Genomic DNA, 46,716 nt, shown 5'->3' on the forward strand with positions numbered 1-46,716 from the left:
TGGACCCGCTCCACGTTCTCCTTCAACGCCGCCAACTCGGCCGTGGCGCTGTTCGCGACCTCCTCGCCGGCCGCGTCCAGGGCGGCCTCGTCCCCGGACACCTGGAACTCGTGCAGCAGCCGGACCCGCGCGGTGTCCTCCCCGAGTGGTTCGACGACCCAGGCGCCGCCCAGCGAGGCCAGCGGCGCCTCGACGTGCAACCGCTGGAAATTGACGCGGAGTTCGGCGTCCTGGACGATGCGGCGCAGCCGCCGGGACCGCAGCGGTCCGTCCCCGGCCTCCCAGATGCGCAGCAGCTGCTCGCCCTCCGGTGCCTCGTCGTGGGCGACATGGACGGTCGCGGGGAACGTCCTCGGCCAGTTCTCCACGTCGGCTATCAGCCGGTGGACCGTGGCGGCCGGAACGGCCACGGTGATCTCGTGCGCCGTGCGGCGCACGCCCGATTCATTCATGTGCGGACTCCTCGTCCGTGAAGGGCGCGGGGAGTACGGGTGCCGGGCCGGCCCATGGGGCGGCGGCCGTCGGCGAGTTGGCACGTGACGACGGCACGGCCGCCCCGGGGGAGCCCGGTGCCCGATTCGCCCGCGAGGGGAAGAACGCTGTCAGCCCGGTGACCCGGCGGGCCGGGAACCGGGACTGCCGCTGCCGGTCGGTGCCCGGCAGCGGCAGTGCGGGTGGTCCCGTCCGGGACCGCCCGAGGTGTACGTCCGACCACGCGTGCCCGGCCGGGAGCCCGGCCGGGCCGGCCGTCACTCGCCCGCGGCGCGGGTGTGGACGACGCGGTAGGTGTTGGAGTCCTGCCAGGTCGCCAGGGCGGCGACGCGGGCGTCGACCTTCTGGCGCTCCGGGGCGCGGTCCGCCTCCGGCGTGCCGCGGAAGGCGTCGTACGCCTCCTTGCTGTCCCACTGCGAGTAGGAGACGACGAACTTGCCCTCGACGCCACGGGCGCGCAGGCCGCGCAGCACGGTGTGGGTGCGGTAGCCCGGCACGTCCTGGAGCCACTCCTGCGAGGTGCCCAGCGCGTCGACGAGGTCCTCCTGCTCCTCCTCGGCGACACCGAACAGCTCGATGGCGGTGTAGTCGTCGCGGTCCGGGGAGATCTCGGTGCCGTCCAGGCCCGGCTTGGACCAGGTGAAGGCGATCTCGTTCTGCAGCAGCCGGATCGAGGTGGTGATCTCGCCGAACAGCGGCAGCGTGCGGTGCTTGAACTCCTCGCCGGCGTAGCGGGCTTCGAGGTCCTCGGCGCTGTTCCACTGGATGAAGTTGGCGGTGCCCGGCTTGTCCTCGCCCGCGTGGACGGTGCTGGAGATCCAGCCCTCGTAGGCGGCGGAATCGACGATCTCCCGCATCGCGGCGAGGAGCTTCACCTGCTTCTCCGGGGCGTCGGTCGAGAACAGGTTGAGAACAGTCAGATGCTGACCGTCGGCTGCAATCTTCGGCATTCTCTTCTCTTCCATTCGAGGAAAGGGGTGTGCGAACGGCCATAAACACTCGGGCCGGGTGTTCCCGTCACAGCCTGGCAGCGGAAAAGTGAAGCGGGAAAGGCCTCACCCGTCATGATTCGGCGTGGTTCTGTCAAGTTTCCGGTGCGCGCGTAAGATCTTCCGCATATTCGTCAGGTCTCTGAAAAGCGGCCTTGGCCCGCCATTGGAATGGCGGCCATGCTCGGGTAATGCATCCAGGCCAGGCAATAGCCGACATACGTACGCTGCTTGACCGGTATCTCATCGGTCTCGACGACGAGGAACTGGACGACGCGTGGGCCGCGGCGCTGTTCACCCGTGACGCCCGGGTCGAGTTCCCCATGAGCGGCCACAAGGGCCTCGAAGGGCTCGCCGCCTACCACCGCGATTCGCTCGCGGCCTTCGCCGCCACCCAGCACCTGGGCTCCGCCGCAGTGGTGGACCTCGAGGAGGAGGGGCGCGCGGTGCTGCGCGCCAACCTCGTCTCGACGCATGTGCACCACCCCGGCACCGGAGGCCGGCCGCTGTTCACCGCCGGCACGCTGGCGACCGGCGAGGCCCGGCTGACCGGTGAGGGCTGGCGGCTCTCGGCGCTGTCCTTCCGGGTCCTGTGGACCGAGGGCGCCCCGCCCGCGCCCCAGGAGTCCCGGTGAACGCCCTGGCGGCCGGCGGGGTCAAGGAGTCCACCCTCGCGATGCTGCTGCTCGGGATCGGCGTGGTGCTGGTGGCGGGCGCCCTGCTCGGCCGGCTCGCCCAGCGGTTCCGTCAGCCCGTGGTGGTCGGTGAGATCACCGCGGGCATCCTGCTGGGGCCCAGCGCCCTGGGGCTGCTGCCCGGCGACCTGTCCGAGCGCCTCTTCCCCGCCGAGGTGCGCCCGCTGCTGTCGGCGGTCGCCCAGGTCGGGCTGGTCCTCTTCATGTTCGTGGTCGGCTGGGAGTTCGAGAAGCGCCTGGTCCGGCCGCACGCGGGGCTCGCGGCCGGCGTCTCCATGTCGTCCATCGTCCTGTCGTTCGGCCTGGGTGTCGCGCTCGCGCCCGTGCTGTACGACGAACACGCGACCGTGGCCGGCAAGGAGATCTCCTTCGTCGCCTTCGCCACCTTCCTCGGCACGGCCATGTCGGTGACCGCCTTCCCGGTGCTGGCCCGCGTCCTCACCGAGAACCGGCTCCTGGGGACCCGTATCGGCTCCCTCTCGCTGGCCAGCGCCGCCGTCGACGACCTGCTCGCCTGGTGCCTGCTGGCGTACGTCTCCGCCCTCGTCAGCTCGGACGGCGACTACACCCAGCTGGGGCGGATCGCCCTGCTCAGCGTCGGTTACGTCGCGCTGATGTTCCTGGTCGTACGGCCGCTGGCGGCGCGCCTGGTGTGGCGCTGGGCGGCGGCGGAGCGCTGGCCGATGCTGCTGGCGGTGCTGAGCGCCGGTGCGCTCGGATCGGCGGTGCTGACCACCTGGATCGGCATCCACGCGATCTTCGGGGCGTTCCTCTTCGGCTTCGTGATGCCGCGCGAGCCCGCCCGGGTGCTGACCGAGCACCTGCGCAAGCCGATGAGCAACGTGAGCACCGTCCTGCTTCCGGTCTTCTTCATCGTCACCGGCCTCGGCGTGGACCTCGGCGCGCTGACCGGCTCGGACTGCATCGGGCTCGCCCTGATCATCGGGGTGGCCTGCGCGGGCAAGCTGATCGGCGCCATCGTGCCGGCCCGGCTGGCCGGTTTCACCTGGCGGGACTCCATGGACCTCGGCCTCCTCATGAACACCAGGGGCCTGACCGAACTCATCATCCTCAACGCGGCCGTCAGCCTCGGCGTCCTGGACGGGCGCATGTTCACCATGCTCGTGATCATGGCGCTGGTCACCACCGCGATGGTGGGCCCGCTGCTGTCCCGTCCCACGGTCCCTCCCGTCCCCGTCGGGCACGGCACGGATCCGGACGTACCCGGGAAGCAGCGTGCGCCGGAGGACGCCGCGCACCTCATCACCCCACGCACCTGAGAAAGGGCATGTCGTGATTCCTGTTCAGTCAGCAACCACCAAGAAACCGGCCCCGGTCGACGGGCGCGCCCTGCGCGACGTGTGCGGGAACTTCGCCACCGGTGTCACGGTCATCACCTCCGGCGCGGGGCAGGACGCCTCCGGCACCACGGTGAACTCCTTCACCTCGGTCTCGCTGGAGCCGCCGCTGGTGCTCATCTGCCTGCACCGCTCCTCCAGGCTGCTGCCGGTGGTCCAGGAGTCGGGCGGCTTCGTGGTCAACTTCCTGACCCAGCACCAGCAGAGCGTGGCCTGGGCGTTCGCCGGCCGCGCCTCCGCGCGGATGGACGAGGTGGTCCACCACCGCTCGGATGCCGGACTGCCGGTCCTCAGCGAGGCGCTCGCCTTCCTGGACTGCCGTCTGATCACCGAGTACGACGGTGGCGACCACGCCATCCTGCTCGGCGAGGTCGTCGAACTCGGGGCACCGGCCGCCCAGGAGGATCCGCTGATCTTCTTCCAGGGAACCATGCGTGAGCTGGACGGCGATGCGGCAGCCGCGCGGGCGAGCTGACGCCCCGGGCGCGGCCGTCCGCCGCCGGAACGCCCGCTCAGCGACCGCGGCCGGCGGCCGCCTCCTCCGCGACGTCGAACTCCTGCCGTGCCTGCTCGACGCGCGGCAGATGGTCGGCGGACCAGTCGGCGAGGTGGGCGAAGAGCGGCGCCAGGCTGCTGCCGAGCTCACTGATCTCGTACTCCACCCTGGGGGGTACCTCGGGGTGATAGGTGCGCACCACGAGCCCGTCCCGCTCCATCTGCCGCAGGCGCTGGGTGAGCACCTTCGGCGTGATGGTGCCGATGTTGCGCTGCAGGACGACGAAGCGCTGGCGGCCGAAGGTGTGGAGCGTCCACAGGATCGGCGTCGTCCACCGGCTGAAGACGATGTCGAGCACCGGGGCGATCGGGCACGCCTGCGCCGAGGTCGCGCCGTGTGCGGGGGCACCCCCGACGCCTGCCATGGCGGTGCTGCTGGTGGTCATGCGAACCCTCCAGGTAGTCACTTTCCTCTAGGTACCTACTTTACCCAGGATGCTAGCTTCCTGGAAGACGTCACAGAGCACCGCCGTCGTCACCGACAGTCAGCCATGCCGTTCTCCCCGCGCCACCGGGCTCCGCCCCGGCTCCACCGGCTCCGGGCGCCACCCGGGACCCACCGGCTCCACCCGGTCCACCGGCTTCATCCGCTCTCCCCGTCCCGTCCCCTCATCCGTTCCGCGTTCCCGTAGGAGTTGTCATGTCAGTCCAAGAGTCCCCGAGCTCATCCGCAGCGAGCACATCCGCAGCGAAGCCGGACGGCGGGCCCGCCCACCGCCCCGGCCTCATCCTGGCCTTCCTCTGCCTGGCCGGCTTCATGACGTTCCTCGACGTGTCGATCGTGAACGTGGCGCTGCCCACCATCGAGGACGAGCTCCACATCTCCCAGACGGCCCTGCAGTACGTCGTCACCACGTACGGCATGCTCCTCGGCGGTTTCCTGCTGCTGACCGGCCGGCTCGCCGACACCCTCGGCCGCCGCCGGATGCTCCAGACCGGCCTCGTCCTCTTCGCCGTGTCCTCGCTGCTCGCGGGCCTGGCGCAGAACTCCGCGATGCTGATCGGCGCACGCGCCGGGCAGGGTCTGGCCGCCGCCTTCATGGCCACCGCCGCACTCAGCCTGCTGACGAACAACTTCGAGGAGGGCCCGGCGCGGAACAAGGCGCTCGGTGTGTGGGGCGCGCTCAGCGGGGTCGCCGCCGTCGCCGGTGTCACCCTGGGCGGTCTGCTCACCGACGGGCCGGGCTGGCGCTGGATCTTCTTCATCAACGTGCCGATCGGTCTCGTCGGCGCGCTCGTCGCCCCGATGATCGTCGGTGAGAGCCGCTCCGCCGAGCGCACCCGCAGCTTCGACGTCGCCGGCGCCGTCGTCCTCACCGCCGGCCTGATCCTGCTGATCTTCACCCTCGGCCAGACCGTCGACGACTCCGACGTCCCGATGGCCCGTATCTACGGCGGGTTCGCCCTCTCCGCCCTGCTGCTGATCGGCTTCCTGCTCATCGAGCGCCGCGCGGCCGCCCCGCTGATGCCGCTCCGTGTATTCCGCCGCCCGTCCCTGCGTGCCGCCAACATCATCGCGATCCTGCTCCTGGGCACCTGCGTCAGCCTGTTCTTCTTCGCCAGCCTCTTCATGCAGCAGGTGCTCGACTACTCGGCCATCACCACCGGTCTCGCGTACGTCCCCCTCGCCCTGACCACCGCGGTCGGCGCGGGCATCGCCTCCCAGGTCGTCACCAAGGTCGCCGCCAAGCCGGTCCTGATGACCGGTCTGACGCTGGTCGGCACCGGCATGCTCCTGCTGTGGAGGGCCCCGTCCGACGCGGCCTACCTCGTCGACCTGCTGCCCGCGTTCATCATCTGCGGCCTCGGCCTGGGCGCCTCCTTCGTGCCGCTCCAGATCTCCGCCTTCGCCGGCTCCGAGGAGCACGAGTCGGGTCTGGCCGCCGGCCTCATCAACACCTCCCAGGAGATCGGCGGCGCCCTCGGCCTCGCCGTCGCCGCCACCTACGCCTTCCGCCGGATCGACGAGCTGGAGGCACAGAGCAAGGGCGTCCCCGAGCTGGTCGACCAGGCCCGCACCACGGTCTTCCACGACGCCTTCCTCATCAGCGCCGGATTCGCGGCGGCCGGACTCCTGGTCACCCTGGTGCTGCTGCCGCTGACCAGGGCCAAGGACCTGCCCACCGGCGCCCCGGTCGCCTGAGGAACGGAACATCCCATGGCACCGACACAGACACCGACGCCCGTACTGTCCGCCGAGGCGCAGGCGTTCCTGACAGAGAACCACCTGTGCACCTTCACCACCCTCCGTCCCGACGGCAGCCCGCACACGGCGCCGGTCCGCTTCACCTGGGACAAGGACACGGGTCTGGCCCGGGTCATGACCGCGGTGACGCGGCGCAAGGCCAGGAACGTGCTGGCCCGGCCGGGCAGCCGGGTGTCGGTCTGCCAGATGGCCGGCTGGCACTGGATCACGCTGGAGGGCACGGCGACGGTCTCCACCGAACCGGCCCGTGTCGCGGAGGGCGTACGCCTCTACACCAAGCGGTTCTGGTCGCCGCCGCCCCGGCCGCCGGGGCTGGCCGTCATCGAGATCCGGGTCGACCGGGTGCTCGGCGGCTGACCCGGCGAGGACACGCAGAACCGCGAGGGTGCCGGAAGCGCAGCTTCCGGCACCCTCCCGTGTCTTCCCGGGGCAGCTCCGGAGCACCGGCTGACACACATACCGGAGATCTGACGAACTTGTCAGAGCCCTGTACCGGAGACCGTTCAGCTTCCCCCGTCCCGTCGGAATACTGAAGAAAACACCAGCGGGAGAGGGAAGATGGACGACTTGAATGCCGATGTGATTGTTGCCGGAGCGGGTCCCGCAGGACTCATGCTCGCCGGCGAGCTCCGCCTTTCGGGGCTTTCCGTCATCGTGCTCGACCAGCTCACCAAGCCCATGCAGCAGTCCCGCGCCCTGGGATTCTCCGCCCGCACCATCGAGGAATTCGGGCAGCGCGGCCTCCTCGAGGAATTCGGCGAGCTGGACACCATTCCCGGGGGCCACTTCGGCGGCCTCCCCATCGACTACCGCATCATCGAGGGCGGCAACTTCGGCGTACGGGGCGTCCCGCAGTCCCGCACCGAGGCCATCCTCCACACCTGGGCCGTGGGCCTGGGTGCCGAGATACGCCGCGGCCACCAGGTCGTGGGCATGACCGAGTCCGCGGACGGCATCGAGGTCGAGGCCGAGGGCCCCGACGGCTCCGAACTCCTGCGCGCCTCCTACCTGGTGGGCTGCGACGGCGCCCGCTCCACCGTCCGGCGCCTGGCCGGCATCGACTTCCCCGGCACCAACGCCACCATCGAGATGAAGATGGCCGACGTGACCGGCGTACCGCTGCGGATCCGCCCGACCGGTGAGGTCGGCGAGGCCGGCATGGTCGTGGTCCTCCCCCTCGGCCCGCAGGCCACCCGGGTCGTGGTCTTCGAGCGCGGCGCCGGTGTCCGCCCGACCCAGGAGCCGCCCACCTTCCAGGAGGTGGCCGAGTCCTTCCAGCGGGTGACCGGCGAGGACATCACCGGCGCGACGCCGCTGTGGACCAGCTACTTCACCGACGCGAGCCGGCACGCCGCCGAGTACCGCAAGGGCCGGGTCTTCCTCGCGGGCGACGCCGCCCACATCCACCTGCCCATCGGCGCCCAGGGCATCAGCGCCGCCGTCGGCGACGTGGTCAACCTGGGCTGGAAGCTCGCCGCGGTGGTCAAGGGCCAGGCCCCCGACAGCCTGCTCGACACCTACCACGCCGAACGGCACCCGGTCGGCGCCATGATCGTCGCCAACACGCTGGTCCAGCGCTCCCTCTACCTCGGCGGGCCCGAGATGCAGCCGCTGCGCGCCATCTTCGCCGACCTCGTGAAGATCGAGGAGGTCCAGCGCCACCTCGTCGGCCTGGTCACCGGTCTGGACATCACCTACGGCGCCGCCCCCGGCGACCACCCGCTGCTCGGCCGCCGCCTGCCCGACCAGGAGCTGATCACCGGCGACGAGAAAACCACCACGTACGCGCTGCTCCACCAGGGGCGCCCGGTCCTGCTCGACCTGCACGACAGCGCCGAGCTGCGCGCCGCCGCCGCCGGCTGGGCGGACCGCGTCGACCTCGTCACCGCGACCCGCGCCGACGCCGACGCACCGGCCGCGAGCCTGCTGGTCCGCCCCGACGGCTATGTGGCCTGGGTGAGCACCGACGGCGCCCCCGACGGTCTCGAAGATGCCCTGACCACCTGGTTCGGCGTGCCCCAGCCCGCTGCCTGACCCCATCTGCCCGGCGCCACGCGAGCGCCCCCGTAACGACGAAGAAGAAGGAGTGCGGTCTTGTCCACCAAGGATCAGGCAGTCAAGGCTCAGGCAGCGAAAGAGGCCCCCGGGGCCGGCGAACGGAACGAGTGCGACGTCCTGATCCTGGGATCGGGCCTCGCGGGCTCCATCACGGGCGCCATCCTGGCCCGGCAGGGGGCGAACGTCGCTCTCATCGACGCGGGCCAGCACCCGCGGTTCTCCATCGGTGAGTCGCAGAACCCGCAGCTCGTCGAGTGGCTGCACATACTCGCGGCACGGTACGACGTGCCGGAGATCAAGCACATGCTCGACGTGAAGGCGATCACCGAGCACATGGGTCCGCACCACGGCCGCAAGCAGAGCTTCGGCTTCGTCTCGCACCGGAAGAACCGCGAGCCGGACCCGCGCGAGGCCAACATGTTCGTGATCCCCAAGATGCTGACGGAGGCCATCCACCTCTACCGGCAGGACACCGACTCGTACTACCTCAACGTCGCCGCGAAGTACGGCTGCACGCTGCGCCAGAACTGGCGCGCCACCGACCTGGACTTCGACGACGACGGCGTCACGGTCACCGGCGCCAACGGTGAGGTCTTCCGGGCCAAGTACCTCATCGACGCCAGCGGTTTCCGCTCGCCGCTCGCCGAGAAGTTCGCCCTGCGCGACAACCCGCCCCGGCACAAGCACCACGCCCGGTCGCTGTTCACCCACTACGTGGGCGTCAAGCCGTACGACGACGTGTGCAACTACCCCGACGCGCTGCGCCCGCCGGCCGACTCGCCCTTCCACGGCGGCACGCTGCACCACCTGATCGAGCGCGGCTGGTTCTGGATCATCCCGTTCGACAACTACAAGGACTCCAAGAACCCGGTCTGCAGCGTCGGCCTCACCTTCGACGAGCGGCTGTACCCCAAGCCGAAGGACATGACACCGGACGAGGAGTTCAACCACTACCTCGACATGTACCCGGCCGTGAAGCGCCAGTTCGACGGTGCCAAGCGGGTGCGCGAGTGGGTCTCCACCGACCGGATCCAGTACTCCTCCAAGCAGACCGTCGGCGACCGCTGGTGCCTGATGTCGCACGCCGCGGGCTTCATCGACCCGCTCTTCTCGCGCGGGCTCTCCAACACGTTCGAGGTGGTCGACGCCCTCGCCTGGCGGGTCCTGGACGCGCTGCGCGAGGACGACTTCACGGCGGAGCGCTTCGAGTACGTGGAGCGGCTGGAGCAGGGGCTGCTGGACTACAACGACAAGATCGTCAACAGCTCCTACATCGCCTTCAGCCACTTCCGTCTCTGGAACGCGGTCTTCCGGGTCTGGGCCTGCTTCACCACCCCGGCCACCATGCGGCAGATCCAGGCGCGCCAGAGCTTCGAACTCGACGGCGACGACCGCCACTTCAAGGAGATGGAGAAGTCCCCCTACACCGGGCTGTGGTGGCCGGACAGCCACGCCTTCAAGCACCTCTTCGACATCACGGCCGAGACCTGCGAACGGTACGAGGCCGGGGAGATCGACGGGGACAAGGCGGCCGACATCGTCTTCGAGGCGATCCGCGACTGCGAGTCGGTCAACACGCCGTTCGGCTGGAAGGGCCCCGAGGACCACCGGTTCTTCCGCGCCACCACCCCCACGATGATGAAGTTCATGTGGTGGGCGAGCACCTCGGGCCCCAAGGAGATGCGCGATCTCGGGCGCTCCATGCTCAAGGGCGTCGTCAAGCAGGGCATACGCGGCCGCAAGGTCTCCTGACCGTCTCCCTCCGTACGTGACGCCGGCCCTGCCGGCTCCCGGGGTGTCCGCGTCGCGCGGGCACCCCGGCCCCTCCCACGTCTCACCTCTTCTCAGCCCACCTCGACCCATGGGACACCCGTGATCACTCGCAGAGCACTTCTCGGTGCGGGCACGGCGGTCGCCGGCCTGGCCGCCCTGCCCAGCACGTCCGTCGCCGCGAGCACCGGGGGCGGCACGGCCCCCTGGGCCCAGCTCGCCCGCAACCTCCGGGGCACGCTGGTGCTGCCCACCGACGCCTCCTACGGCGTGGCCAGGCAGCTGGAACTCGCGCAGTTCGACGCGGTGGCGCCCAAGGCCGTCGCCTACTGCGCCGGTTCGGCCGACGTCTCCGTCGCGCTCCGGTTCGCCCAGGACAACTGCCTGCCCACCGCCGTGCGCAGCGGCGGCCACAGCTATGGCGGCTACTCGACGACGCCGGGCCTGGTCATCGACGTGTCCAGGCTCAACGCGATCACCGTCGGCAACGGGTCGGTCAGCGTCGGCCCCGGCGCCAGGAACGTGGACATCCTCGGCGCGCTCGCCCCGCACGGGCTCGTGGTCAGCGAGGGCGGCTGCCCGACCGTCGCGAGCGGCGGATTCCTTCAGGGCGGCGGCTTCGGCTTCCTGACCCGGTCCACGGGCATGGCCTGCGACGCCCTCACCTCGGCCGAGGTGGTCCTGGCCGACGGCCGGGTGGTGACCGCCTCACCGACCCGGTACAGCGACCTGTTCTGGGCGATACGGGGAGGGGGCGGCGGCAACTTCGGCGTCGTCACCCGCTTCACGGTCACCCCGCACGTCGGCGACCAGATAGCCATGGCCAACCTCATCTTCCCGTACGACCGCGCGGCGGACGTCCTGGACGCCGCCTCCCGTTGGCTGGTGGACGCGCCCCGCACCATCGGCGGCGGCGGATACGTCGTGCAGCCGGACGCCGCACCCGGCTCGGTGCCGAACGTCAACATCATGCTGGCCTCGCGCGGCACGCCGACCGAACTGGCCTCGGAGACGGCCCGGCTGCTCTCCCTGACCGGTCCGGCCGTGGACCGCCAGGAAGCCGTCCTGACGTACCAGCAGCTGATGATGATGGTCTTCGGCTGCGGCACCCTCAGCCAGGACCAGTGCCAGCGCTCGGAGAAGACCCCCACCGGGGTCCTGACCCGCCCCGAGTTCGGTCTGGAGCGGACCAGGCTGGCCGGCGCGCCGTACACCGGCAGTGGCTGGGCCGACGTGATGACGGCCTTCGACGCCGACCGGGCGGCGGGCCAGGCCCGCTACCTCGACCTGCACTTCTTCGGCGGCGCGGCCAACGACCCGGCCCGCACGGACACGGCGTACGTGCACCGCGACTCGCTGTTCTCGGTGAACTACCGGGCCCTGATCAACGATCCGCAGCAGAACACCGCCGAGGCCAGGGCCGTCGCCGGCCGCTGGGTGGACAACGGGTTCGCGGTGATCGACCCGCTGTCCAACGGCGAGACCTACCAGAACTGGATGGACCCGTCCCTGAAGGACTGGAAGCGGTCGTACTACGCCGAGAACTACGCCCGGCTGGCCACGGTCAAGACGACGTACGACCGCCACCGGTTCTTCTCCTTCGCCCAGGGGATCGGATCGGCCGGCTGACCCCGGACGCCCCGGAACGGGAAGGGGCCGCCGTCACCGGACGGCGGCCCCTCCTCCCCGGCGCGTCAGGGACGGCGGCCGTACCAGCCCACCAGCTTGTCGATGTCGGGAGCGTCCTCGTGCACCTCGACCACCGGTCCGAACGGGACCTGTCCACCCCGCGGTTCGGCGGGCACGGCGCGCTGCATCACCGCCAGCGGCGCGGCGAGCACCTCCGGGTCCCACTGCGGGCTCTGGCCCGTGGCCTTGGCGATGTCCCAGGTGTGCAGCACGAACTCGTTGGTGTAGATGACCGAGGCGACCGCACCGGGGACCGGGCCCCACGGCAGGGCGATCTGCCGGCCCAGGACCGCCGGGTCGGACCACACGGTGTCGAACTCCTTGGCCGCGCCGGTCCAGGCCTCGGCCCACGCGCCGTCGGCGACGTCGGGGGCGAGGTTCGGGACGCTCATGAAGGAGCCGCCGCTGCCGAGCACGGTGAGGCGCCGCAGCACCGAGACCAGGTGGTTGGCGAGGTCGCGGACCGAGTACTCGGGACAGGGAGTGCCCTGGTCGTACTGGTCGGGGCGGATGGCGGCGAGCACGCCGGTGGCCAGCTCGACGGCCTTGAAGAGGCCGCCGCGGGGGTCGGCGGGCGGACGGGTGGCGGAAGCGCCGGAAGCCTGCGAGGTATCAGTCATAACTTCATCTTCCCTATAAAACAGGTCACCTCATGGCCTATTAGAAAGAGCTGGACAAAATGAAGGCAGACCGTCTGGTGGCGACCCTGCTCTTCCTCCAGGCGCGCGGCCGGGTGACCGTCCGTCAGGTGGCGGAGGAGCTGGAGATCTCCGAGCGCACGGCCCGCCGGGATCTGGAGGCGCTTTCCGCCGCCGGTGTCCCCGTCTACTCGCAGCGCGGGCGCGGCGGGGGATGGAGCCTGGTGGGCGGCGCCCGTACCGACCTCACCGGATTCACCCAGCGTGAGATCGGCGCGCTGTTCCTGGCGGCCGGCCCTCTGTCCGCGTCGCCCGAGCTCCGCGCCGCCCTGCGCAAGCTGGTGCAGGCGGTGCCCGCCCCGATGCGGACCCATGCCGAGGCGGCGTCCAAGGCGCTGGTCGTCGACGGCCTGGACTGGTCCCGCGCGGCGGTGCGCGCCGCGGGCGGGCCCCACCACCACGCCCTGGAGCAGGCGGTCCTGGACCGGGTGCGCATCACCGTCGGTTACGCGGACGAGGGCGCCCCGCGCCAGGAGTGGACCGTCGACCCGCTCGGCCTGGTCTGCAAGGCGGGCCGCTGGTACACCGTCGCCGCCGACGGGGAGGGTCTGCGCTCCTTCCTGCACACCCGGGTCACCTCGGTCACCGTCACGGGTGAGCCCGCCCGGCGGCCGGAGGGCTTCGATCTGGCCGAGGCCTGGCAGGAGCTCGCGGCCGAGGCCGAGCGCCGGCTGCGCGCCACCACCGTGCGCGCCGCCGCCGGGCCCGCCGCGGTCCCGGGGCTGCGTGAGCTGCTGGGCGACCGGCTCCGTACGGGGGAATTACGCCCCGACGGGCGGTGCGAGATCGAGGCGGACGGTCCGTCCGTCGAGATCCTGGTGGCGCAGCTGGCGGGTGCCGGGGCCGACGTCGAGGTGCTCGAACCGCCCGAGGCCCGCGCCCGTCTGGCGCGCCTCGGGCAGGAGCTCGCCGCCGCCCACGGCGGTGCTCCGGGAGGCGGCCCCCCAGCCCCCCGAAACGAAAGCCACTTTCCTCTAGGTACCTACTATGTTGAGGATGCTAGCGTCGACGATGTCACGGAGAGAAACACCGTGCGGCCGTCGCGGCGGCGTCCCCGACAGCGGTTGTCCACCCCTTACGTCCCTTACCGAGGAGCTGTCTCATGATTGTTGTCACCGGATCCACCGGAAACGTGGGCCGCACGCTGGTCGCCGCCCTCACCGCCCAGGGCGAGAAGGTCGCCGCCGTCTCGCGGCGCCCGCTCCCCGTCGAGCTGCCCGAGGGCGCCCACCACGCGCAGGCCGACCTGGGGGAGGCGGAGAGCCTCCGCGGTGTGCTGAAGGGCGCCGACGCGCTGTTCATCCTGCTGGCCGGAGAGATGCTGGCCGGCGGTGAGAGCGCGGAGACCCTGCTGGGCGTCGCCAAGGAGGAGGGCGTGCGCAAGGTCGTCCTGCTCTCCTCGCAGATCACCGCGACCCGCCCGGAGGCGGGCTCGCACGACCGACTGCGGGAGTTCGAGGAGGCCGTCCGCGGTTCGGGCCTGGAGTGGACGGTCCTGCGGGCCGGCGGTTTCGCCTCCAACGCCTTCGCGTGGGCCGAGTCGGTGCGCGCCGAGCGCACCGTGCTCGCGCCGTTCGGCGATGTCGCGCTGCCGGTCGTCGACCCGGCGGACATCGCGGAGGTCGCCGCAGTCGTCCTGCGCGAGGACGGGCACGCCGGGCAGACCTACGAGCTGACCGGCCCGGTCGCGGTCACCCCGCGCGCGCAGGCCGACGATCTGGCCGGACTGCTCGGCGAGAAGGTGACGTTCGTCGAGCTGACCCGCGAGGCCGCCGCCGCCCACATGTCGCAGTTCATGCCGGCGGGTGTCGTCGAGGGGACGCTGGACATCCTCGGCCGGCCGCTCCCGGCCGAGCAGCGCGTCAGCCCGGACGTCGAGAAGGTCCTCGGCCGCCCGGCCGCACCCTTCGCGGCCTGGGCGGAGCGCAGCCTGCCCGCCTTCCGCTGAGGCGGCACCGGTCTCCCGCCGCGGGCCGGAGGCCGCACCCTTCCGGGGGTGCGGCCACCGGCCCGTTCCCGTGCCCCCGCCGGGCGGCCGGCCCGGTTGACGGCGGCCGGGTGCGGGCATAGCGTCGCCGGGCCGCCGAGCCCGCACGTGGAGAGGCCTTTCGTGCCGCACACCGACCCCAGCAGTTCACCCGACCCGGCGGCCCTCGCCCGTATCGAGGCCTCGCTGACCGCCCCCGGGGCCCCCTTCGCCGTGGTGCGCGAGGAACACGGACCGCTCGTCTACGCCCACGGCCCGCGCACCCTGCGGGAGTTCGTGGAGACCACCTGGGCCTTCGGCGAGCAGCCGTTCCTGATCTCCGGCGAACGGACCTGCTCGTACGGCGAGTTCTTCGCCGCCGCCTCCTCACTGGCCCGCCGGCTCACCGAGGTGTACGGGCTGCGCCCCGGGGAGCGGGCCGTCGTGGCGATGCGCAACAGCCCCGAGTGGCAGATCGCGTTCTGGGCGGCCCAGCTGGCCGGTCTTGTCGCCGTACCGCTCAACACCTGGTGGACCGAGGGCGAGTTCGCGCACGCCCTCGACGACTGCGAGCCGGCGGTGCTGCTGGTCGACGGGGAGCAGCTGCCGAAGGTGGCCGGCCGGGCCCGTGGGGCGGGGGCGCGCCTCGTCGTCTTCCGGAGCGAGGACGCGCTGCCGCCCGGGGCCGAGCGGTACGCGGACCTGCCGGAGCCCGACCCGTACGCCGCGCTGCCCGAGGTGGAGATCAGGCCCGAGGACGACTCCACGATCATCTACACCTCCGGCACCACCGGGCGGCCCAAGGGTGCCGTGGCCACCCATCTCGCGCAGGCGGGAGCGGCCCTCAACCCGCGCTACCAGGCGGCCGCCTCGGCGCTGGGCCGTGGGGTCCTCCCGGGCCAGGGACCGGCGCCGGTCACCCTGATGACGTTCCCGTTCTTCCATGTCGCCGCGTTCACCGGCCTGTACGCGGCGATGGCGGCGGGCGGCACCCTCGTCCTGATGGAGAAGTGGGACGCCGGCGAGGCCCTGCGGCTGATCCGCCGGCACGCGGTCACCCACTACGCGGGCGTCCCGGCCACCGCGCTCCAGCTGCTCGCGGAGGCGGACCGCGCGGGCGACGGCCTGGAGAGCCTGAAGGGGCTGAACACGGGTGGCGCGGCGGCCCCGCCGGACCTGGTCGCCCGGCTCACGGCCCGGCACGGCGAGCGCGTCGAGCCGCGCAACGGCTACGGGCTGACCGAGACCAGTGGCGGGGTGCTGGCCGCCTTCGGCGCCGCGTACCGCGCGCACCCGGGCTCCGTCGGCACCCCGACGCCGGTCACCGAGGTCCGGATCGCCGGGCCGGCGGGCGAGGCGCTCGCCGACGGGGAGACGGGCGAGCTGTGGCTGCGCGGCCAGTCCCTGGTCCGCGGCTACTGGCGCGACGAGGAGGCGACGGCCCGGGCGTTCACCGGCGGCTGGTTCCGTACGGGTGATCTCGCCGTGGTCCGGGACGGGCGGGTGGCCGTCGTGGACCGGATCAAGGACCTGGTGATCCGGGGCGGCGAGAACGTGTACTGCGTGGAGGTCGAGGCCGTCCTGCACGACCACCCGGACGTCGAGGACGCGGCGGTGCTCGGTGTCCCGCACCCGGTGCTCGGCGAGGAGGTCGCGGCGGTCGTCCGGGTGCGCCCGGAGTCCGGCGTCACGGCGGAGGAGCTGCGGGCCCATGTGGGCCGGAGCCTGGCGGCGTTCAAGGTCCCGGCGCATGTACGGCTGACACGGGAACCGCTGCCGAGGAACGCCACGGGCAAGATCCTCAAGCGGGAGCTGCGCGACACGATCGGAACGGGCGCCTGAGGGCTCAGGGCCGGGTGATCCGCACCCGGTAGTTCCCGTCGGCGTCCTTCTCCAGTACGGAGATGCGTATGCCGTTGGCCCGGTCGGTGAAGGTCTCGCCCGGCTCGAACGGGGCGTCGGAGAGCTCGGCGTGGACGTTCGGCCGGCGTGTGCAGCCGCCGCTGTCCTCGGTGCTGTCCTCGACGGAGACGGGGCCCTGTCCGGTGTCCACGTCGGAGCTCACCTTGTAGATGAGGACGCCGGGCCGGCAGACCGCCTCGTCGTTGCCCCCGGCGGTCCGTACCTCCACGGCGTAACCGGACTCCGCGCTCACCGGGACGAAGGCCAGCTTCGGGCCGCCCGCCGTGGACAGCGGCCCGAGGGTGTGTTCGCTGGTGCCGGGCATGGCGGCGCAGCTGACCTGGTCGCCGTCCAGCCAGCCCAGCTTCCACTTGTGCCAGCCCAGGAAGTCGTTGTTGGCCCCCCAGTCCTCGGACATGATGTCCCAGTGCCCCACGGAGCCGCCGCCCTCCATCGTGTAGAGGTCGGGCAGCCCGAAGACATGGCCGTTCTCGTGGGGCAGGACCCGGTATCCGGTTTCGGCGTACGAACCCGAGCCGTCGTCCTGGCGGCTGTAGACGAAGGACGTGTTGGCGAGCGGGGTGCCGTCGGCGAAGGGGGCGTCGTCGTTGCCGGAGAAGGTCACCGACAGGACGGTGTCCAGTGCGGACGGCCCGGCGTTCGGGGTGACCAGCACGTTGACCAGGTCGTAGTCCGAGAAGTCGACCTTCGGGTCGGCGACGGCCACCAGGTCCTTGACCATCTTGCGGTAGCCCGGTTCGTACGGTGAGCCGCGCTCGATCCCGTACTCGGAGAACGGCAGCGGCATCCGCAGCCAGTCCTTCACGGGGGTCTCGGGCAGGTAGGTGAGCCGCCCGTAGGAGCTCGTACGGAACCACTCGGAGGTCTGCGGGAAGAATTCCGCGAGCCGGTCCGCCGCCGGTTCCGTCGCCTGCGCGTCGGGGAAGTCGATCATCAAGTTGAGTGCTCTGATCCGGCCGGTGGAACGCGCGTAGCCGGGCGGGGTCGGCATGCCCTCCGACATCTGCACGCCCATGGCCGTGGGTATTCGGCACGGCGCGAGACCGGTTCCGCGTGGGGCGGAGACCGGCCCGGCGGAGGCGCGGCTGGCGAGGGGGAGGGTGGAGCTGGCCGAGGCCATCGTCGCGATGACCAGGGCCGTCGCCCCGGCGAGTGCGAGGGGCCGGTGGTAGGCGCGTATCCGGTGGCGGGGCTGCTGCATAGGGCGTCGCCTTCGGTCCGCGGCAGCCGGCCGGCCCCGACTGCGCTCTGGCGATCAGCCTCTGCCGGGTCGTGGGGGACCGCTCGCTGGGTGCGCCGATGGAGGGTTTCTTCCGGACATGTGTGGTGACGCAGGTCACAGAGGGGTGGGAAATATCCGGGGATCCTCTCCCCGTTTGCATCTGTGTCCCCATGAAGCGGGGAAGCGGTCCCCGGTTCGCCGGAGGGCCGGCCGCACACCGGAAGGGAAGCGCCGTGGAGACCGTCGCCGACACCGCCACCTGCGCCGCACAGCGCCGTACGACCCGTCCGCGGGCCGACGCGCTGCGCAACCGGGAGCGGATCGTCACGGCCGCGCGCGAGATGTTCGTCGAGTTCGGGCCGGACGTGCCGCTCGACGAGATCGCGCGGAGGGCCGGAGTCGGCAACGCCACGCTCTACCGGAACTTCCCCGACCGTGCGGCACTGATCCATGAGGTCGTCCTCGCCGTCACCTCCCGCACCACCGACCGGGTGGAGGAGGCCGTCGCGGCCGAGTCCGATCCGTTCGCCGCGCTCAGCCGCTTCGTGCACGCGGCGGCCGACGAGCGGATCGGCGCCCTGTGCCCGATGCTGTCCGGCGGCTTCGACACCGACCACCCCGAACTGCTCACCGAGCGCCGTCGCCTCGAAGAGGCCGTCGAAGGGCTCGTGGAGCGTGCCATGTCCGCAGGGAGGCTGCGCACCGACATCGCCGTCGGTGACGTACTCGTCGCCCTCTCCCAGCTCACCCGGCCGCTGCCCGGCATCGCCTGCCCGGACATAGACCGGTTCACCCACCGTCATCTGCAGCTCTTCCTGGACGGCCTGGAGACCCCGGCCCGCTCCGAGCTGCCCGGATCGGCGGCGACCTTGGAGGACCTGCGCAGCGGGCGCTGACGCCCGCGCACCGGAGAACCGACCCACACCACAGCCCTCGGCGGCCAGCCCCCGGCGGCCCCGCCAGCCCTTGAGAGCCGGCCCGGACCTCGTGTGTCCGGCCGTCGGCACCGTCCGCCCTTTTTCGGTTTCGCACGCGGTCCCACCGCGGCCGTGCGACGAACCCGCGACTCCTCGTGTCCTTAGGTGGCTACTCCCATGTCGAAAACAGCCGGCACCGTCCCGGATCCCAGCCGCTGGAAAGCGCTGGCGTTCATCGCCCTCGCCCAGCTGATGGTCGTGCTCGACGCGACCATCGTGAACATCGCCCTGCCGTCGGCCCAGACCGACCTGGGCATCTCCGACGGCAACAAGCAGTGGGTCATCACGGCCTACGCCCTCGCCTTCGGCGGGCTCCTGCTCTTCGGCGGACGCATCGCCGACCTGTGGGGCCGTAAGCGCACCTTCGTCGTCGGCCTGCTCGGCTTCGCCGCGGCCTCCGCGCTCGGTGGCGCGGCCCAGGGCGAGGCGATGATGTTCGGCTCCCGCGCCCTCCAGGGTGTCTTCGGCGCCCTGCTCGCGCCCGCGGCTCTCTCCCTGCTCGCCGTGATGTTCACGGACGCCAAGGAGCGCGCCAAGGCCTTCGGCATCTACGGGGCCATCGCCGGTGGCGGTGGCGCGGTCGGCCTGATCCTGGGCGGATTCCTGACCGAGTACCTGAACTGGCGCTGGACCTTCTTCGTCAACATCCCGTTCGCGATCATCGCCGCCGCGGGTGCCTACTTCGTCATCCGTGAGCCCGCCGGCGGCCGCAACCGCTCGCCGCTCGACATCCCCGGCGTCGTCCTGTCCACGCTGGGCCTGGTCTCGCTGGTCTACGGCTTCACCCGCGCCGAGTCGGCCGGCTGGTCGGACTCCCTGACCATCGGCATGTTCGTCGCGGCCGCCGTGCTGCTGCTGGCCTTCGTGGTCACCGAGTCGCGCGTGAAGTCGCCGCTGCTGCCGCTGCGCGTCCTGACCGAGCGCAACCGCGGCGGGGTCTACCTCTCGCTGGGTCTGGCCATCATCGCGATGTTCGGCCTCTTCCTCTTCCTGACGTACTACCTCCAGGTCGTGAAGGGCTACACACCGGTCAAGACCGGCTTCGCGTTCATGCCGATGATCGTGGGCATGATCACCGGTTCCACGCAGATCGGTGCCCGGCTGATGACCCGGGTCCCGCCGAGGCTGCTGATGGGTCCCGGCTTCCTGGTCGCGGCCGTCGGCATGCTGCTGCTGACCCAGCTGGACATCGACACCTCGTACGCGTCCGTCATCCTGCCGGGCCAGCTGCTGCTCGGCCTGGGCATGGGTACCGCGTTCATGCCGGCCATGTCGCTGGCCACGCACGGCATCGAGCCGCGTGACGCGGGTGTGGCCTCCGCGATGGTGAACACCTCGCAGCAGGTCGGCGGCGCCATCGGTACGGCGCTGCTCAACACCATCGCCGCCGGTGCCACCACCGCGTACATCGCCGATCACGTGGCCGGCGCGAGCGACCCGAAGCTGCTCCAGCTGCAGGCCATGGTCGCCGGTTTCGCGAGCGCCATCTGGTGGGCGGTCGGCATCCTGGTCGCCGCCTCGGCGATCGCGGTGGCCCTGATCAACACGGGCCGCCCGGGCTCCGGCGCCCCGAGCGGCTCGGGGGACGTGGCGGACGGCGTCGAGGACGAGTTCAGGATCCCGGTCGTCGCCCACTGAGCAGGACGCCGGACCGGGTGCGCCACGCGCCCGGACCGGCGGCGGACTCCCCGGAGACCTCCGGGGAGCCCGCCCCCACCTCTGCCCTGGTTCCGCTCAGCGGAGCCAGGGCAGATCCGCGTCCGTGTCCTCCGGCTGAAGACCGGCGGCGATGACCCGCATGATCTCGCCGAGACTCCGCACCTGCTCGGGGCTGAGCCGGGCGAACATCGCCTGGCGTACGGCTTCGACATGTCCCGGGGCGGACCGGGCCAGCATGGCGTGGCCCTCGTCGGTGAGGATCGCGTTCTGGCCGCGCTTGTCGGAGGGACAGTCCTCGCGGCGGACCCATCCGTTCTTCTCCAGCCGGGCGACGGCGTGCGAGAGACGGGAGCGGGTGATCTTCGCGTCCTTGGCCAGCTCGGTCATGCGCTTCCGCCGCCGGGGGGCCTGCGAGAGGTGCACGAGCAGCCCGTAGTAGACGTGCGGCATGCCGGCATCGCGCTGCAACTGGCGGTCGAGGTGGTCCTCCATGAGCGTGGTGGCGTGGAGGTACGCGCGCCACACGCCCTGTTCTTCGTCGGTGAGCCACCGGGGCCCGCCGGGGGATGCCGTGGTCATGTACTCCACTGTACGACCTTTTCTTGAAAGTTGAACTAGATAGAGCTAAGGTCTCCGAGAGTTGGAACTTGAAGTTTCAAGAACCTGATCCGATCCGGTCCTGACCGGATCAGAGGGATCCGAAGAGCCGGTCCGCCGAATTCCCTGTGCTCGCTCAGCTGCCCGTTCCCGGTACCTGTAGTGAACACACATACCTTGATCGGCGGAGGAATGGGAGTGTCATGACTGTCACCGCGGAACGCATGCCCGCCCTCTACCTCTCCCACGGCGCGCCCCCGCTCGCCGACGACCCGGTCTGGCCCGGAGAGCTCGCCGCCTGGTCGGCGGGGCTGCCGCGCCCCAAGGCGATCCTGATGGTCTCCGCGCACTGGGAGGAGGCCCCGCTCGCCCTCGGGGCCACCGAGACCGTGCCGCTCGTGTACGACTTCTGGGGCTTCCCGGAGCACTACTACGGCGTGCGGTACGCCGCCCCGGGCGCCCCGCAGCTCGCGGACGACGTGCGCAAGCTGCTGCGCGGCGCCGGGAGCCCGGTCCAGGACATCCCCGACCGGGGCCTCGACCACGGGGCGTACGTGCCGCTGGTCGAGATGTTCCCGGCCGCAGACATCCCCGTACTCCAGATCTCGATGCCGACGCTCGACCCGCAGAAGCTGATGGACATCGGGCGCAAGCTCGCCCCGCTGCGGGACGAGGGCGTGCTCATCGTCGGGAGCGGCTTCTTCACGCACAACCTGGCGGCGCTGCGGCACGCCGGCCCGGCCGCACCCGGCTGGTCGTCGGAGTTCGACGACTGGGGACACCGGGCGCTCCAGGCGCAGGACGTCGACGCCCTGCTGGACTTCGAGCACGCGTCACCGGCGGGCAAGCTGGCCCACCCCCGCACCGAGCACTTCGCCCCGCTGTTCGTCACGCTCGGCGCGGCCGAGGGCGAGCTCGACCAGGGGCGCAGCGTCATCGACGGCTTCTGGATGGGTCTGGCGAAGCGCTCGGTGCAGTTCGGCTGAGCGGCGGCTGCCCTTACGGCGCGGGCCGGCTGAGGGCGGCTCGCCCTACGGCGTGGGCCGGCTGAGCAGCGGCTTCTCGTACCAGGCCACGTCCCAGTAGCGGCCGAACTTCCGGCCCACCTCCGTGTACGTGCCGACGTGCCGGAAACCGAAGGCGTCGTGCAGCCGGACCGAGGGCTCGTTGGGCAGGGCGATCGCGGCGTAGGCGCGGTGGAGGTCCTCGCCGGCCAGGGCCTCGAACAGCTCCTTGTAGAGCAGCGTGCCGACACCGCGGCCGGCGGCGTCCGGGGCGCAGTACACGCTGACCTCGACCGAGGTGCTGTAGGCAGCCTTGGGGCGGTAGGGGCTGCTGGTGGCATAGCCGAGGACATGCGGAGCGTCGACCCGGGTACCAGGGTCCAGAGCAACCAGGAGCCGGTGGGGGCCGTCCTCCGGATGGGAGCGCAACCAGGGGAGGCGCTCGTCGCGGGTGAAGGCAGCCGTGTCGAAAGTGAGCGCGGTCTTACGGACGTAATGGTTGTAGATGTCCGTCAGGGCCTCCAGGTCGGCTTCCGTGCCCGGCCTGACCTGCACTTCTGTGGGTATCTGCACCTTGTGTCCTCGTCTTGCGGGCGACAGGGTACTGCATGATCTCAAAAGTGAATGGTCCCCGTGGGAATTCTGTCCGGATTCCAGTCGTTGTTTCCATCGGATGCAGGGCACCCGGGAGGGTGTCGCGACCTACTCAGCAAGGGAGCACGCATGGCAACCCGTGCCGTCGCCCGTCGTTCGTCCGCCAGCACCGGCGGGACCGACCGGGCAAGCAGTGTTCGCGCCGTGGGCGGGGAGATCGCCGATCGCGACCTGGTCGGCATGTACCTGGACGAGATCGCTCGCACACCGCTGCTCGACGCCGCCAAGGAGGTCGAGCTGTCCCAGACGATCGAGGCGGGCGTCTACGCCCAGCAGATCCTCGCGGGCGAGGTGGAGAGCGAAGCCGGCGGAGCGAAGCGTGAGGAGCTGGAGGCGCTGGTCGCCGAGAGCGAGCGCGCCAAGGACATATTCATCCGCTCCAACCTCCGGCTCGTCGTTGCCGTGGCCAGGCGCTACCCGAGGGCGGGCCTGCCCCTGCTCGACCTGATCCAGGAGGGCAACGCGGGCCTGGTGCGCGCGGTCGAGAAGTTCGACTACGCCAAGGGCTTCAAGTTCTCGACGTACGCCACGTGGTGGATCCGCCAGGCCATCACCCGTTCCATCGCCGACCAGTCCCGCACGATCCGGCTGCCCGTCCACCTCGTGGAGGAGCTCGGCAGGATCAGGCGCGTGCAGCGCGAGTTCAACCGCGAGCACGGGCGCGACCCGGAGCACTCGGAGATCGCCGCCGAGCTCGACTCCAACACCGAGCGCGTCAGCAACGTCCTGGACTGGGCCCGTGACCCGGTCAGCCTGAACATGTCCGTGGACGACGACGGCGACACGCAGTTCGGTGACCTCCTGGAGGACACCTCCGCCGTCTCGCCCGAGCAGTCCGTGATGACGCTGCTGCGCAGCGAGGAGCTCGAGGACCTGATCGGCAAGCTCGACAACCGCACCGCCTCCATCATCAAGATGCGGTACGGCATCGAGGACGGCCGGGAGCGGACCCTCACCGAGGTGGGCAAGCAGCACGGTCTGACGCGGGAGCGGATCCGCCAGATCGAGAAGCACGCATTGCTCGAATTGAAGCGAATGGCTCACGACACGGGCTTTGACGCTGCGGCGTGAGCGAATAACCCGTAATCTCCCCATCAAGCCGGTTCGCACCGGCCCGACGACCGGTCTCCTTCCGGTCCCCTGAGCTGAGTCCCGGCGCCCACCCCCCCCCGGCGCCGGGGCTCATTCATGTCCGCCCCCGGTCGTTCCTGTTCCTGTTCCGGTTCCTGTTTCCGATGACGGCGACGCGGCGCGTGTCAGCCGGGCGCCCAGGGAGCCGAGGTGTTCCACCAGGTGGGCGGGCCCGTGCACCTCGAACTCGCAGTCCACGAGCGCCAGCCGCAGCGCCACCCACTCCAGCGAGTCGGCGGAGACCGCCCGCAGCCGGCAGGTCCCCTCGCCCGTCGGCTCCACCGCGCCGAGCGTCGCGGGCAGCCGGGCCGCCACGAAGTCCGCCGGGGCGCGGAAGGTGACGTCGAGGCGCAGCTCGGGCTGGGTGCGCGCCATCGACCGGGTGAGGAACTCCGCCGCGTCCCCGCTCCCTGTGGGCAGCTCGCGCGGGGTGAAACGCGACCCGGTGGCGAACGGATCGCTCACCCGGTCCACCCGGAAGGTCCGCCAGTCCTCGCGGCCCAGGTCGTACGCCACGAGATACCAGCGGCTTCCCGTGCTCACCAGCCGGTACGGCTCGGCCTGCCGCTGGGAGGCGGTGCCGTCCCCCGAGCGGTAGGCGAAGCGCAGCCGCTCCCGCCCGGTGACCGCCGAGGCGATCGCCGTGAGCGTGCGGGGGTCGATGGTCGAGCCGTCGCCACGGGTGAGCGGCACGGTGGCGTTCTGCAGGGAGGACACCCGGTGCCGCAGCCGTGAGGGAAGCACCTGCTCCAGCTTGGCCAGCGCCCGTACGGACGCCTCGTCGACGCCCTCGATGGCATGGCCGGCCCCGGCCCGCAGGCCCACCGCGATGGCCACCGCCTCCTCGTCGTCCAGGAGGAGCGGCGGCATGGCGGACCCCGCGACCAGGCGGTAGCCGCCGACCGAACCGCGCGTCGCCTCGACCGGATAGCCGAGGTCGCGGAGCCGGTCGATGTCACGGCGGATGGTGCGCGGGGTGACGTCGAGCCGGCCGGCGAGCTCGGTGCCCGGCCATTCGCGCGGTGTCTGGAGGAGCGACAGCAGCTTCAGCAGTCGTGCCGGGGTGTCGGTCATGGGTCCAGGATGCCCGGCCATTAGGTCACGAACTGACCTGTTGGGCCCCTAGCTTCTCCGCATGACTTCATCCGAATCCCTGCCGGCCACGGCAGCCGCCCGCACGGCGCCGACCGGTCCGGGCACGCCGCAGGACCCGGCGGACCGGCGCCGCTGGTTCGCGCTCGCGATCGTGATGACCGCGGCCTTCATGGACCTGGTCGACGTCACGATCGTCAACATCGCCATCCCGAGCATCACGCGGGACACCGGCGCCTCGTTCACCTCGATCCAGTGGATCACCGCCGGATACGCGCTGGCCTTCGCCGCGGGGCTGATCACGGGCGGCCGGCTCGGTGACATCCACGGCCGCAAGCGGATCTTCCTCATCGGCATCGGCGGCTTCACGATCGCCTCCGCCCTCTGCGGCTTCGCCGTGAACCCGGAGATGCTCGTCGCCTCGCGCATCCTCCAGGGCGGCATGGCCGCGCTGATGGTGCCGCAGGTGCTGTCGATCGTGCACGCCACCTTCCCCGCGCACGAACGCGGCAAGGTCTTCGGGCTGTTCGGGGCGATCGTCGGGCTGGGCGCGGTGTCCGGGCCCCTGCTGGGCGCCCTGCTCACCGAGTGGAACCTCTTCGGTCTCGAATGGCGGCCGATCTTCCTGATCAACCTGCCGGTCGGCATCGCCGGACTGCTGCTCGGGCGGAGGTTCATCAGCGAGTCCAAGGCCCCGAAGGCGCTCCGGCTGGACCTGGCCGGCGTGGCCCTGGTGACCCTCGGCCTCCTCATGCTGCTCTACCCGCTGACCCGGGGACGCGAGCTGGGCTGGCCGCTGTGGGGCCACCTGTCGATGGCCGCCAGCATCCTGGTCTTCGCCGCGCTCGTCGTGTTCGAGCGCAGGAAGGCGGAGCGGGACGGCTCGCCGCTCATCGAACTGTCGCTGTTCAGGGTGAAGAGCTTCGCGGCCGGCACCGCCGTGCAGCTGACCTTCGGAATCGCCCTGGGCATCTTCTTCCTGGTCTGGACGCTCTACCTGCAGATGGGGCTCGGCTGGAGCGCCCTGCGGGCCGGCACGACGGGCATCCCGTTCTCGATCGCCGTCTCCGGCGCCGCCGGGATCTCCGTGCAGAAGCTGGTGCCCCGCTTCGGCCGCAAGGTGCTGCAGGCCGGCGCGCTGCTGATGATCGCCGGGCTGCTGCTCTACATCTGGGAGGCCGGGAGGTACGGGCCGGAGATCAGCCCCTGGCAGATGGTGCTCCCGCTGGTGGTCATGGGCGTGGGGATGGGGCTGATCGTGGCCCCGCTGACCGACGCGGTGCTCTCCGAGGTGCCGAAGGAGCACTCCGGTTCGGCGTCCGGGCTGATCAACACCGTGCAGCAGATGGGTACGGCGCTGGGGCTCGGCCTCGTCTCGGTCGTCTTCTTCGGGGTGATCGGCGACCGGCTGCCGCCCGAGGCGATGGGCGCGGCGTTCGTGGACGCGTTCCAGCAGTCGCTGGGGTGGGTCGCCGGGGTGCTCGCGGTGATCTTCCTCGTGATGTTCGCCCTGCCGGCCCGGCCCCGGGTGCATCTGGAGGGCGGCGGCGAGGACGACGCGGCCCCCGGGGAGCCCCAGGGCGACGAGGTCCGGAAGGCTCCCGCGCTGACGAGCTGAACCGGGCGGGGCGGACCGAGCTGCCGGGGAGCGGCCGGGTCAGCAGATCCGGGTGCGGTCCTCCATGGCCAGACGCGCGGTCTGCTCGTCGTCGTACACCTCGCACATGTGCCGGCCGTCGGGTGTGGCCGTGTGCTCGACCTCCCACAGGCTGGTCTCGCTGCCGTCCAGCAGGAGGAAGGCGTGCTCGTACAGCGTGAAACCGGCGTCCCGGCCGTCCACGTGGTACTGGCGGCCGAAGACCTGGGTGATGTGGTGGGCGAAGGCGGCCCGGAGGAGCCCGGCCGTCGCGGCGCCCGGCCGGTCGCCGTTCTCCGCGCGGCGCAGGACGCGGCGGGCGTGGTCCGCCGAATTGTCCGGGGCGTACACGCGGGGCAGCGGGGCCGGGGGGACGCTCATCAGCAGGGTGAGCGCCTCCAGGTCCTCGCGCAGGCTGTCGTCGCCGAGCGCGGGGGTGTCCCAGAAGCTGCCCGCGAGGCGTGCGGCGGCGAGCTGGGCGTCGGCCTCGTCGTCGTACAGCTCGTGGCGGCGCGGGGCCGTGTCGTCCCTGCCGCCGCCGTGCACCAGCTCCCACAGGGTGAGCGCGGTGCCGTCGGACAGCAGGTAGGTGTGCCGGTAGGTCTCGCGGTGCAGGACGGAACTGTGGTGGGACGAGTGCAGGGCGGAGCTGTGCGCCAGCGCCGTCCCGAGCCGGCCGACCGTGGTGTCGGACAGGTCGAAGGAGTTGAGGGCGCATCGCAGGAGTCGCTCGAGGTGCTGCTCGGTTGTCTCGTACGGATCGCTCAAGGTGCTGTCTCCAGGCCGTCGCCGCGTGTTACCTGATGCGTGCATAACGTAGTCCCTGGGTCTGACATCGTGACCGGGGTTCGCAAAAAACGTACCGCGCACGCAGAAAGTTCCCCGGTCGTCCGGGACGGAACGCAAGAGGTTCCCGGGCTCCTCAGGATGCGCCGTAGAGCTCGCTGTACGAGGGGAACGTGCCCCCGGGGCCTTCGGCGCCCCGAGCGGCCCTGACGGCCTTCACGATGGCGCGGGCCAGGGTGTCCGCCCCCGCCGCCAGGATCCCGTTGAGCGCGGCGACGGGCTCCGGCGGCAGCGGCAGCCGGCCGGTGGAGAGGGCGAAGACGGTGTCCCCGTCGGTGAGCAGGTGGACCGGCCGGACGGCGCGCGCCAGCCCGTCGTGCGCCGTGCCCGCGAGCTTCTGCGCCTGGGCGCGGGTCAGGGCGGCGTCGGTGGCGACGACGGCGATCGTCGTGTTGAGGACACCGCCGGTCTCTCCCGCCCGGCCCTCCCGCGCGCCCCGGATTCCGGCCAGCCGCCGGAGCGCGGCCTCGTGCACCGCGGGCGCGGGGTGCGCCGGAGGCTCTCCCGCCCCGTACGCGCCGTACAGCACCCCGGTCGCCGGATCGACGACGGAGCCCGCCGCGTTGACGACGGCGAGCGCGGCGACCGTGGCCCCGGAGGGCAGGCGCACGCTCGCCGTGCCGACACCGCCCTTGAGCTGCCCGGCCACCGCTCCCGTACCGGCGCCCACCGAGCCCTGGGGGACCTGTGCGCCCGGAGCGGAGGCGGCTGCGGCCTCCACGGCGGCGCGGCCGGTCGAGGCGTCAGGGCGGGCCCGCCAGTCGCCGCCCCGGCCCAGATCGAAGAGGCAGGCCGCCGGTACCACCGGCACCACCTGGGAGGGGTCCGGGCCGACCTGGACGCCGCGCCCCTGCTCCTCCAGCCAGGCCATCACGCCGGAGGCCGCGTCGAGTCCGTACGCGCTGCCGCCGGTCAGGACGACCGCGTCGATCCGCTGCACCAGGTTGCGCGGGTCGAGCGCGTCGGTCTCCCTGGTGCCGGGGCCGCCCCCGCGTACGTCGACGGCGGCCACGGCCCCGCCCTCGGGGGCGAGGACCACGGTGGTCCCGCTCAGCGCGCCCTCGCCCGGGACCCGGGCGTGCCCGACGCGGATCCCGGCCACGTCCGTCAGCGCGTCCAGCGGTCCCTGGCCGGGCAGTTCCTCGGTCATGAGAGCTCCTCGTGAGTGCGGGGGTGCCGTGTACCGCGAACGTACAGGCGCCGGCCGGGGGAGCGGGGGCGACCGGGAACGCACCACGCGGGCGCCCCCCGGACCGTCCGCCCGCCGGTCCGCTCCCCGGGCCCTCCGCCCGCCGGCCGGGCCCCAGGCGTCTCCGGTCCGGCCGGTTCCGACGCGGTCCCGGATAGACTCGTCCGCATGGTCCGACCGTCCCGTGGCGACGCGCGCCCCGGGATGTGGAGGCGCGAGGCGGGCACCGTCCTGCGCCGGGTGGAGCCGTCCGCCGAGGAGGCCACCGCGCCCTTCGCCATCATCGCCGGGCTGCGGATACCGCCCGTTCCCACCGAGTGGGCACCCCACGCGCACGCCCTCCACGAGCTCGTCTGGGTACGCGGCGGGACGCTGACCTCCCGCGTGGCGGACCGCGTCTTCACTGTGTCCGAGGGGCACGGGCTGTGGATGCCCGCCGGGCTGGTGCACGGCGGCAGGGCGACGGCCGGCGCCGAGTTCCACGACGCGTTCTTCGTCCCCGGCCGTGCGCCGATCGCGTTCGAGGAGCCGCAGGCGATCGCGATGACGCCGCTGCTGGAGTCCCTGCTGTCGCATCTGTCCCGTACGGACCTCGACGACGCGGCCAGGACGCGGGCGGAGTCGGTCGTGTTCGACGTCCTCCAGCCGTCGGAGCGCCAGTTCGTGCTGCCGCTGCCCGGCGACGCACGGATCGACGCCATCGCGGAAGCGCTGCTGGACGATCCGGCCGACTGCCGCTCGCTGGAGGAGTGGGCGCGCGGGCTGGGGATCAGCGAGCGGACGATCACCCGCGCGTTCCGCCTCGCGACGGGGCTGTCCTTCGCGCAGTGGAGGCAGGTGCTGCGGGTGCACCGGGCCCTGACGCTGCTCTCCGAGGGGCTCGATGTGACAACTGTCTCGGAGACGCTCGGCTACGCGCAGCCCAGCACCTTCATCGCCTCTTTCCGGCGGGTCATGGGCACCACACCGGGCGCCTACTTCGATAGGGCCGACGAATTCCCCCAGGATGTCCGGAATCAGTCTTCCGAAGGTGTCCGGAATCCCGTAGTGCCTGTCCAAAACTCCTGATTGCCGACAGGACAAGCGGAACATACCCTTCTCGGAGTTAGGCAACCCTTAGTTTTGCTTGCCGCGCAGGGCTTCCACCTGCGTGGAGAAGCACGCTGCCCGGCCGGTGAACGCCGGAGGGAGGGTGCCGCAGTCCCTGCCCCTCCGAGTGTCCGGACCACCGATGTTCACAAGCCCCTCCCGGCGCGCAGGTCGCCCCGCGGCCGACCCGGCCCCGCCGACGGCCGCCCTCAACGGGCACGACCTGGTACTGCGGTACAACGGCACACCGGTCGTCCACGGCGTCTCGATCGCCCTGGTACCCGGCCGTGCGACCGCTCTGGTGGGGCCGAACGGCAGCGGGAAGTCCACGCTGCTGCGCGCGCTCTCCCGGCTGCACCGGGTGGACGGCGGCCGGGTGACGCTCGGCAGCCCCGGCGAACCGTCCGAGCGCGACGCGGCCCTGCTCAGCGCCCGTCACTTCGCCCGCGAGGTCACGCTGTTCTCCCAGTCGAGGCCGTCGCCCCAAGGGCTGACGGTCGCCGAGGTCGTGGCGTTCGGACGCCACCCCTACCGGCGCGGCTTCGCCGGACCGGGCGCCGGGGACCGGAGCGCCGTCGACCACGCCATGGGCGTCACCGGCGTACGGGACATGGCGGGACGGCCGGTCGGGGAGCTCTCCGGCGGCGAGATGCAGCGTGTCTGGCTCGCGGCCTGCCTGGCCCAGGACACCGGCGTCGTGCTGCTGGACGAGCCGACCAACCACCTGGACCTGCGCTACCAGATCGAGACGCTCGACCTGGTGCGCGATCTCGTCGAGGAGCACGGCATCGCGGTCGGGATCGTGCTGCACGACCTCGACCAGGCGTCCCGCGTCGCGGACACGCTGGTGCTGATGCGCTCCGGCCGGGTGCACGCGGCGGGCGCGCCCGCCGACGTCCTCACCGCGGAGAACATCGGCGAGGTCTACGACATCCGCGTCGAGGTCGGCGTCGACCCTCGCACGGGCCGTCTCCGTATCGACCCGATCGGACGCCACCCCGGCTGAACCGCTCTCCCCCCGCTCCATCGCGACGCACCCACACACCGACTCATCGCACCGCGCCGCACTGCACCGCTTCGCACTGCATCGCACTGCATCGCATCGCAAGAACAAGAAAGAGGACCCCTCATGAACCGTGCCCGTCGCCTTGCGGCGTCAGCCTCCACGGGGCTCATAGTCCTGGCCGCAACGGCCTGCGGCACGACCACCGTCGACAAGGCCAGCGCCGACAGCAGCGCCAGCGCGTCGCCCGCGTCGGAGAGCTGTGCCGACGACACCACGACCACCTCGACGAAGCCGGTCTCCTTCAAGGACGGCGTGGGCCGTCAGGTGAAGCTCGACAAGCCGGCCAAGCGGATCGCGGTCCTGGAGTGGCAGCAGGTCGAGGACGCGCTGACGCTGTGCGTCACCCCCACCGCGGTCTCGGACGCGAAGGGGTACAGCACCTGGGTCAGCGCGGAGAAGCTGCCGAGCGGGGTGACCGACATCGGCACCCGTGAGGAGCCCGACCTCGACACCCTCTACGCGGCCAACCCCGACCTCATCGTCGTCGAGGCCTTCGACGCCGACGACGAGACCCTCGCCAAGCTGGAGAAGCGCGGCGTCCCCGTGATGGCCACGCGGGGCGCGAACCCGAAGGACCCGATCGGGAACATGCGCGAGGTCTTCAGCATGATCGGCAAGGCCACCGGGCGCACCGAGCGCGCCGACCAGGTGCTCAAGGAGTTCGACGACCACCTCGCCACGGCGAAGAAGCAGGTCACCGACGCCGATCTGCCGACGAAGGACTTCGTGTTCTTCGACGGATGGCTGGAGGGCGGCAACCTCACCGTCCGCCCCTACAGCAAGGGCGCCCTGTTCACCGAGATCGGTGAAGAGCTCGGCATGAAGTCGGCGTGGACCGACGACGTCAACAAGGCGCACGGCGACGGCGGTGTCGACCCCTCGTACGGTCTCGCGCAGACCGACGTCGAGGGACTCACCTCGGTGGGCGACGCCAACCTCTTCTACGCCAACGACGAAGGTGCCGGCGGGTATGTCTCCGCACTGGAGAAGAACCCGCTCTGGAAGAGCATGCCGGCCGTGAAGGAAGGCCGCGCGCACTCCTTCCCGGCACGGGTCTGGGGCGCCGGCGGTCCGCGCTCGTGCGAGCAGGCGATCGACGCGTACGTCGATGTACTCGACAAGAAGTGAGCAGCAAGAAGTGAGCACAGCGCGGACACCGGCGCTCCGAGGGGGAGCGCTGCCACGCACGGAGAGCGGCGGCGGCCCCACCGGAGTGGCCGTCCTGGCCTTCCTCCTCGTCGTGACCGTCCTGGTGGGCATGTGGCACCTGACGCAGGGGACCTCCGGTGTCGGCGTCGGCGACCTCGTGCGGTACCTCGGCGGGGAGCGCGAGAACACCGGCGGGGCGCCGGTCGGTGAGATCCTCACCGGCTCGCGCCTGCCGCGCCTGTTCGCGGGCGTGGCGGTGGGCATCGCCCTCGGCGCGGCCGGGGCGCTGCTCCAGTCCGTCACGCACAACCAGCTCGCCTCCCCGGACACCCTCGCGGTCACGGCCGGGGCCTACTTCACGCTCTCGTTCGTCGCGGCGCTCGGTCTCACGGTCCCGCTCTGGGCGTCGGGCGCCGTGGCCTTCGCCGGCGGCCTGACCGCGGCGGTGCTCGTGCTGCTCCTCGCGGGGCGGGCCGCGGGCACCACGGGCACCCGGCTCATCCTCGCCGGGTCGGCGACGGCGATGGCTCTGGACGCGGCCACCGCGATGGTCCTGATCCTGTTCAAACAGAACACGACCGGGCTCTTCGCCTGGGGGAGCGGCTCGCTCGCCCAGATCAACATCGACGCGTCGCTGCGCGCCTTCCCCCTCGTGGCCGTGGTGCTGTGCGCCGCCCTGGCGCTGTCCCGCAGGCTCGACGTGATGAACCTCGGCGACGACGCCGCGTCCACCCTCGGCGTGCCGATCCGGTCCACCCGCGTGATCGCCGTGATCTGCGCGGTCGTCCTGACCAGCACGGCGGTGACCCTCGCGGGCCCGATCGCCTTCGTCGGCCTCGGCGCCCCCGTGTTCGCCCGGCTGATCGCGGGGCGGGTCCGGGCGCTGCGGCGGCACCTCTTCCTGGTGCCCGCGGCCGGGCTGCTGGGCGCGCTGCTCATCCTGCTCGCGGACGCGACGCTGCGGGCGGTGCAGGGCGCGGACGGGGCCGCCTCCATCCCCACCGGTGTGCCGACCGCGCTGCTCGGCTCCGTCGTGATCGTGATCCTCGCGCTCCGCCTCCGCGACACGGGCCGGCTCCGTCAGCCCCCGCACGCACGGGTCGCCGCACGGTCGCGCCGCGCCTTCCTTCTCGTCGTGTCCGGCTCGGTGGTGCTCCTGGCAGCCGCCGCCCTCGTGGCGGTCCTGGCGGGAAGCCTCTGGCTGCGGACGGGGGACATCGCGCTCTGGGTCCAGGGCACCGCCCCCGGCCTCGTCGGGCAGGCGCTCGACGACCGGGTCCCGCGCGTGCTCGCCGCGATCCTCGCCGGAGCGGCCCTCGGACTGGCCGGATGCGTCGTCCAGGGCGCGGTACGCAATCCGCTGGCCGAGCCGGGCGTGCTCGGCATCACCGCGGGCGCCGGGCTGGGGGCGGTCGCCGTCGTCACCTCAGGACTCTCCGGCGGACGGCCGCTGCTCATCGTGGCCGCGGTCGTGACGGGACTCGCCACGTTCGGGCTGATCGCCCTGCTGTCCTGGCGCGGGGGCTTCCTGCCCGACCGGTTCGTCCTGATCGGTATCGGCTGCGGGTACGGCATCAGCTCCGTCACCACCTTCCTCCTGCTGCGTGCCGACCCGTACAACACCCCCCGGATCTTCACCTGGCTCTCCGGCACGACCTACGGGCGTACGTTCCCCGACGTCGTACCGGTCGCGGTGGCCCTGGCGCTCGCGCTTCCCGTGCTGCTCGCCATGCGCGGCCATCTCGACCTGCTCGCCGTCGACGAGGACACCCCGCGCGTCGTCGGCGTCCGGCCGGAACGCACACGGTTCGTCGCACTGGCCGTCGCGGCGGTGCTCGCGGCGCTCAGCGTGATCGCCGTCGGGGTCGTCGGCTTCGTCGGGCTCGTCGCCCCGCACCTCGCCCGGTCGCTGGTGGGCGCCCGGCACGGACGGTCGATCCCGGTCGCGATGCTGCTCGGAGGGCTGCTGGTCTGCGTGGCCGACGCCCTCGGACGCACGGTCGTCGCACCGGCCCAGGTGCCGGCGGGTCTCATGATCGCCCTGGTCGGCGGCCCGTACTTCATCTGGGTGCTCCGGCAGTCCCGCGCCTGACGAGGGGCCCGGCCCCCTCCCCCTGTCCCTCCGCCCCGACCTCAACTGGAGCGCCCGTGATGCCGTCTCCGCAGGCCCAGCCGCACCTTCCCGCCGTGAGGAGCGTCGTCGAACCGTTCGACCCCGACGCGTCGCCGAGCCTGCTGGGACGCCTCGCGCACCTGGTGCCGGAGCGCTGGCGCACGGTCGACCGCTCGGCCCACGCGCCCCGCCTCGTGACCGTTCCGGGCGACGACGGTACGGACCGGGCCGGGGCCGCGCTCGTGACAGCGCGCCCGCACACGGCCTACCTCAAGATCGTCGACGCGGTCGGTGACGTACCGGCGGTCGTCGAGGCCGTCGTCGCGCACGCACGCGGTCTGGGGCTCGCGCAGGTCAAGTGGGAAGGGTGGACGGTGAGCCCGGAGGAGGCGGCCGCCGCCGGCTTCGCCCCGCTGAGCCCGCCGCTCACGCCGGTGGAGGAGGGGGCAGGGCCGGATGCCGGTCACGTCCGCTGGCTGGGCGACGGGCCGGGCGCCGAGCCCCCGTACTACGGGCAGACCACGCACTTCTCGTGCGGCGCCGTCACCGCCCTGGTCGCGCAGGCGCACGCGGGGACGCTGCCGCGGGAGGCGCTCGACCGGGAGGCCGAGCTGACGCTGTGGCGCGACGCGACCAACTTCCCCTCGTGCGAACCGGTCGGACTGGGCGTCGCCGTGCGCCGTGCGTGGCCTTCGTCCCCCGTCACGGTCCACCTCGACACGGACCTGCCCGTCCTCCTCGGCCATCTCCCGGAGAAGGAACAGGAGTGGCGCGCCCTGCTCCAGCGCACCTCGCGTACGGAAGCCGGGCGGACCGGTGTCCCCGTCGACCCGTGCCGTCTCTCCCTCGCCGCGATCCGGGACGCCATCGGCCGAGGGGAGCATGTGCTGCTCCTGGTCTCGCTCGCCGGGATGCAGGGGTTCGACGTGCCGCACTGGGTGCTCTGCCACGGGGTCGTGCCCGGCGCCGTCGTGATCGAGGACCCCTGGGCCCACGCGGTCGCGGGGGACACCTGGGTCGACGCCCATCTGCTGCCGGTCCCCGACGCGTCACTCGACACCATGTCGGTCCTCTCACCGGAGGACTTCCGGGGCGCGGTGTCCCTCGGCCGCCCGCAGCAGCGCGACACACCCCAGGACTGACCGGCAGCGCGTGCCACCCGGACCCGGGCAGGCAGCCCGCGGCAGCGCGGTACCTCCCCGGCCGACCGGCAGCGCGGTACATCCCTGGCCGACCGGCAGCGCGGGCCACCCGGGCGACGCACTCACGCCATAGCGGCACATAACGGGACCGAACGCCCGATGCGGCCCTACGGTGGCCGGGTGACCGAGCCACCAGAACCCGCCGCAGCCGAGCAGCCCGAGGCCGGTGCCCGCACCGGCACGACCGGCGGGACCGGCACGACCGGCGGGCCGGACGGCCGGCGACCCGGCAGGGGGGCCGCTGCCGCCGCGCGGGCGGCCCGGAGCCTTCCGCAGTCCGTCTCCGGCCGCGCGGCCCTGGCCGGCGCCGTCGTCTCCGGCCTGCTGATCCTCGCGATCGTGTTCGGCAGCCGCCTGCTGCACGACTTCGACTCGGCGCTCCTCCCGTACGCCGTCGCCACCGTCTTCCTCGCCTTCGGGGTCGCCTACCGCTACACGGTCTGGGTCTCGGCCCCCGGCGCCCGACGGCTCTTCAGGAACGGCTGGCGCAGCCTGTTCTCGGCGGAGAACTTCCGCAGGACACCCACCGCCCTGCCGAAGATGATCGCGACGTACCTGGGCTTCCAGAAGTTCCTCGGCGCCCGCTCCCACGCCCGCTGGGCCGCCCACCAGCTGATCTTCTGGGGCTGCATCCTCGCCGCGCTGATCACCTTCCCGCTGACCTGGGGCTGGTTCACCTTCACCTCCGACAGCGGCGCGGGGCCCGGCTACGCGATGCGCATCTGGGGCATCAAGGTCCTCGGCTTCGACTCGCTGAGCTTCATCGGCTGGGTGATGTTCCACGGCCTGGACCTCGCGGCCGTACTCGTCATCCCCGGCGCGGGGTACTTCCTCTGGCGCCGTATGAAGGACCGCGGAGCCATCACCGGCCAGCGGTTCGCCTACGACATGGTGCCGCTGCTCGCCCTGATCGTCATCTCCGTGACCGGTCTGCTGCTCACCTTCTCCTCGATCTTCCTGCACGGCGGGGGCTACGAGTTCCTGGCGGTCCTCCACATGGTGTCGGTGGTCTTCACCCTCATCTACATCCCGTTCGGGAAGTTCTTCCACATCGTGCAGAGACCGGCGGCGGTCGGCATGCAGCTCTTCAAGTACACCGCGCGCCAGGACGACGAGGTCTTCGCCTGCCGCCGCTGCGAGGAGCCCATCGACACCGGCCCGTACGTCGAGAACCTGCGCGGCACCATGCGTGACCTCGAACTCGGCTTCGACGCATGGGCCGAGTACTGCCCGCGCTGCAAGCGGGTCCTGCGAGGCAACGCCTATCTCACCCAGGTCAAGAAGGGCTTCAAGTGACCGCGGACCCCCACGCAGCCGGCAGCCGTACGATCCTTCCCCTCGACCCCTCGCCGGCACCTCCGGGCACCCGGGGCTTCCGGGACGCGGGCGGCATCCCGGCGGACCAGTGGCACGCCGACCAGAACGGCGAGACGCTCGTCCCCACCCACTGCTGCTTCTGCGGTGTCCAGTGCGGGATGTACCTCCGTGTGGACCGCGGCGGCAAGGTCTTCGGCGTGGAGCCCCGCAACCACGACATCAACCGCATGCGGCTCTGCCCCAAGGGCATCAACGCCTACCAGCAGGTCAACCACCCGGACCGGCTCACCGCCCCGCTCATGCGCCGCTCCCGTGACGAGGAACTGCGCGAGGTCAGCTGGGACGAGGCGCTCGACTTCACGGTCTCCGAGATCCAGCGCATCCAGCGGGAGCACGGACGCGACGCCTTCGGCGTGCTCGGCGGGGCCAGCCTCTTCTCCGAGAAGACGTATCTGGTGGGGAAGTTCGCCCGGGTGGCGCTGAAGACCAGGCACGTCGACTACAACGGCCGGCTCTGCATGGTCAGCGCAGCCGGGGCCAACAAGCTCGCCTTCAACATCGACCGGGCCGGCAACCCCTTCTCCGACATCCTGCTCACCGACTGCCTGCTGCTCGCCGGGGCCAACGTCGGCGAGTGCTTCCCCGTGCTGACCCAGTACGTCTGGGGCGCCCGGGACCGCGGCGCCACCCTGATCGTCGTCGACCCGCGCGAGACGGCGGTCGCGCGCACCGCCGACATCCACGTCGCGCTCAAGTCGGGCACCGACTCGGCCTTCTTCAACGCCGTGCTGAACGTCGTCATCGAGGAGGGCCTCACCGACGAGGCCTACCTCGCGGCACATGCCACCGGCTGGGAGGAGGTCAAGGCCAACGCCGCCCAGTACCCCCCGTCCCGCGCCGCCGAGATCTGCGGGATCCCCGCGGAACAGGTCGTCCAGGTCGCCCGCGCCTTCGCCCGCGCGCCCAAGGCCATGGCCTTCCACGCCCGGGGCATCGAGCACCACACCCAGGGCGTCGAGAACTGCCTCAGCGTGATCAACCTCTGCACCGCCACCGGCCACATCGGCAAGCCCGGAGCCGGCTACGGCACCCTCACCGGGCAGGGGAACGGCCAGGGCGGCCGCGAGCACGGACAGAAGGCCGACCTCCTCCCCGGCGGACGCTCGATCCTCAACGAGGAGCACCGCCGCCAGATCTGCGAGATCTGGGGCATCGAGGAGTCCGAACTCCCCGCCGCCGGCACGTCGATGATGGAAATGGTCTGGCAGATGCAGCGCCAGGAGATCCGCGGCCTGATCGGCATCTGCAACAACCCCTTCGTCTCGCTCCCCAACTACGCCGTGGTCAAGGAGGGGTACGACACCACCGAATTCCACGCCCAGTTCGACTTCTTCCTCTCCGAGACCGCCGCCAACGCCCACGTCGTCTTCCCCGTCACCATCTGGGCCGAGGACGAAGGGGTGATGGCCAACGCCGAGGCCCGCGTCGTCAAGCACAACAAGGCGCAGGAACCGCCGGCCGGGGTACGGACCGACACCTGGGTGATGTGCGAGATCGCCCGCCGTCTCGGCGCCGGGGACAAATTCGCCTTCGGCAGCTCCCGCGAGGTCTTCGACGAGCTGCGCAGGGCCTCCGCGGGCACCGTCATCGACTACTCCGGCATCACCTACGAGCGGCTGGAGGAGACCGGCGGGATCTCCTGGCCCTGCCCGTCCACCGACCACCCCGGCACCCCTCGGCTGTTCGAGGACGGCACGACCTACCACGCGGACGGCAAGATCCATATGCAGGTCGTCGAGTGGCACCCGCCGGCCGACCCGTACGACGAAGCGCACCCGATGACCCTGACCACCGGACGCACCGTCGCCCACTTCCTCTCCGGCAACCAGACCCGCCGGCTGGGCGCCCTCGTCGAGCAGACCCCCCGGCCCTGGGCCGAGGTCCACCCGTCCCACGGGTTCCGCAACGGCGAACCCGTCCGCGTCGTCACCCGGCGCGGCAGCGAGGTCTTCCCCGCCCTGGTCACCGAGGCGATCCGGCCCGACACGGTGTTCATCCCCTACCACTGGCCCGTCCCGACAGCGGCCAACGCACTCACCATCGACGCCCTGGACCCCCGCTCCAAGATCCCCGAGTACAAGGTCTGCGCCTGCCGCATCGAGCACGCCGACGCGATCGACGAGGTCCCCGCGCCACCGGTCGCCCCCGGCCACGTCGCCTACCCCGAGACCCAGGTCTCCCGCACCGACCCACTGCCGCCCTCGGCCCCGCAGGGCCGCGGCACCTCGGAAAGGAGCTGATGTCCCGATGATGGGCAGAACGATGTTCATCGACCCGGGGCGCTGCATCGGCTGTCAGGCCTGTGTCTCCGCCTGCCGCGAGTGCGACTCGCACCGGGGCAAGTCGATGATCCACCTCGACTACACCGACGAGGGTTCATCCGTCGCCTCCCTTCCCACGGTCTGTATGCACTGCGAGGACCCGGTGGCCCCCTGCGCCGAGGTCTGCCCGGCCGACGCGATCCTGGTCACCGCCGACGGCGTCGTGCAGCAGGCCGACACCACCCGCTGCATCGGCTGCGCCAACTGCGTCAACGCCTGCCCCTTCGGCGTACCGAAGATCGATCTCCAGGCGAAGCTGCAGCTGAAGTGCAACCTCTGCTACGACCGCACCGCCTACGGGCTCGCCCCCATGTGCGCCACGGTCTGCCCCACCGGTGCGCTCTACTACGGCACCATCGAGGAGCTCCAGGCGGAGCGTCCCGGTGTGCAGGTCGCCGACACCTTCGTCTTCGGCGAGAGCGAGGTCCGCACCGGCGTGGCCATGGTCGTGCCCGCCGAGCGGGTCCAGTGGCCGGTGCCGGGCGGACTTCCCGTCGTCGAGATCAACGGGAAGGACGTCCGCCGATGAGCGTCACCGAACAGGAGCAGCCGGGCCCCGACCACGGCTCCGGGGGCGACCCCCGTGCAGCGCTGCACGACCGGATCGCCGCCGACTCGCTCACCACCCGGCGCGACTACCTCCGGATCGTCGCCACCGTGTCCGGCGGCCTCGCCGTGGGCGGTCTGGCCGTCGCGGGCGGCATCCTCCACCGGCACGGCGAGACGGAGGACGGCAAGGCACCGGCCCCGAGGCGGATCGCCGCGCAGCTGCTGCCCGGCGAGTCCCTCGCCTTCCGCTACCCGGGAGACGAGGACCGTGCGGTCGCCGTCCGGCTGGACGACGGCACCCTCGCCGGCTACTCCGCCGTCTGCACCCACCTCGCGTGCGGGGTGCTCTGGCGCAAGGACCGGGGCACGGAGGGCGAGCTCTACTGCCCGTGCCACGAGGGCGTCTTCGACGCCCGCACCGGCGAGGTCACGGCCGGCCCGCCGCCCCGGGGCCTGCCCAAGGTGGTGCTGACCGAGCTGGACGACGGCAGTATCTGGGCCGTCGGGACGACCCGCTCGGGGGAGAGCGCCGAGGAGGGACTCTGCCGCCAGCTCGTCGAGGACCGCCCCGACCTCGCCGAACGGATCGGCTGCCCCGGCACCGGAGGCGGCGCGGAAGCACCCGCCGTGCCGGCCCCCACCGGCGCCGCGTCCACGGGGAGGCCGTCATGACCGAGCCGCTGGACCCGGTCGAGCCGCCCCGGCCTCCCCGCCCGTCCGGAACGGCGTACCCCGACTATCACCCCGGCAGCGAACGGGCCGAGCTGAACCGCCCCCTTCATGAGCGCTACCCCCAGATCCGGCCCACCAGCGGCTATGCCGACCCCCGGGTGCGCCACACCGGCCCGGGCCCCGGGGCGGGCTCGGAGCAGGAACCCGAGCGCTCCGCGAAGCTGACGGCCAGGCTGGTACTGGCGATGAGCGTCGTCATCGGCCAGCTGTGGGCGCTGACGGAGGTCGTCAACGTCTGGATGGAGGGCGACACGGGCACGGCCTGGTGGGGCGCCGGCTTTCTCTGTCTGTCGTTCCTCGTCGTGCTGGGGCTGTGGCTGCTCGACCCCGGGGATCGCTGAGCCTGGCCGTGGCCCGGAGGGCCGTATCCTGGAGGTATGAGTACCGCCCCCGCCCCCGGACCGCGAGAGTCGAAGCCGCCGGAGCCCCGGCAGAAGTCTCCGCAGGAGCCGAGGCCCAGGCCGTCGGCCCTGGTCTTCGACGATCCGCTGGACCGGCAGTCCGCGGACGACACGGACCAGGGATGGGGCGAGCGGGCTCCTGCGAGCAGTGCCTCCGACCTGGCCCGCTTCCTCGACGAGAAGCCGCCTCATCACATCTGAACCCGCTACCGGCAGCGGCATCCTCGTCCGCGCCGGTGGCCGGAGAGGGCCCCGGCCGTACGGACAGGGCCTCAGGCCTGGCCCCGCTGGGCGACCAGCGCGTCGCGGATCTCCTTCAGCACCTCCAGCTCGCTGACCTCCAGCGTCTCCTGCACGTCCTCCTTCGCGGCCTGGGCCGCGGCCCGCCTGGCGAGGTACTTCGCCATCGGCAGCACCATCAGGAAGTAGACGACGGCGCCGGTGATCAGGAAGCTGAGGGCGGCGCTGAGCACCGAGCCCCACAGGATCTCGATGCCGTCCATCCTTCCGGTCCCCGGATCCACCGCACAGGGGCCCTGAAGGCAGGACGTGTACTTCTCCAGGTCCTGGGTGCCGAACGCACCGACCACCGGATTGATGATCCCCTTCACGACCGCGTCGACCACGTTCGTGAACGCGGCACCGATGACGACGGCGACCGCCAGGTCGATCACATTGCCGCGTGTCAGGAAGGCTTTGAACCCCTCCAGCAGACCGACCTTCTTCTCGCTCACATGCGAGCCTTCCTCTGTGCGTGCCGTGGGGGAGCTGACTGCCCCGTCACATAAGGCGGCAGAAGGCCACGCTGTCCAATCGGGTACGTCCGGCGGGTGAGTTGACGCGATACCTGTTCTATTCGGCACGGGACACCGCCACCGAGAGCAGCCCCGACGCACCGGCACCGGCCAGGGCCGCGGCGGTGTCCCGCTCCACGGCCAGGACCACCAGCGCGCCCTGTCCCATGCCCGCCCCGCCGTCGGCCTCCGGGTATGCGGCCGATCCGCCGCCCGCACCGCGCGGGACCTCCGTCACCCGTACGTCGCGCGCCACCACCTCGGCCCGTGACTCCCCGTCGGCCGCGGCGATCACATCGACGCGGTCGCCCGGCCGCAGCAGACCGACCGTCGCCGCGTCGGCGATCCGTACCGGCGCGGACACCAGACGTGGGGCAGGGCTGCCGGGCCCCGGCGGCCCGCCTCCCGCGACGGCCGCCGCCCCTCTCTCACCGCTCAGTCCCGACGCGGCGAGCACGGCTGAAGCCAGCGCGAACCCCGCGGCCAGCGCCCGGCGCTGACCGCGCAGAGCCCGCCGCAGCCGGCGCCCACCCCCGCCCCGCACCCGCAGAGGTCCGAAGGGCGGCACCCCGCAGGGTGCGGGAGGCGCGGGACGTGTATCGGGCACCGAGGGGAACATGGCCAACACCACCTGCCGTGAGGGGAGTCCGCGGAGAACCCCGCCGGACTCCCCTCACGATCCACCGTCTGCGGAGATCCCGCCGAGCCCTGTGGACAGCCATGGCGATGTGGAAAACCCCGTCACCCGTACGGGGCACCACGCCACCTGCGCGAGGCAGCGAGCCTCCCGCACGGGCACCACGGGACCGGAAGCGCAGGGCCTACCCGGAAGCGCGAGGACCTACGGCGCTACGGCAGCCCGATCCCCGTCTCGATCCCGTCCAGCGCGTGCGCGCAGACGCAGTCGCGGCCGTCGTTCGGGGGCAGGGCGGCCACCGCGTCGAAGAGCACCGACCGCAGCCGGTCCACGTTCTCCGCGAACACCTCCAGCACCTCCGTGTGGCTGACGCCCTCCCCGGCCTCCGCCCCCGCGTCGAGGTCCGTCACCAGCGTCAGCGTCGTGTAGCAGAGGTTCAGTTCACGGGCGAGCACCGCTTCCGGATGGCCCGTCATCCCGACGACCGACCAGCCCATCGCGGCGTGCCAGCGCGACTCCGCGCGGGTCGAGAAGCGCGGCCCCTCGACGACGACCAGGGTGCCGCCGTCCACCGGCTCCCAGTCGCGGCCGCGCGCCGCCGCCAGGGCGGCCTTGCGGCCCTCGGGGCAGTACGGGTCGGCGAAGCCGAGGTGCACCACGTTCGGCTGGGTCCCGTCGGCCAGGGGCTCACCGTCGTAGAAGGTCTGCGTGCGCGCCTTGGTGCGGTCGACCATCTGGTCCGGCACGAGCAGGGTCCCCGGGCCGTACTCCGGGCGCAGGCCGCCGACCGCGCACGGGCCGAGCACCTGGCGTACGCCCACGGAACGCAGGGCCCAGAGGTTGGCGCGGTAGTTGATCCGGTGCGGCGGGAGGTGGTGACCGCGGCCGTGGCGCGGCAGGAACGCCACCCGGCGGCCCGCGAGCTCACCCAGGAAGAGGGAGTCGCTCGGCGCTCCGTACGGGGTGTCCACCTGGATCTCGGTCACGTCCTCCAGGAAGGAGTAGAAGCCCGATCCGCCGATGACACCGATGTCCGCTGTAGCCGTCTCCGCATTCGCCATGCGGTCACACTAACGGGAGGCGCACGGCCAGGACCCCGCCGAGTCGATCAGCGGGGTCCGGTGGAACGTGTGGTGCGGGGCGCGTGGCCTCAGGCGGCCGACGTACCGCTCGACGACGTGGAAGAAGCCGAGGAGGCGGACGACGACGCTGCCGAAGCGGCCGGCTTCGCGTCCGACGTGGACGACGACGAGTCGGACGTCTTGGCGGACGAGTCCGACGTCTTCGAGGACGACGACGTGGCCGGCGTGCTGCTCGACGAGGAGCCGCGGCTGTCGTTCCGGTAGAAACCGGATCCCTTGAAGACGATGCCGACGGCCGAGAACACCTTCTTGAGGCGTCCCTCGCAGTTCGGGCACACGGTCAGGGCATCATCGGTGAACTTCTGCACCGCTTCGAGGCCCTCGCCGCATTCGGTGCACTGGTACTGATAGGTCGGCACTTGCTCCTCCTGGCACTCTCACTCAATGAGTGCTAACGACGCTCCATACTGACCTATTCCGAGCGATCAGTCCACCGTGACCGGCTCGCGGTGACCGATCCCACGTGCCACCGTCCGTCCCGCGGCCCTCGGCGTCAGCCGTGAACGCAGGGTCAGCAGGGTCGCCAGCGCCAGCGCCGTACCGGCCAGCGGGACGACGAAACCGGTGCTCGCGCCGTGGGCGTCCGCGAGCTGTCCGGCCACCGTGACGGCGGCCGCCTGGCCGAGCGCCACGGCACCCGTCAGCCAGGTGAAGGCCTCGGTCCTGGCGGACGCGGGCACCAGCGCCTCGACCAGGGTGTAGCCGCTGATCAGCGCGGGAGCGATGCAGAGGCCCACCAGCAGCCCGAGGCCCGCCAGCAGCGGTGCGGAGTGCACGGCCCAGAGCCCGGACGCCGTGAGCGTCAGGGCCACGTAGCCGACGATCAGCCGGCGGCGCGGGCTGCTCTTCCAGGCGATGGCCCCGCAGGCGATGCCGGCCAGCATGTTGCCGGCCGCGAAGGTCCCGTACAGCAGCCCGTTCAGGCCGGGCCGGCCGATCTCCTCGGAGAACGCCGTCAGCGAGACCTGCATGCCGCCGAAGACGGCGCCGATGCCCAGGAAGGTGATCGCGAGGACCCGCACGCCGGGTACGGAGAGCGCCGAGCGGTGCGGCTCCGCCTCCGTGGCGGCACCCCGGGGCGCGGGCTGGGTGGAGCGCTGCGCGGCGAACAGGACGCCGCCCAGCAGCGTCAGCGCCGCCTCGGCGATCAGCCCGGCCGCCGGGTGCACGCCGGTGCAGAGCGCCGTCGTCAGTACGGGGCCGACGACGAAGGTGAACTCGTCCGTCACCGACTCGAAGGCGGCGGCCGTGCTCATCAGCGGGGAGGCGGGGCGCCCCGGGGCCGCACCGAGCCGGGCCGCCCAGCGGGCCCGCACCATCGGCCCGACCTGCGGGATGGAGGCACCGGTGGGAACCGCCGCCAGGAACAGCGCCCACAGGGGCGCGTCCGCCAGGGCGAGTGCCGTGAGGGTGCCGACGGAGGCGGCGTGGAGCAGGACGCCGGGCAGCAGCACGGCACGCTGGCCGAACCGGTCGGCGAGCCGGCCGCTCTGCGGCGCGAACAGGGCCATGGAGACGCCGGAGACGGCGGCCACGGCGCCCGCACTGCCGTACGAGCCGGTGGTGTGCTGAACCAGGAGCACGATGCCGATGGTCAGCATCGCGAAGGGCTGCCGGGCGGCGAAGCCCGGGAGAAGGAAGGTCCACGCACCCGGGGTGCGCAGCAACTGCCCGTAACCGGGGCGGTCGGAGACCGTGGACGCCACGGTCCATGCCTTTCTGCCGCCTGGTGGCCGTGCTCCCCGGGGCCGTTCCGCACCGGGGTGCGGAACGCGTGCGGGGGCTGCCGAGAGCTGTCCTCTTCGCGCGGGACTGCGGTAGATGCCGGGCGCTCGCTCCAGAGGCGAAGGACGCCACGACCGCCATACGGTCGCGCCAGCTCTGCATCAGACAGAGTTGGTCGATCAGGGTAAGTCGATCACGTTCACATCGAGTGGATCCGAAGATCCGGTCCTTCATCTTACAGGTCCTGGCCCCGGCACACCTGCGGATGTGCGCGGGGCGCTCCTGACCGCGTCAAGTCGGTGACAGGACTGCCTCAGGCCGACGAGAAGACCGCATCGGGTCAGTGAGGGGCCCTGCTGCCGTGCTTGTCGCCTGTACGGCTCTCGCCGCCCTTGCTGAGCTTCTTCGCCAGCTTCACGAGGTGCGGCACGTCCACCGTGCCGGCGTCCGGCCCGCTCTGTCCGCCGGTCCCCAGCCAGCCGGCCAGCTTGCCGCCCTGGCCGACCGCCCGCAGCCGGGCCTCCGCCGCGTCCCGCACCGGATCGGTCGCGACGACCAGCAGTTCGTCCCCGTGGCGCAGCACGGTCGAGGGTGCGGGGACGAAGCTCTTGCCGTCCCGTACGACGAGGGTGACCGCGGCCCCGGCGGGCAGCCGGAGCTCCGCGACCTCCACGCCGTGCATCTTGGACTTGCCGGGGACCGCGACGGACAGCAGATGCCCGCGCAGCCGCTCCAGGGGCGCCGACTCGATGCCGAGGTCGGCGGTCTCCGACGGGTCGTCGGAGATCTTGAGGATCTTCGCCAGCCAGGGCAGCGTCGGCCCCTGGATCAGCGTGTAGACGATGACCAGCACGAAGACGATGTTGAAGACCCGGGTGCTGCCGTCGATCCCGGACACCATGGGGATGGTCGCCAGGACGATGGGTACGGCGCCGCGCAGACCCGCCCACGACATCAGGGCCTTCTCGCGCCGTGGCAGCCGGAAGGGCGCCAGGCTGATGAAGACCGACAACGGCCGGGCGACGGCGGTCAGGACGAGTCCCACGACCACGGCCGGCCAGAAGTCCACGATCAGGTCGTGCGGGGTGACCAGCAGACCGAGCAGGACGAACATGCCGATCTGGGCGAGCCAGCCGAGCCCGTCGGCGAAGCCCCGGGTGGCCGGCCAGTGCGGCAGCTTGGAGTTGCCGAGGACCATCGCGGCCAGGTAGACGGCCAGGAACCCACTGCCGTGCGCCATGGCGCCCGCGGCGTACGCGGACACCGCGATGGCCATCACGGCGATCGGGTAGAGCCCGGACGCGGGCAGTGCCACATGGCGGATCCCGAGGGCGCCGAGCCAGCCCACCGCGAGACCGATGGCCGCGCCGATGGCCAGCTCCAGGGCTATCTCGCCGACCAGGACGTACCAGTGCTCCACGGGTCCCACGGCGGAGAACGCCACCACGAGGATGACCACGGGGGCGTCGTTGAAGCCGGACTCGGCCTCCAGGACGCCGGTGATCCGGGACGGGAGGGGGACCTTGCGCAGGACGGAGAAGACCGCCGCCGCGTCGGTCGAGGAGACGACGGCGCCGATGATCAGGGACTGCCGCCAGTCGAGGCCGACGAGGAAGTGCGCCGCGCTCGCGGTGACGCCCACGCTGATGCCCACACCGAGCGTCGACAGCATGGCTGCCGCCGGCAGCGCGGGTTTCACTTCTTTCCACTTCGTGCCCAGCCCGCCCTCGGCCAGGATGACGACCAGGGCGGCGTAGCCGATCACCTGGGTCAGCTCGGCGTTGTCGAACTTGACGTCGAAGATGCCGTCCTGCCCCAGGGCGATGCCGATGCCGAGGTACAGGAGCAGGCTGGGGAGCCCGCTGCGGGACGAGATGCGTACCGCCGCCACGGCGACCAGCAGGACGAGTGAGCAGACGAGCAGAAGTTCGTTGAGCGCGTGGACAGTCAGGGTCCGTTCCTTCCCTGCGTAGGAGCATCCGGCAATCGGGGGCCCCCGATTGCCGGATGCTC

43 protein-coding genes are annotated in these 46,716 nt (G+C 71.8%); 27 read left to right on the plus strand and 16 right to left on the minus strand.

Translation table 11 applies throughout. The features are described from left to right. Together JKV81_RS09810 and JKV81_RS09815 are read right to left on the minus strand one after the other, a co-directional pair. A partial coding sequence (locus JKV81_RS09810; protein ID WP_202075417.1) for an aromatase/cyclase occupies nt 1–452 on the minus strand: 452 nt, incomplete at its 3' end. 297 nt (nt 453–749) lie between these two features. Beyond that, nucleotides 750–1,442 carry an antibiotic biosynthesis monooxygenase family protein gene (locus tag JKV81_RS09815; RefSeq protein ID WP_129264012.1) on the minus strand — a complete coding sequence of 231 codons (693 nt, stop codon included), beginning with the start codon at nt 1,440–1,442 and terminating at the stop codon, nt 750–752. Nucleotides 1,443–1,672: 230 nt separating this feature from the next. Here JKV81_RS09815 and JKV81_RS09820 point away from each other — a divergent pair, with 230 nt between their 5' ends. Genes JKV81_RS09820 through JKV81_RS09830 form a run of 3 tightly spaced genes read left to right on the plus strand, consistent with a single transcriptional unit; the run spans nt 1,673 to nt 4,009 of the window. After that, entirely contained in the window at nt 1,673–2,116 is a 444-nt protein-coding gene (locus tag JKV81_RS09820; protein ID WP_129264010.1) for a nuclear transport factor 2 family protein, read from the plus strand. Beyond that, nucleotides 2,113–3,456: a cation:proton antiporter domain-containing protein gene (locus JKV81_RS09825; protein WP_129264008.1), complete on the plus strand. Its 1,344-nt coding sequence runs from the start codon at nt 2,113–2,115 to the stop codon at nt 3,454–3,456. Before JKV81_RS09820 ends, JKV81_RS09825 begins: the two co-directional genes overlap by 4 nt. 13 nt (nt 3,457–3,469) lie before the next feature. Then, the gene (locus JKV81_RS09830; protein ID WP_241748467.1) at nt 3,470–4,009 is read left to right on the plus strand and encodes a flavin reductase family protein; all 540 of its coding nucleotides are present in this window, start codon (nt 3,470–3,472) and stop codon (nt 4,007–4,009) included. Between the two features lie 37 nt (nt 4,010–4,046). Here the strand turns inward: JKV81_RS09830 and JKV81_RS09835 are convergent, their stop codons facing one another. After that, entirely contained in the window at nt 4,047–4,454 is a 408-nt protein-coding gene (locus tag JKV81_RS09835; protein WP_202075431.1) for a winged helix-turn-helix transcriptional regulator, read from the minus strand. Nucleotides 4,455–4,729: 275 nt separating this feature from the next. Here JKV81_RS09835 and JKV81_RS09840 point away from each other — a divergent pair, with 275 nt between their 5' ends. The 5 genes from JKV81_RS09840 (at nt 4,730) to JKV81_RS09860 (ending at nt 11,752) form a co-directional block, all read left to right on the plus strand. After that, complete coding sequence (locus tag JKV81_RS09840) at nt 4,730–6,232, plus strand: MFS transporter (protein ID WP_124277438.1); 1,503 nt, start codon at nt 4,730–4,732, stop codon at nt 6,230–6,232. Nucleotides 6,233–6,247: 15 nt separating this feature from the next. Then, nucleotides 6,248–6,652 carry a pyridoxamine 5'-phosphate oxidase family protein gene (locus tag JKV81_RS09845; RefSeq protein WP_099177405.1) on the plus strand — a complete coding sequence of 135 codons (405 nt, stop codon included), beginning with the start codon at nt 6,248–6,250 and terminating at the stop codon, nt 6,650–6,652. A gap of 201 nt (nt 6,653–6,853) precedes the next feature. Continuing rightward, the gene (locus tag JKV81_RS09850; RefSeq protein ID WP_129264006.1) at nt 6,854–8,329 is read left to right on the plus strand and encodes an FAD-dependent monooxygenase; all 1,476 of its coding nucleotides are present in this window, start codon (nt 6,854–6,856) and stop codon (nt 8,327–8,329) included. 60 nt (nt 8,330–8,389) lie between these two features. Next, on the plus strand, nt 8,390–10,105 hold the full coding sequence (locus JKV81_RS09855; RefSeq protein WP_129264004.1) for an NAD(P)/FAD-dependent oxidoreductase: 1,716 nt from the start codon (nt 8,390–8,392) through the stop codon (nt 10,103–10,105). A 120-nt stretch (nt 10,106–10,225) separates the two neighbouring features. After that, nucleotides 10,226–11,752 carry an FAD-binding oxidoreductase gene (locus JKV81_RS09860; RefSeq protein WP_202075418.1) on the plus strand — a complete coding sequence of 509 codons (1,527 nt, stop codon included), beginning with the start codon at nt 10,226–10,228 and terminating at the stop codon, nt 11,750–11,752. A 65-nt stretch (nt 11,753–11,817) separates the two neighbouring features. Here JKV81_RS09860 and JKV81_RS09865 read toward each other — a convergent pair whose 3' ends face one another. Beyond that, nucleotides 11,818–12,432, minus strand: coding sequence for a TIGR03086 family metal-binding protein (locus JKV81_RS09865; RefSeq protein WP_202075419.1), 615 nt, complete (start codon nt 12,430–12,432; stop codon nt 11,818–11,820). A 59-nt stretch (nt 12,433–12,491) separates the two neighbouring features. Here JKV81_RS09865 and JKV81_RS09870 point away from each other — a divergent pair, with 59 nt between their 5' ends. The 3 genes from JKV81_RS09870 (at nt 12,492) to JKV81_RS09880 (ending at nt 16,318) form a co-directional block, all read left to right on the plus strand. Further along, on the plus strand, nt 12,492–13,616 hold the full coding sequence (locus JKV81_RS09870; RefSeq protein ID WP_129263998.1) for a helix-turn-helix transcriptional regulator: 1,125 nt from the start codon (nt 12,492–12,494) through the stop codon (nt 13,614–13,616). After that, entirely contained in the window at nt 13,613–14,458 is an 846-nt protein-coding gene (locus JKV81_RS09875) for an NAD(P)H-binding protein (RefSeq protein ID WP_202075420.1), read from the plus strand. Before JKV81_RS09870 ends, JKV81_RS09875 begins: the two co-directional genes overlap by 4 nt. Nucleotides 14,459–14,620: 162 nt before the next feature. Then, the gene (locus tag JKV81_RS09880) at nt 14,621–16,318 is read left to right on the plus strand and encodes a class I adenylate-forming enzyme family protein (RefSeq protein WP_202075421.1); all 1,698 of its coding nucleotides are present in this window, start codon (nt 14,621–14,623) and stop codon (nt 16,316–16,318) included. 4 nt (nt 16,319–16,322) lie between these two features. Here the strand turns inward: JKV81_RS09880 and JKV81_RS09885 are convergent, their stop codons facing one another. After that, nucleotides 16,323–17,600 carry a M6 family metalloprotease domain-containing protein gene (locus JKV81_RS09885; RefSeq protein WP_129263992.1) on the minus strand — a complete coding sequence of 426 codons (1,278 nt, stop codon included), beginning with the start codon at nt 17,598–17,600 and terminating at the stop codon, nt 16,323–16,325. Between the two features lie 254 nt (nt 17,601–17,854). On the opposite strand from JKV81_RS09885, the gene JKV81_RS09890 reads away from it, so the two are divergent. Further along, nucleotides 17,855–18,517 carry a TetR/AcrR family transcriptional regulator gene (locus tag JKV81_RS09890; protein WP_124277429.1) on the plus strand — a complete coding sequence of 221 codons (663 nt, stop codon included), beginning with the start codon at nt 17,855–17,857 and terminating at the stop codon, nt 18,515–18,517. A 198-nt stretch (nt 18,518–18,715) separates the two neighbouring features. Continuing rightward, nucleotides 18,716–20,236: an MFS transporter gene (locus tag JKV81_RS09895; protein ID WP_129263990.1), complete on the plus strand. Its 1,521-nt coding sequence runs from the start codon at nt 18,716–18,718 to the stop codon at nt 20,234–20,236. Nucleotides 20,237–20,332: 96 nt separating this feature from the next. On the opposite strand, the gene JKV81_RS09900 is transcribed toward JKV81_RS09895, so the two are convergent. Next, complete coding sequence (locus JKV81_RS09900) at nt 20,333–20,845, minus strand: MarR family winged helix-turn-helix transcriptional regulator (RefSeq protein ID WP_187281929.1); 513 nt, start codon at nt 20,843–20,845, stop codon at nt 20,333–20,335. Nucleotides 20,846–21,057: 212 nt separating this feature from the next. Here JKV81_RS09900 and JKV81_RS09905 point away from each other — a divergent pair, with 212 nt between their 5' ends. Further along, nucleotides 21,058–21,840, plus strand: coding sequence for a dioxygenase family protein (locus tag JKV81_RS09905; RefSeq protein WP_129263988.1), 783 nt, complete (start codon nt 21,058–21,060; stop codon nt 21,838–21,840). Between the two features lie 45 nt (nt 21,841–21,885). On the opposite strand, the gene JKV81_RS09910 is transcribed toward JKV81_RS09905, so the two are convergent. Then, nucleotides 21,886–22,431 (minus strand): GNAT family N-acetyltransferase, encoded by a 546-nt coding sequence (locus JKV81_RS09910; RefSeq protein ID WP_307820511.1) that lies wholly within the window; start codon nt 22,429–22,431, stop codon nt 21,886–21,888. A gap of 150 nt (nt 22,432–22,581) precedes the next feature. Here JKV81_RS09910 and JKV81_RS09915 point away from each other — a divergent pair, with 150 nt between their 5' ends. Continuing rightward, entirely contained in the window at nt 22,582–23,583 is a 1,002-nt protein-coding gene (locus JKV81_RS09915; protein ID WP_099177391.1) for a sigma-70 family RNA polymerase sigma factor, read from the plus strand. Between the two features lie 111 nt (nt 23,584–23,694). Here JKV81_RS09915 and JKV81_RS09920 read toward each other — a convergent pair whose 3' ends face one another. After that, on the minus strand, nt 23,695–24,717 hold the full coding sequence (locus JKV81_RS09920) for a helix-turn-helix transcriptional regulator (protein ID WP_202075422.1): 1,023 nt from the start codon (nt 24,715–24,717) through the stop codon (nt 23,695–23,697). 61 nt (nt 24,718–24,778) lie between these two features. Here JKV81_RS09920 and JKV81_RS09925 point away from each other — a divergent pair, with 61 nt between their 5' ends. Further along, nucleotides 24,779–26,353 carry an MFS transporter gene (locus tag JKV81_RS09925; RefSeq protein ID WP_202075423.1) on the plus strand — a complete coding sequence of 525 codons (1,575 nt, stop codon included), beginning with the start codon at nt 24,779–24,781 and terminating at the stop codon, nt 26,351–26,353. A 39-nt stretch (nt 26,354–26,392) separates the two neighbouring features. On the opposite strand, the gene JKV81_RS09930 is transcribed toward JKV81_RS09925, so the two are convergent. Then, nucleotides 26,393–27,139, minus strand: coding sequence for a DUF6227 family protein (locus JKV81_RS09930; protein ID WP_124277421.1), 747 nt, complete (start codon nt 27,137–27,139; stop codon nt 26,393–26,395). A gap of 154 nt (nt 27,140–27,293) precedes the next feature. Then, entirely contained in the window at nt 27,294–28,367 is a 1,074-nt protein-coding gene (locus JKV81_RS09935) for a P1 family peptidase (RefSeq protein ID WP_202075424.1), read from the minus strand. Between the two features lie 243 nt (nt 28,368–28,610). Between JKV81_RS09935 and JKV81_RS09940 the strand changes: the two genes are divergently transcribed. The 11 genes from JKV81_RS09940 (at nt 28,611) to JKV81_RS09990 (ending at nt 40,606) form a co-directional block, all read left to right on the plus strand. Continuing rightward, a complete protein-coding gene (locus JKV81_RS09940; protein WP_202075433.1) occupies nt 28,611–29,474 on the plus strand; it encodes a helix-turn-helix domain-containing protein in 864 nt (287 codons plus the stop codon). A gap of 163 nt (nt 29,475–29,637) precedes the next feature. Continuing rightward, nucleotides 29,638–30,501: an ABC transporter ATP-binding protein gene (locus JKV81_RS09945; protein WP_202075425.1), complete on the plus strand. Its 864-nt coding sequence runs from the start codon at nt 29,638–29,640 to the stop codon at nt 30,499–30,501. A 123-nt stretch (nt 30,502–30,624) separates the two neighbouring features. After that, nucleotides 30,625–31,689: an iron-siderophore ABC transporter substrate-binding protein gene (locus tag JKV81_RS09950; RefSeq protein WP_202075426.1), complete on the plus strand. Its 1,065-nt coding sequence runs from the start codon at nt 30,625–30,627 to the stop codon at nt 31,687–31,689. Next, the gene (locus tag JKV81_RS09955; protein WP_202075427.1) at nt 31,670–33,802 is read left to right on the plus strand and encodes an iron ABC transporter permease; all 2,133 of its coding nucleotides are present in this window, start codon (nt 31,670–31,672) and stop codon (nt 33,800–33,802) included. Before JKV81_RS09950 ends, JKV81_RS09955 begins: the two co-directional genes overlap by 20 nt. 59 nt (nt 33,803–33,861) lie before the next feature. Further along, nucleotides 33,862–34,965, plus strand: coding sequence for a peptidase C39 family protein (locus JKV81_RS09960; protein WP_129263974.1), 1,104 nt, complete (start codon nt 33,862–33,864; stop codon nt 34,963–34,965). Nucleotides 34,966–35,145: 180 nt separating this feature from the next. Next, nucleotides 35,146–36,321 (plus strand): MFS transporter, encoded by a 1,176-nt coding sequence (locus tag JKV81_RS09965; protein WP_129263972.1) that lies wholly within the window; start codon nt 35,146–35,148, stop codon nt 36,319–36,321. Further along, nucleotides 36,318–38,642 (plus strand): molybdopterin oxidoreductase family protein, encoded by a 2,325-nt coding sequence (locus JKV81_RS09970; protein ID WP_202075428.1) that lies wholly within the window; start codon nt 36,318–36,320, stop codon nt 38,640–38,642. The genes JKV81_RS09965 and JKV81_RS09970 overlap by 4 nt, the downstream gene beginning before the upstream one ends. Before the next feature lie 7 nt (nt 38,643–38,649). Then, nucleotides 38,650–39,252 carry a 4Fe-4S dicluster domain-containing protein gene (locus JKV81_RS09975; RefSeq protein ID WP_129263968.1) on the plus strand — a complete coding sequence of 201 codons (603 nt, stop codon included), beginning with the start codon at nt 38,650–38,652 and terminating at the stop codon, nt 39,250–39,252. After that, the gene (locus JKV81_RS09980) at nt 39,249–39,944 is read left to right on the plus strand and encodes a QcrA and Rieske domain-containing protein (RefSeq protein WP_129263966.1); all 696 of its coding nucleotides are present in this window, start codon (nt 39,249–39,251) and stop codon (nt 39,942–39,944) included. The genes JKV81_RS09975 and JKV81_RS09980 overlap by 4 nt, the downstream gene beginning before the upstream one ends. Further along, the gene (locus JKV81_RS09985) at nt 39,941–40,345 is read left to right on the plus strand and encodes a hypothetical protein (protein WP_129263964.1); all 405 of its coding nucleotides are present in this window, start codon (nt 39,941–39,943) and stop codon (nt 40,343–40,345) included. The genes JKV81_RS09980 and JKV81_RS09985 overlap by 4 nt, the downstream gene beginning before the upstream one ends. Before the next feature lie 36 nt (nt 40,346–40,381). Next, complete coding sequence (locus JKV81_RS09990) at nt 40,382–40,606, plus strand: hypothetical protein (protein WP_202075429.1); 225 nt, start codon at nt 40,382–40,384, stop codon at nt 40,604–40,606. A gap of 71 nt (nt 40,607–40,677) precedes the next feature. Here JKV81_RS09990 and JKV81_RS09995 read toward each other — a convergent pair whose 3' ends face one another. The 6 genes from JKV81_RS09995 to JKV81_RS10020 all read right to left on the minus strand — a co-directional run bounded on the left by JKV81_RS09995 (nt 40,678) and on the right by JKV81_RS10020 (nt 46,594). Beyond that, on the minus strand, nt 40,678–41,139 hold the full coding sequence (locus tag JKV81_RS09995; RefSeq protein ID WP_202075430.1) for a large conductance mechanosensitive channel protein MscL: 462 nt from the start codon (nt 41,137–41,139) through the stop codon (nt 40,678–40,680). A 118-nt stretch (nt 41,140–41,257) separates the two neighbouring features. After that, entirely contained in the window at nt 41,258–41,818 is a 561-nt protein-coding gene (locus tag JKV81_RS10000) for an RcpC/CpaB family pilus assembly protein (RefSeq protein ID WP_124277408.1), read from the minus strand. A 230-nt stretch (nt 41,819–42,048) separates the two neighbouring features. Further along, a complete protein-coding gene (locus JKV81_RS10005) occupies nt 42,049–42,897 on the minus strand; it encodes an S-methyl-5'-thioadenosine phosphorylase (RefSeq protein ID WP_124277407.1) in 849 nt (282 codons plus the stop codon). An 89-nt stretch (nt 42,898–42,986) separates the two neighbouring features. Beyond that, on the minus strand, nt 42,987–43,337 hold the full coding sequence (locus JKV81_RS10010; RefSeq protein ID WP_124277406.1) for an FmdB family zinc ribbon protein: 351 nt from the start codon (nt 43,335–43,337) through the stop codon (nt 42,987–42,989). Nucleotides 43,338–43,403: 66 nt separating this feature from the next. After that, complete coding sequence (locus tag JKV81_RS10015; RefSeq protein ID WP_099177373.1) at nt 43,404–44,684, minus strand: MFS transporter; 1,281 nt, start codon at nt 44,682–44,684, stop codon at nt 43,404–43,406. A gap of 359 nt (nt 44,685–45,043) precedes the next feature. After that, nucleotides 45,044–46,594, minus strand: coding sequence for a potassium/proton antiporter (locus tag JKV81_RS10020; protein ID WP_241195280.1), 1,551 nt, complete (start codon nt 46,592–46,594; stop codon nt 45,044–45,046). Nucleotides 46,595–46,716: the final 122 nt, after the last annotated feature.

Origin of the sequence: Streptomyces silvae (genome assembly GCF_016745505.1) — a bacterium.
Lineage (GTDB): Bacteria > Actinomycetota > Actinomycetes > Streptomycetales > Streptomycetaceae > Streptomyces > Streptomyces silvae.

What these genes read in the sequence shown, in the direction of transcription:
- JKV81_RS09815 (WP_129264012.1), bottom strand. Translation starts at nt 1,442, where the DNA reads ATGCCGAAGATTGCAGCCGACGGTCAGCATCTGACTGTTCTCAACCTG.
- JKV81_RS09820 (WP_129264010.1), top strand. Translation starts at nt 1,673, where the DNA reads ATGCATCCAGGCCAGGCAATAGCCGACATACGTACGCTGCTTGACCGG.
- JKV81_RS09835 (WP_202075431.1), bottom strand. Translation starts at nt 4,454, where the DNA reads ATGGCAGGCGTCGGGGGTGCCCCCGCACACGGCGCGACCTCGGCGCAG.
- JKV81_RS09840 (WP_124277438.1), top strand. Translation starts at nt 4,730, where the DNA reads ATGTCAGTCCAAGAGTCCCCGAGCTCATCCGCAGCGAGCACATCCGCA.
- JKV81_RS09845 (WP_099177405.1), top strand. Translation starts at nt 6,248, where the DNA reads ATGGCACCGACACAGACACCGACGCCCGTACTGTCCGCCGAGGCGCAG.
- JKV81_RS09850 (WP_129264006.1), top strand. Translation starts at nt 6,854, where the DNA reads ATGGACGACTTGAATGCCGATGTGATTGTTGCCGGAGCGGGTCCCGCA.
- JKV81_RS09865 (WP_202075419.1), bottom strand. Translation starts at nt 12,432, where the DNA reads ATGACTGATACCTCGCAGGCTTCCGGCGCTTCCGCCACCCGTCCGCCC.
- JKV81_RS09870 (WP_129263998.1), top strand. Translation starts at nt 12,492, where the DNA reads ATGAAGGCAGACCGTCTGGTGGCGACCCTGCTCTTCCTCCAGGCGCGC.
- JKV81_RS09875 (WP_202075420.1), top strand. Translation starts at nt 13,613, where the DNA reads ATGATTGTTGTCACCGGATCCACCGGAAACGTGGGCCGCACGCTGGTC.
- JKV81_RS09885 (WP_129263992.1), bottom strand. Translation starts at nt 17,600, where the DNA reads ATGCAGCAGCCCCGCCACCGGATACGCGCCTACCACCGGCCCCTCGCA.
- JKV81_RS09895 (WP_129263990.1), top strand. Translation starts at nt 18,716, where the DNA reads ATGTCGAAAACAGCCGGCACCGTCCCGGATCCCAGCCGCTGGAAAGCG.
- JKV81_RS09905 (WP_129263988.1), top strand. Translation starts at nt 21,058, where the DNA reads ATGACTGTCACCGCGGAACGCATGCCCGCCCTCTACCTCTCCCACGGC.
- JKV81_RS09915 (WP_099177391.1), top strand. Translation starts at nt 22,582, where the DNA reads ATGGCAACCCGTGCCGTCGCCCGTCGTTCGTCCGCCAGCACCGGCGGG.
- JKV81_RS09920 (WP_202075422.1), bottom strand. Translation starts at nt 24,717, where the DNA reads ATGACCGACACCCCGGCACGACTGCTGAAGCTGCTGTCGCTCCTCCAG.
- JKV81_RS09925 (WP_202075423.1), top strand. Translation starts at nt 24,779, where the DNA reads ATGACTTCATCCGAATCCCTGCCGGCCACGGCAGCCGCCCGCACGGCG.
- JKV81_RS09935 (WP_202075424.1), bottom strand. Translation starts at nt 28,367, where the DNA reads ATGACCGAGGAACTGCCCGGCCAGGGACCGCTGGACGCGCTGACGGAC.
- JKV81_RS09940 (WP_202075433.1), top strand. Translation starts at nt 28,611, where the DNA reads ATGTGGAGGCGCGAGGCGGGCACCGTCCTGCGCCGGGTGGAGCCGTCC.
- JKV81_RS09945 (WP_202075425.1), top strand. Translation starts at nt 29,638, where the DNA reads ATGTTCACAAGCCCCTCCCGGCGCGCAGGTCGCCCCGCGGCCGACCCG.
- JKV81_RS09950 (WP_202075426.1), top strand. Translation starts at nt 30,625, where the DNA reads ATGAACCGTGCCCGTCGCCTTGCGGCGTCAGCCTCCACGGGGCTCATA.
- JKV81_RS09955 (WP_202075427.1), top strand. Translation starts at nt 31,670, where the DNA reads ATGTACTCGACAAGAAGTGAGCAGCAAGAAGTGAGCACAGCGCGGACA.
- JKV81_RS09960 (WP_129263974.1), top strand. Translation starts at nt 33,862, where the DNA reads ATGCCGTCTCCGCAGGCCCAGCCGCACCTTCCCGCCGTGAGGAGCGTC.
- JKV81_RS09975 (WP_129263968.1), top strand. Translation starts at nt 38,650, where the DNA reads ATGATGGGCAGAACGATGTTCATCGACCCGGGGCGCTGCATCGGCTGT.
- JKV81_RS09980 (WP_129263966.1), top strand. Translation starts at nt 39,249, where the DNA reads ATGAGCGTCACCGAACAGGAGCAGCCGGGCCCCGACCACGGCTCCGGG.
- JKV81_RS09985 (WP_129263964.1), top strand. Translation starts at nt 39,941, where the DNA reads ATGACCGAGCCGCTGGACCCGGTCGAGCCGCCCCGGCCTCCCCGCCCG.
- JKV81_RS09990 (WP_202075429.1), top strand. Translation starts at nt 40,382, where the DNA reads ATGAGTACCGCCCCCGCCCCCGGACCGCGAGAGTCGAAGCCGCCGGAG.
- JKV81_RS10000 (WP_124277408.1), bottom strand. Translation starts at nt 41,818, where the DNA reads ATGTTCCCCTCGGTGCCCGATACACGTCCCGCGCCTCCCGCACCCTGC.
- JKV81_RS10005 (WP_124277407.1), bottom strand. Translation starts at nt 42,897, where the DNA reads ATGGCGAATGCGGAGACGGCTACAGCGGACATCGGTGTCATCGGCGGA.